Below are 57,671 nucleotides of genomic sequence, written 5' to 3' on the forward strand. Positions count from 1 at the left end.
AATCCAATACAACTGATCCTCAATAAAAGTGATATTGGCTATTTGACTTTTTCCCAGATAAACATCTAAGCCCTGCTTATCTCCAACCATTTTCATCCTCACCATTATCCACCCATGGTTTTATATATAGATTTATTCCCAAACCAGAACAAATTTGTAACACACTTGCTAATTGACAGTTCGATTGTCCATGCTCGATTTTCATAAAGGTCTCTTTGGCTACACCACATAAAGCAGCCGCATCCTCTAATCGTATATTACTTTGAGTTCGGCGTGCTTTAATCACTTTCCCTAACAATTCTGGAGTTAATGGCCGTTCAAGATTAGGGGTTTTTAATTTTTTAATTTGCTTTGCCATATAATCCTATTGGAGTAGACTTAATCTAAAAAGCTAGGCTTATTTATTTATTAATCCTATTATAGTAGGACTAATTTTAAAAACACAAGGAATGCATATTATAATCCTAACATTTTAGGATTATTAATAATGATATTTTCAATTTCCTTCCTCAAGAATTTCGCAATGCTTCTTACTAAGTAGTTGTTGCGGCTCTAAATACTTATCGCGTTTAGCTAACCATAAGGGCGTTAGGTTCTGCGGTTGGTTTTCAAGGCCATTAGCGTCCCTCTTTGATATTTCATTGCAGGGGTCTATAACCAGGTAAATTTAGGATAATATCTTTTCTCGGCACTTTAATCCTCTTTTGATTGCGGAATCAAAAAGTTAGATTATTATGATCCGATTAAAGTGCCCCTATATTTGGCGGAGAGCCACAATGGACTCCATCCATCGACATGGAAAATAGTGCAAACCTCTAGCCGTAAACTCCTTTGAGCTCGTTGAATAGTCCTCTTGGAGCATTGAATTGATCATAAAATCTTAAGTTTCCTCAACTATAATTCGATCTAAATTGATCAATTTGGTCTGATTATGAAATTTCCGAATTCTATTGTCCCTCGTTCGAATAAGGATGTCGCTCATCTTGCTAATCAATATGCAAGAGAGTTCATAATAGAAGGTAGTACCCAACTTATTAATAATACTTATCCCATTGATAAGAAAAAAAATCTTAGTCATGCAGTAAACGATATAAGGAAAAAATCTCAGGAAGCTGCAAGCTCATGGCTGGAGTTTGACTATTATATTTACGAATTTTACCAATCTATTGAATGCAGTAAAACGTATTCCATTGGGAATTGTAATGAGCTTGCTGAATTGGCTTTAGATTATATTGCTCATTATGCGCCTCATGTCGATGCTGAAGTGTTTCAATTACTAGGTGGAAATCACGTGATCCTTGTAGTTGGCAGACTAAAAGGCAGCGATCCGCGAAAACCAGAAACATGGGGTAAGGATGCTTATATTTGTGATCCTTGGTCTAATGATGTTTACCCTGCTTCAGGATACCTGTTTCGAACTAAAAATTACTATCAGGAGTATGACAAAGATTCAGATACATATACTAATCATGTAGAAGCTTTTAATCCATCCAAACACACTTTTAGCCCCATTAGAAATTATAATACTGACTACGTCAGAAAATATAACACTGAAGAACACCTTATTGGGGTTTATGATCTTTTTCAAAAAAAACAGGGAATGATTGTTGCAGCAGCAGTGAATTTAGAAAAAGCTCTTATAAAGATAAGCAATAAGTTAGAAAAAAAGTATGGTATAAGTAATGAAAAATACCTGCTTATCCAGAGTAAAATAAACCAGTTACGGAGTGCCACCGAACAACTCACTCACGATTTTGCCAAACCTATTGACCAAACCAATAATTATTTTGAAATAGTATCTCAATTAGATAAAACTCTGCGACAATCAATTGAAACCTATATTAAAGCAGCAGAAATAACCAAGGAAGAAGCAATTACTTTAGCCCAACCTGTTAAAAAAACAGGGCGACATTCCCATGGATTTTTTCATTCAAATTACGATGTAGTATCAAAAATTAATGATGCTTTGGAAGAGTCTAGTGATATGTTAAAAAGTGTTACCGTTAAGAAATAACTCTTCTTAGCCAATAATTTACGAGTCTATCTTACCGGGATAACCACTTTGGTTAACGCTAATAGACCATTACAATTTCCATATCGGTTTAATACATTAAGATGCCCCATATTTAGCAATTTCGCCTTCGCTAAAAAACACATTTAGTGATATAGATCTTTCTTTATATTTTAGAACAATACTATAGCTCTTAATGTTCCTGCTGCAGTACGATTTAAGTCTGTGCTTTGGCCTGGTTTAGGAATATAAGAAAGAGCAGGTTCCAGATAAATATTCGAGATTAACTTCATCTGATAGTATACTTGCCACATTAGTTCGGTATGGCGATTCGTCATTTTTTGATTCAACCAGGAAAGGGAGAAGCCTGCACCAATGGAATCGGAATCGCGATTGGCAATGAGCCCAAATGTAGTTAAGCCTGCGCCAACAGATTGCTTCATGGGCAAAACACTGGAGTTATTCACACCATATTGATAAAAAGCCGAAACCCCACTGATGTCATATCCAGGATGACGATACCACAAACGCTGAGAACCGAATAAATACGCTCCCGTTGCACTCGATTCCGCCAGCTTATTTTGTTGAATAAGTCCTGTTTGCTGCCATAGTCCGACTCCTATAGTACCTGGCATTCGGTTTTCTCCCAAAAGCCAAACACCCCCGGTTTCTCCCACTTGAAAATAATTTCCGTTAAAAGTTGGCCCTGTTAAGCCTGTTTGTGTACCATTCGCTAAATTTCCATCATAAATCCCATAAGATAAATACCAATGTTTGACGGGAGCATAGGTAGCTGTGATGCCATAGGCAGAATTGGTATAACCAGGCATAACGCCAATAGCCGCTGGATTAATAAAAACCGGAACATAAATTAAACTCGTCACAGCAGGAATGTTGGGGTCGCCTCGACTGAGCTGAACAGGTTTAATCACATTATTAAAGTCCAGCGTGGTAATTGTTTTTCCAATACGAATGAAAAGATTATCATTGAAAAAAGCTTGTCTATACCAGAGGGCATAAAGTTCCGAACGATTGTAGGGAGGCACATCGGGCAAAGAGTTATATCCTTGTATAACACCAGCTTGACCATTAGTATTTTGCGCATTCTGTTGAAGAAATTGGGCACTAAAAAGCCCTCCTTTCCAACCATTGAGACGTTGCATGTCAATGGTTAAATCAACAAGCCCCACGCTATTTGAAGTCCATTTTTTTGCCGCAGGAACCCCGCCTGAAAGCAAGCTATTGGTATCACCTATCCATGCACCTTGTATTTCAATGCCATGATTGTCCTGTATGCCTAATTTTTTTTCTATGAAACCTTGCAGAACTCCTGAGCCAGTGGTTACGTTAACTGCAGCAGGGTTTGAGCTGATACTTTTCGTTACCACCGCATCTATAGTCTCCATCGATGTTGGTAGCTTTGCTGTCAAACTCGGCGAGGTTGCATGCAAATTAAAAATACACAATAGAGACAGCAATACCGGGGTAATGTGATGTACTAGAAATACGCATTCTCGATATAAAACTCAACGACTTTGGCTATAATTTCTTAAGCCCAACCCAAGGTATTTTATCGGAATTTACCAAACCGAGAATCAAATACTTTAAATACGATAAGAAAAATAACACGACCGAATTCACAAAAGGCATTTGCTTACATCTGAAACCCTTCCCAGGCGTAATAGCGGTAGCTCCCCCACTTGACTGGCCAGACGGTTGGCCAGTCAACCTGCAGACGCAAATGGGGCAGCCTGTATCCGGACAATTTAATTCGGTTCCCCCCGGGCCGTTTGGCGGTAATTTGGATGAACCTAGTCTGCAAGCAGGTTCTGTCCTTTACCTTCCCGTCTTTCAAAAAGGAGCCTTAGTCTGGACTGGAGATTCGCATGCGATGCAAAGCAACGGTGAAATTGATGTCACTGCCTTAGAGACTTCCTATCAAGGAATTACCCTGCAATTTATCGTAAGAAAAGACTTGAAAGCGGAGGGCGTTTTTGACAAAACGAAACGTAAGGGTGGGCATTTGTTTACTTGGCCAATTATCGAAAACGCTACCGAGTGGATTGTAGTCGGATTACATGAAGACCTCTTTGAAGCAATGCAAATGGCTGCCAAAAATGCCATTGATTTTTTAGTACGTACCCAAGGACTATCAGCTGAAGAAAGCTATCAATTCTTAAGTATGGTAGGTGATTTCGAAATTGCCGAGGCTGTTAATGTCATTAAAAGCGTCACGGTGCATATCCCAAAAAAATCGTTCAAAGGACCAGGTAAAACTGCATCACTTTGCTCTGGAGGTATCTTTTCATTAAAAGCCCCAACGATAAACTCAGATGCGCCCTGCACTCCTCAAGAAGGAATAACTGTTGAATAACAATTGGATGATAGGGTGAAAAATTTCATAGCATGCTTACTTATACTATTACTATTCTCAGCAACAGGATTTGCTGAGAATATCGTCCTTGATAACGAGACAACGTACCCCCTTAAACATCAAAAATCAAAGATTGCAATTCAATGGGCAGTTACCACTAAAGACATGCAAGAAGCCAATAAGGCCTTAATTTATGGAGTACAGTTGGACCAGAATTCAATACAAATGATTTCAAAAACAGGGGAGCTCACGTTAAGCGTACCTAAAAATGCTGGACACTTCAGAGTACTAGTCTGGTCAAAAGACACACAAAATCCAGATTTGCTTACTAACTGGGTCGACGTTACCCCTGGTAAAATCTATAAGTTAAAAAAAGATCAACTTGTTCCGACCGTTCTCATGTCAGGCGCTGGATGCTAGACGGGTAGCTCGGTCGTAGGCATCTAGGCTATGCGTCCAAAACAGTCATTTTATTTAAGTTTTAACTCATAATCCTCAGGTTTTAATTTCAACAAAATAGCATCATAGAGATAAGGGAATTTCAGTAAAATTAAAGTCGCTAATATAACCAGAGTCGTTACTGACCAGGAAAAATAGCCAAACAACAATGCCACCAATACAAACCCTATTAGCACAATAATTATTAGTTTGCTAATAACAAGACAAGTAAAACGTAAATGTAACATGATAAGAAAAAAGAACCGCTTCATTGCTTTCATCGCTCCAATATTGAATAGAACTGGCAACTCTTTAGCTGAAACAATAAATCATGGCAATTTTCCATATCGGTTCAGTGCATAATGCCCCATATTTTTAGCAATTTCGCCTTCAGCAAAAAAGACTTTTCCGGTAATTTCCTTTTGTAACAATTCCGCTTCCTCCTCATTATGAGTGCGTACAATCATCTCTATTGCTGGATTAACTTTTTGCGCACATTGAATCATTTTTCTTACATGGACAGCATCTGGTACGGCAATCATAAGCATACCGGCACGAGCGATATGACCTTGAATAAGCACAGCAGGCTCAGATGCATCGCCATAAACAGCAGGAATGCCAGAAGCTCGTAAACGTTCAATGACTTCTCTATTTTCATCAACGACTACATAAGGAATCGCTTTTTCAGAAAGTAACTGAGCGATACGTTTCCCTACCCGACCATAGCCTACTAGAACAACTTGCTCACTAAGATACTCTTCCTTAGTTGTCATAGGTAACTCTGATAAAGGATCGTCCGAACGCTCAAAAATCTCGAATTTAGGACGAGATTTCACCCAGGCATGAATAGGTTTGATAAGCCTAAATATCAGAGGATTAATGGCTATCGATATCAGTGCACCGGCTAGAATAAAGCTTCGCCCCTCCATTGGCAGCATACCCAAGCGTATCCCTAGCTCAGCAAGAATGAAAGAAAACTCACCAATTTGAGCCAAGCTCGCTGAGACTATCAATGCTGATTGCAGTGGATAGCGAAAAGCAAGGACTAGCACAAAGGCTGCAATTGATTTTCCAATAACGATAATGCCTACAACAGTTAAAACTTGTAACGGTTGTTCAACAAGGACAAAGGGATTAAACAACATACCAACTGAAACAAAAAACAATACAGCAAAGGCATCTCTAAGCGGTAAAGACTCTTCCGCTGCACGATGGCTTAATGAGGACTCTCGCATAATCATACCAGCAAAAAAAGCTCCCAGGGCAAAAGAAACGCCGAATAATTTGGCAGCAATATAAGCAATGCTAATTGCTGCGGTAATCACACATAAAGTAAATAATTCTCGCGAACCAGTTCGAGCAACATGCCAGAGCAGTTTGGGAAAATAACGACGTCCTACCAGAAACATCAGCGCAATAAAAGCTGATACTTTTACAAGAGTAAGGCCTAGAACAAGCCATAGTGGCTTTTGTATGTGGACTGATGAATTATCACCAAGCCAGTGGGATAATGGTGGAAGCAATACAAGTACAATTACCATAGCCAGGTCTTCAACCAATAGCCAGCCCACAGCAATATGACCATTAATTGACTCTAATGCTCCTCTCTCTTCAAGCGCTCTCAATAATACAACTGTACTGGCTACAGACAGAGAAAGGCCAAAAATTAATGCATTACCATAATTCCAACCCCACATAATTGCCACACAACCTCCAAGGATTGTTGCGACAACCATTTGAACAATCGCGCCAGGGATTGCAATCTTACGAACTCTCATTAAATCTGACAAAGAAAAATGCAACCCCACTCCAAACATCAGTAACATAACCCCAATTTCTGCAAGCTCCTGAGCAATCTCAACATCTCCCGTCACCCCCGGAGTAAAAGGCCCCATAGCAACACCAGCTAGTAAATAACCTACTAGTGCTGGAAGCTTAAGGCGTACCGCAATAAATCCCATGATTAGCGCTAAAGCAAATCCCATAGCAATAGTGGTAATCAGGGGAAGGGTATGGTGCATTTATCTATTTCCTTATTAATTCATCATCCTCAAGGGCTATTGATTGGAAGAAAAAATAGTCAAAATCAAGCTACAATTATCTAATAAGCAAATTTACTTTAAATATCAACCAAATGAAACATTACAATCAATTTGGCTCAGGGAGGAGAACAAATGAAGCAATTTCAAAATATCCTATTTGTGAGCAATGGAGTCCGAGAGGAAAATGATGCCCTGCAGGATGCTATAAGTTTGGCTCATGACAATAAATCTGTGCTAGATATTTTGATAATATGTCCTCCGTTTGAACATCATCTTAATGAGTATAAAAATTCGTATGAGACTTTTCTTTTAGAAAAAATGCAGCACGCAATTGAAATGGCAAAAAAATCTTTGTCCCTTCATCAGAAAAAACCAGCTATTAAATTAGAGATAGAATGGGGTAACACGCCAGAAACTCGTATTATTCAGCGAGTACTTCGTCATTCTTATGATCTTGTTATTAAAGCGGCGGAAAACAGCGATAGTACGAAAGGTTTTAAAGCTTTAGATATGGCCTTGTTACGCAAGTGCCCATGTCCTTTATTTCTCCATCGTCCAATAAGTTCTGGCAAAACCATTAATATAGCCGTTGCTATCGACCCCAAAGATGAAGAAGCTGCTGGCCATGATCTTGCCCTTAAGCTTCTCAAATTATCTCATGCCCTTTCAACACACTACAAAGGGCGTTTAAATGTTATTTCCTGTTGGGATTTTATTTTGGAGCGCTACCTGCGTCATAGTGCATTTGTCGATATTACTTCAAAAGAATTAGATGAAATGGTCTTACGTGAAAGCGGGTTACATTACCATGCGCTACAAACATTAATTCATGAAGCGAACATAACGGATAAACCGTCAATATACCATTTAAAAGGCAATCCCACTGAACTCATTCCCGCTACCCTCAGTGAGCAAAAAATCGATGTTTTAGTGATGGGAACAGTCGCACGAACAGGAATATCGGGCTTTATCATTGGTAATACCGCGGAAAATATTTTACAAAAAATCAATTGCTCACTATGGGCACTTAAACCTGCCGGTTTTGTATCACCTGTAAAGGCCTATTAAAATCGAGTGGGATTGACCACCTCACTTGCTAATCACCACACTACAAAATACAATCACGCGAGGGTTTTATTTAATAGAGAGACGCTGATTATGCCTCATTTAATATTAGAGTGTAGCGACAATGTTGCATCAGCAGTCGATTTTAACCCCTTATTTAAAACACTGCATCAGTTATTGGCTGATAAATTGCCAACACAAATAACGAGTTGTAAAAGTAGAATAGCAGTCTATGACAAGTATTTTATTGGCAATGATTTTGATAATGGCTCATTTGTTCATTTAACAATTAAAATCCTTCCTGGCCGAACTAATGAACTGAAAAGCAAGCTGGCTCAACAAATACTGGACATCTTAAGCGCTATTATTTGCAGATGTAATTTTAGCAAAACTGCAATGTCTGTAGAAATCCTGGATTTAAGTTCCCAGTATTTCAAAAAATAATCAAATCCCCTACTATCACTCTAACAATAAAAATACCCAAATTCCTCTTCATCTTTCCTTAATACAGGAGTGCCATACTTAATAGATAACTAAGCCATGTTTGTAAAATCATGCCTACTATATTTCCGATTATTGAAAATAAAGAAAAAAATAAAGATATAGCACTAATTAATGAAGCAATTAAAGGCTGCAATGAGGAGTTCACTTCAAAAGGAAGAGTTGAGTCAGATACTCTTGAAACTCTTATTAGTGCCATTAACTGGTACATCAAAACCATCCCTTTGAACGTTAGACAAAAAAGCCCCGAGGAGACCTGGGAGGAGCAATTAAAACTATATCCTCAAGCTATACAAATTTTAGAAATTCAAAAAAAAGCTGTTGTAACGATGTTTCTCCCTGAAGCCGACACAAAAACCAAGGCAAGATGGTCATTAATCAAGGGATTAATATCGCCAAAAACTAATCTTGCATACCCTGGGAAAATGATGGATCCAGCCTACTGGCCAGAAGCTATTTTTGCTGGTAATACCTATGTACACGATTGGCTAACTAATGCGACCTACGATACTCAGAATTACTTCAGATCATTTCTTGAAACGATAGTACATAATCAAAAAATAACCGGTATCGACAGGCGATATGTCACTTACGTAGAAAATCCAAAAAAGTATAAATTAGATTTTGGAGATGGTCTTTTTTATTTTGCAGGACATCCCATTGATACGAAAAACTCGGATGGTGTAGCAACTGAAAGAGGGACTGTTATCTTTGCAGCGAGTAAAGATGGCTCTATTTACACCAATAATCCATCAAGTAGTTTGGATATCATCTTTCATCACTCAGCTTTTTTACAGGGAAAATCTGCTCTTTGTGCGGGGACACTCAAATTCAAAGAAGGTAAATTGGTAGAGATAACTGTCTCAAGTGGTCATTACAAGCCCACCAGAGCAAATTTAGTTAATTTTTTGGATTTATTAAAAAATCACTACCATCTTGATTTAAGCCAAATTAGGGTAAAAACACATGGTGGTAGCTTTCGGAATGCAGAAAAATTTTATAAAACAAATGGCGCATGCTTACCTGACAACAAAGCTGACTTAATGTGGGAGCACGCATTAGACGCATTTTACAAGAAAGATGAGGAAAATTTGCATTTTTTCCTGGATAAAGCGATTGCACTTGGGCATGAAGAGGCTCTTTTTAGTAAAGCAAACTTCATGGTTAATGAACAATTCGGATATAAAAATCAACAGAAAGAAGGAATTAAAATATTACAAAGTTTACAATCAAATCCACGGTTTAGATTCCATATAAAAAATTTACTCAGTAAAGTACTACCGAAAGACGTAGAAGAATCTACTTCAGCTAAAAGCTTGCAGGGTGCCCCATCACAAAAACTACAAACAATTATTGAGAATGCTTCTTTAGAATATCGTAAATGGAAAGAGACAAAGACTGTTAGCTTTTTAAAACCAAAAACGACAGAGAAAATTCAAGAAATAATGCATTTAGTCACGAAAAGCAAAAACCTTTCTTTCCCTAAAATGATTAATCTCATCCAAGATTTTTTTGCTGCTCACTCTCAAGATCAACACAATACCGGAAAAGTTGTAAGCAACCATTCTTTTATATCATTTTTTTTAAATGAACTTAAAAATCATGGTGATGTTGTTGAGGAAATGGCTCGATATTTAGTCAATGGGAAAGTTTTGCAAAAACAAATTAACAAAGAAACTGACTATACAAACACTTCTGCTATGCAAGCAAGAGAACAGCTTTTCCAAATTTTTTCCGATGCAGGGAAAGCTGAAATAGAATCGCAAAATAAATACCAACAATAGATGCTATTAAATGCCATTACCATAAAGCTCGATCAGAAATAGAGTAACCGCCATCAATGGGAATCATCGTTCCAGTGATGAAATCAGAGCCATTGGAGGACAAGAAAACAGCCAATGGACCAACATCTTTGGCTTGTCCCCATCGCCCCAAAGGTGTTCTTTTTCTGATTTCTTCGCCTCTGCTTGTTTCTGGTAACGAACCATTGATTGCCGTTTCAAACCATCCGGGTAGTATGGCATTTACCTGTATATTCCATGGACCATGCTCTGCAGCCAGAGCCCGAGTTAAACCCTGTATTGCTGTTTTGGTTGTTGTATATCCTATGGAATGAGGATGACTAAAAAGAGAATACATTGACCCTACATTAATAATTTTTCCTTGTCGATATGACTTCATGAGGCAAGCAGCCCTCTGTGAGCAAAGAAAAACAGAACTTAGATTATTACTGATGAAACGATCCCAGTTTTCACATGAAAGTTCTGTAAGTTGCTGATCTTCATAGATTCCAGCATTATTAATGAGTATGTCGAGCTTGGAAAATTGAGTGGCTATTTCTTTAAAACCATCATTATGGCACTAGGAGTTGCTGTGAACGAATAAGTTGGACAACCTACTCATGAATTTTCAGGTAAGCCGAGAGCCATTAATGGGAGTGAGAGAGCGGCAGTTCCTGAGCTTACAGCAAGGGCATAATCAATATGGAAAAAATCCTTAAGTTGATTTTCGAATTGTCCTACTTTGGTTTCCTCTAATTTTCGATTGTCATAACGAAATAATTTCTTGCTGCGTAGAACCTCCTCTAACGAGCTGGCATCTTCATCATCAAGAATAACATTCCCTTTATCATAAGTAGGCCAAGGTTTCTGGCGAGTAGGCTGTCCTCCATAAAGCACTAATTTGTCCGAAGAGACAAGATTACTTTTCATACTACCTCCAGCATTTAATTCTGAAGCATTAAGTCGTTTAATTTGATTTATCTTTATAATGCCGTAAACGAAACTTGGCTAAAGCTCTATACCCCAGAATTAACCTTATAGTTGCGAGAACAATAAACCCCTTAATTATTTGAAATTTAGACCCTTTCCTAATCCAAAAATCACATACCTCTCCTTTTGTGGCTACAAATAACTTTTCATAGAAAATAATTTTTGGCAGGGAAAAAGCAAAATAGTTATTCACATTTTTACCGTGAGTTCCAAAAATTAAGGCTCCCCGATTTAGACGTAACATGTCAACCATCATGACTAAAAATAGAAACACTACCCAACCAGCATGCTGAGAGTTTTGTTCAATCCAAAGGCAGCTAATTTCATGTGGAGGTCTCTTGTTAAATCGATAACTCTGATTTATTTGCTGTAATTGAGTTGACGTCAAAGGAAGAAAAGTACGGTAGTTAGGACCCGAGTTGAGGCAAAAACCTGCTATCATTTTTTCCTCAGAGTCTCGAAAAAATACACGTACCTTAGATTGTTTAAAGTACTCTAAATCTACGTTATTGTGTGCTAATGAGATGTATTTTTTTTGATAAATTTTAAGCAACCTATCGCCTTTGATAATTTTTGTTTTAATCATTAACGATGCCTAGAAAAAGTCCTTCCTCTATTATAGGACAAAATTTAAACAGAGTTTCCAGAGAATATTTTTCTTCCTTTTAAAGAAAGATGATTACATTGAGATTTCACTATCATGTAACTTATTGAATATATAATAAAAATTTTGAATTTGAAGAGCATCCCGCATTAGAAAAAAAGCGGGATATAGATACTTACCATTGATAGGAAATTTAGAGTGCGTTAGCGGGCATTTGTAGTAATTGCTCCCATTGCTCTAATAAATTTTTAAGAGGAATGCATTTTGTCTCTTTATGAGTTGCTAACAAGAGAGGTTCATCGCCTTTCATTACTGCCAAATGTTGAGACATCGCTTGAAGCATATAATGAGCAGGCTTTGCTGTTGCAGGATCTATGGCTTCCCGAGTAAATGGATCCATAAACTGCCCTTCCCTTATCATGTCTAAAAGTGTGTCACGATTGTACACGCGCCGGTTTATTTCTATTGGATCAGTCAGCGGCTCCAGAGTAATAGGATCCGTGCATTCCATCGGCAAATCATCATTGAGTTTTTCTGCAGCATTAGCCGCTGCTACCTTTAAACGAGCATCTGGCTGAGGTACATGCCCAAGAGGCCCCACCGGTGGGATAGGCAATGCTGCCACAGGAATTGCTCTGAATTCATTGTGATTTAGCTCATCTTCTCTACCCTGATTCGGTTGCTGTAAAACTGCAACGGGTACGGGGTTTGGCCGAACCACAGGTGGCCTTACATTAACCTTAGGAGGCAATTGGCGGGGAGCTTGATTAGCCACTATGGGTTTAGAACTTGCTTTAGGCTTCTCTACTTTTAGATTAGCTTCCTGTTTAGGAGTTTCTTTAGGTAGGGTTTGTTTTGCTCCCAGAGAAAGCCTTTGATGATTTGATTCAAGAATTTTCTGAACATGCGGGGGAAGGTGCTGAATCCCAAGAGAGCCGCCCTGAATTTTCCTAACCACATTTTCTGGAATTTTAGATCCTGGGATCCCATGCTTCTGTAAATTTTGAGTAGCTAATTTCAATACTTCTGACTTTGATGCAATTGGTGGCATAGGCTGAGCCACCGAAATTTCTTTATGAAAAGCACCTAGGTAAAACTCTGCCTTTTTAAGGGACTGAATAAATTGAATTCGCTGCTGCGGTATCTCGTAACGGTGCTTTACTTGCATCTCCATTACAAGTACACGTGAGGCATTGTTTGATAACTTGCTAGCTTGTTCTTTAGCTTTATTAAGGTCAGTTTCATAAGAGATTAATGGGGAGAGCTCTTGTTTAGCTTGTTTTTTTAGCTGGTGAAAAGTATCAAAAAGAGTGTGGGACATGAACGGATTAAACCTCATACGAGGCGGTAGGTTTACGATGACATATAGCATATTAAAGCCCTCTTGGTTGTCAGTAACTCGTAAATTGCGAATAGGCTAACAAACAATTATTAAGGATTACTTAAGATGACTGATGTTTTTTAACACAAAAAGATCCATTTAAATTCTTAATGATCAATATAAATTGAATTGGAAGTATTTTTTAATACTAGTTGATTGCAATTACAGCCCCTTAAGCCACCTGATTACAACATACCTAATCAGGTGGTGGTACCCACTCTCTAAACTATTTTTGTTCCATATTATGTGTAGGTAAAGTTGGAACATTGGATGTGTTATTATCCAGGGAGGTAATAAAACTATATCTTGTCTGACTGACTTTAGGCATTTTAGTCAAACGCATCTGTTGAAGCCAGCTAGTTACTGTCTTTTCATTTTCCATAAAAGAGAATTGCTTTTTAAGATTAGGGGCATGTGTATTTAAACATTCTATGCAATAAGCAAGTTTTCCATTCTCCTCATATTGCGTAAGAATTTTACAAAGATTATGTTCAAAATAACTTCTATTTTGGCTTTTAGCCAATACAGATTTCAGATCCATTGCACTAATCCACGCTGGGAGTTCCCCTTTTGGATTAAAACCCTTCCAAATGTATTTAAGGGTACGAATAATGAGTTTGGGATCATTAATAAAGTTCTCTTTTGTTTGCCCTGGTGCAGGTACTAAACGTAATTTCTTTAAATCAGAGACTGCACTGTCATACTTAACAGAAATTTGTCCTGTTCTATCCATAGAAATCGCTGAAATAGTAAAATCATCAAGAGTTACTTTATTAGGTTCTATCCTAAATACATCAAGTTCAATACCAGATAAACCATTACTTTCTAGCCAGCGATGTAATCCCTGATGTAAGGCAGGTACATAGGGAGTATTATAAAAATTACTCTGCATAAATTGTTTGCAAATAAGAGAGTCATCAGACCAACTGGCTATAAAATCGAAATCAGATACCGGGGGTAAAACCTCTTTCGACTCCCAATGGTTTGCTTCGTTGATGAGACGGTACAGAGAACTTCCTCTTAGAGAAGGGTTGCCAAGAGGTTCCAGTAAATTAAAAATTTTTACATAAAAGTCAGGCACTTTAAGTTTCATCGAGTTTAATTCTGTTTGCCTCTGAATGTTTCTCTCTATTTTTTTTCTTCTCTTATAACCACCTCTCGATAGTTCTTTCGTCTCTTCCTTTTTTTCGTTGCTTTCTTGAGGTGGGATATTCAATTCTTTGAGAGAATTTTCAGAGCAGTCCACTTCAGGAGATCTTTTCTCATGAGATTCATCATTGACGGATGTCTCGATAAGGGGTTCAGAAAAAGTATCGCTAACACTCTCTTTCATATTCTCTTCTAAAATCGATTCCTCTTCGACCGATTCGCTGACATTTTTTTTGTTTTTATTTTTGCTTCTGCAATGACTTTGCTTTTTCTTCCTTGGCTCTTTTTTTTGCAGCTGCTGAACAGGGGCAACCTCTTCCTTGGGCGTTACTAAAGCCTTGTGAATAACAATAAGCTCATCACATGACATTTTCTGTAGCTCTTTTTCATTATATTCGGCCTGGTTCGCAAGCTCACCTATTTGAACAATTAAAAACTGTTTGTGTTCTAATCTATCTTTTAATTGACCGAGTGTCTCTGTGGCAGCTTTTTGTAGAGAGCTTAATGCAGCTACACAGTGGGTATAATTATCCACTTTATCTGCCTGTGGTTTTATCTGACCTAATTCCTTCTCATAGGCAGCTTTACTTTCACCCCCTTCATCCAGCGCATCAATTACCTGACTTAAATTGCCTAATATTATATCTATATTTTGACTTAACTGCTGAATTCGTTTGCTATCCTTTTTATTCTTAGCTATCTCATTGGTTACAATGTTAATCTTTGTTTTTAATGTTCTAGCGGTCTCTTCAGAATAATTTAGCGTCTCAATTGCACTGATAGTTGTCTGCGTTAAATCGACTCTATGTTCATTTAATAAAGATTTTAAATGATTGGCCAACTCTTCACGTTCATTTTCATTCTCTTTTTGCTCTACTTTCTTAGGTCTTTCTTTGGGCTTCAACTTTCTAATAATGTCATCAATACCATCCTGTTTTGATTTTGAATAATTCTGTTTAATCTCTTCCAGGACGATAATAATACTCCCTTCACTTAATTGTATTTTTTTGCGGCTTATGCTTGTAGCAAGCATGGATAAAAAATTGGGATGAAGATAAATTTTTTCCAGTATTTTGTTGTCTCTAATTCCTGAAATAAGACTTTTAATGTCTTGCAGCCCACTTGAAAAAATAACTTTGAGTAACAGTTGCATTTTACTGTCATCGTCCCTTAAGCCACTACATAAATGAGCTAAAAGATCAAACTGACCAGCCTTTACGTATTCTTGAAATAAAGAAAATTGAGACTCAGAATTATCAAAAGGTATAAATCTTTCCACTACCCATTCATTCTCTGAAGAGCTAACTATTTTTTTCATGGTTATGAAATCATTTTCTCTTACGAAAGAATGCTGAAGTAAATATTTCGTATTTTCATCGGTGGCTAATATTTTTAAGAGGCGGATTATCTTGTCTTTATTATTTTGATTACACTGTGATAATAAGGCTGATATTAAATATGAAAGTTGAAAGTTATCTTTATAATCTTTGAGATATTGTCTTAAAATTTTTTCTTTATTTTCGTCATTACAGGTGTAATAGCCATTATTGCTTTTGCTTAACTGTAAATCTGTATCGTTTTCTGAATCCAGATCAAACGTTTTATCCGTCATAAACCAAGAAAGAGAAAATTTAGCAAAAGTTAGATGACTTCTCTCAGGCGTGTGGGATTTAAATGAACTTGCACAAACTTCAGCGGCAGCACTTAAATTATACACTGTATGCTGAGTACGACGCCCGGTTACTATGTGCAGCCCTTCTGGCGTTAGTAGAAAATCACCGATAACTGCAAAATCCACTTCCTCAGTTTCCAAGCGATTCTTTACTTGAAAATCCTGTAGTTTCCCTAACATGTCCTGAATATTCTTTTTTCTTTCAGGATGCATAAAAGGCATATTAAAACTCACCAATATTGCCTTAATTGCAGCAACTTCCTCTACTATTTTTTCCTTAGGTGAATGCCCAAGAAGCTCACTGAGCCACGCAGAAAAGTTATCTTTTGCTGAATTTCTCTCAATTGCTTGCTGTAAAGATTGAATAAACGTGTTGTTAAGGGTGTACTTAATCATAGCTGCCTTCTGGATAAACTAAAAACCAATTGAATATTTTTTGCCATAATGGGGCGCTTATAATACGACCTTGCAATAAAATGAGCAAATGATTTTTGTGTTAGTTTGGCGTAACTCAAGCCAGGACTGAGTCGATAAGGTGACGTGAAAATTGAAAATTAACAAATTTACTGACGTTTCTCTGATTATTGCATATACCCACCAAGCTACATTGTCTGTTAAAGTAGCCTGGTGGTATTCCCAATATCATATCAAAGGTAAAACATGCGTTATAACCACTTTAAGCAGCCAGATTTCTGCTGTCTAAGTTCGTCAACATATTCTTGAAGATTAAAAATATCTCCTAATGCCATTCCCTGCTGTATTTTATCAAGTGCCTTTACTTCCTTTGCTTTAATTTCAGAAGCAACAGGCAAAAGCATTATTAGTTCAGCATAACTCATGGCAATAAGGCCACTATCATCACCAAAAATAATGTCTTGTGGATGAATAGCAATATTTCCACAAACAATGGGCACGTTTAATGGGCTTAATTTATGCTTTGTCGCGGCTGCAGGATAAATTCCTTTGGCATAAAAAGGGAAATCAAGTGCACGAATAGCATCAACATCACGGCAATAACCGTCCATTACCATACCAGCTATTCCTTTTTTTAAAGCAGCAGTAGCAAGTATTTCTCCTGCTAAAGCCTTTTGCGCACCATTTGAAGCAATGACTAACACATCGCCTGGGTTAGCAAGTTCAATAGCCTGCATTATAGATAACAAATCACCATTCGCTTCAATGGGGAATGCTTTTCCTACCAAGCGGGCTTGATTGGAGAGATTACCAATGGCGGAATCAAAAATTCGAATACTTGCAGAAGCATCACAGAAATGGGTTGTGCTCAATAATGCTAACTTATCAGCTATTTCATTTAAATTCATGAATAAATATCCTTATCTGAAAACGAGAAGGAATGATATCAGTTTTTAAATAATGCAACTAATTTGTTAATGATTAATTCACTTGCCTTGAACAATCAGTGTATTTTTGAAATAGAGAACAACATAATTCTACATTAAGAATTAATGTTGTACAATTATTCATATTATTATTTCCAAAGAATTATATGCCCAGAATATTGTTAGAAGAAAAAGATGTGGATATTAATTTTCAACAGGCTGAACTCAAGAAGCGACGAGACGTTTTGAGGGATACGTTGACAAAATTAGATAATGAGGAAAAACGTTCTCATTATCGTTCAGCAGCACAGGCTAATCTTCAACGTTGGAAAAAGGCTGCTTCAATCCCATCTGCTAGTCGTGTTCGAGTTTTACAAGGCGACTGGGGCGATATCACTCTTCAATTAACTAAGGAAGAAGGGCAAATTTATGCTGTTTTAAATATGGCCAATGCTTATACACCTGGTGGCGGTTATCTTGAGGGTTTAATTGCTCAAGAAGAAAACATGTATCGACGTACTGATTGTCATTTTTTTATTTCTGATGACGAAATGAATGCAGAAAAAACTCGATATACAAAAGAAATGACCACTCTAATCAATGGAGAAGAAGGCAAAGTCTACTTGGACACAACTACCCCAAGAGTTTGTATCAAAGGAAAAGAAACAACCCAGGCGATGGGGTATGAAGACTTAGGAAATGATAATTATTTTTTATTCTATGAATTAAGATCAGCTGCAGATGACCTAAGAGGTGGACATTTATTTAATAAAGAGTCGATGCGAAAAAAAATAGCAGCACAATTAGATACGCTAAAGTCCCATGGTATTAGACACGTTGTTTTAAGTGCTTTTGGTTGCGGTGCATTCAACAATCCTCCTGAAGAAGTAGCTGCTCTTTACCGAGAAGAATTAGAGAAGCGTCCGGATCAATTTGATAGTGTCGTTTTTGCTATTTATTATCCCGGATATGGCAAAGATAATTACACTCCTTTTTCCCAAATATTGCATGACTTACCATTAACTAGCACCCAACAAAAAGAAAATTTAAATTTAGCGACTCTATTGGAGACTATTGCTGAGAATTTAAACTCAAAGAGCTGGGATACTAAAGGATATGCAGTTCCTTTTTTTGATTTTAGAAAAACACCCAAGGGAATTGAAGAAATGAGGGCAGTGTGTAATAAGCCTCTTGATCCACTATCTAAGTACAAGGAATTAAAGACCATTGCCGAATTCCGCCTTGCTCATCCCCCTTTATTTACAAAACGAGACAATAGCGTTAGGGACCTTTACCTACACATTGTAGAGATTGATCTTAATGAATTAAATGAGTCTGTTATTGCCTCATTCCAATTCTAAAGTCTGCTGTGAAACCGGATTGGTTTCACAGCGTCATTTAAGCCATTACCTATTATTGGCTAATTTGTGGATTTTTCGTTGGATATTTATTTACCCCTGCTGGAAAGCCAGTCGTTAAGCCAGGGATTTCTATTTTTTCAATATTCCAGCTTTTATTCTGCATTTCTCCTGCTACCCAAAATCCTACAGTGTTAGACAACATTTCTTCTGGAGAGAGCAACGAATATTTTAAGCGAACCATAAAATCGTTTATATCTGAAGCGTTGCTATAGCCATAATCCCCAGGAATTGCAGGACGCCCAGGGAGATAGATTGTCTCTAAATCTGTAAACACGGCTTGTGATATCTTACTCCGATTGTAGATACTCCCCCAAACCGCATAGGCATAATATTGGTAGTCTGATTCTGGTAAGGGATCTTTACCTACATTAGGCTGAACCTTCGCATAAGGAGCAATTAACATTCTGTCATTTGGTATTTGATTATTCGATAAGGCATTTACAAAAGGTACCATCCAATTAGTACCTCGGGTTAATCCAGCTGAAACATTTCCCCCTGCGACATTACGAAGTATCACCATCGCCTGCGGCCAATTTAAATTAAGATTAGCAATACCATCATGAACTTCACTCATACTTTGTATGGCTGTTAGCATAAATGTGGCCACCATGACCGAATTATACGGAATAGGATAGTCTTTGTTACCATTTAAAAAATTTTGCTGCACTGAACTCAAATCAAATGGAGCTCCCTCTTGCACAGATACAATATAATTTCCTGCCATCGACATCGCATAATCCACCATTGCTTTTATTTGCTGCTGATGTGGTTGCCAGGCTTTGATATTTGCTCTGTCTAGCCAATTATCTTCAGTTTGCGCATTAAGAATTTTTACTTGCCTAATATCTTCTAATAAATTAGCCATAGCTGGTTTCCAAGAAGGATCACCATTTTGTTTAATCTTGGCAAGATAGGATAAGGCTGGACCTACGTGTGAAACCGCAGTCATCTCAAAAAAGCCGGAAGAACGATTTGTTCGTAATAATTTGGAATACAATAACTTCCTATTTTGGTCGTAAATGTAAATAGACGAATCTAGAAGCAAGATCAGAGGGCCACTATAGAGATTATCCTGATTTTTTGTTTGTTCTGACTTAATCAAATAGTCCGCAATTGTTGTTTTGCCCTTAGGAAAATCCGTTTCTCCCTTGCCAGTAAAATCAAAATACAGGCTCATAAATTGCGGCGGTGTAGTATATGGGGGAGCGGCGGTAAAACCAGTACTTACCCAGCCTAGAAAACCACTCAAGGTAGTGATAATAAAGTACTTGCTTTTCATTGAATCCTTTCATAATAGAGTAATATTCAACTATTATGCTCAATCAGATTAATCGAGTCTATTGCCATGTTCCAACTACGAAATAAATGTTACGTTTTTCCATTGGATTTGATTTGCTCCTACTAGAAAAACACTCTCGTTAAGTCAGGAGTTTCTATAGCCATGTAATAACTGCGCCTTAAAAATCTCCTAGTTTCTTATTCAATTCATACATTTCACTTACTATTTCTTCTTTTTCTGTTAATTTTTTACAATATGCAGTATGAATGAATAAATTGTTAAGCAGAAATGTTTCCTTACGATTCTTCATCACTTTTTCCAAAAGAGTAGTGTTGTCCAGTAGTTTTTCTGCTGCGGAAATAATTTGATTTTTCAAATTATTATAGTCTTTTGAATCCCCGGAAATGAAAGTCCATAGATTGCAAAGAAACTCAAACTTCTCAAATTCACTCATGAATTGTTGTTTGAAAAACCCCATGGATCCAGTAGTTCCTTCCTTCTTATCTTCAAATAATTGAGGAAAATCAATGTCATTCTTAATGGGCCATGTTACTAGTCCTTCTTTCACTTTTTTGAGAATTTCTGACATTGCCTTAAAATAATATATTTTTTCTAATCGATACATTTTTTCTTGTGATGCATTCGGTGCTTTTTCCAAATAATTTGGGTCACTCTCTATTTTTACTGCGATAGGATCGTAAAGTATTTTATAGCTAGAAAGTATGTTATCTACATAAAAAAAGTTATATTTTTCAAAAATATAACTTATTAAGGCAAAAGAATTTTTATTGAAGTCCAATTTATTGAAAAAATCATTGCAATATTGCCTTAACCATTCATATACATAGTCATGTACAATGGCTTCCTGTACTTCTGATATATCCACTGCATCTAAATTTTTTCCTTCACAATAATTTTTTCCTTTTTGAAGGATTGCTTCATTGACAATTTCATCCTCTTCTTCACATATTTGCAAAGCAGCTTTCCGAGACTCTTCTTCTATTGCCATGATAGTCTCTTGAAATTCTTCAATTGATTTTGGAATAGTGAATATTTCTTTAGGTTTTGGAGGTAGGACATTGACCTGGATTTTATCTTGATAGCCAAGCGTCATTAATTTTTGAACAAGATCATTTTTATGGGCCTCATCAACAAATAGCATCTTTATTTCATCAAGATTAATATCCCCCACATACATTTTTTCGCCTGAAATCTGACCAAAAGACGCCCCTTTTACGGTACAACAAAAGATAACAGGATACTTGTTTTCGATGGAGTGAATTAAATTTTGATTTGGCTCAACCAGGGTCACTGTTATATTAGATAATTTGTCAGATATTATTTTTGAATATTTATCAAAATAATGCGTAATCTTTTGGATTTCATTCGGATTATCTTTAGCTTGAAGTAACAAAATTTCTTTTTCATTCGTTAAATAAGATAAAAAGGTTGCAACTTGCGATTTGCTTAATCCCCCCCCCATTACCATATAATTTTGTGCCAACATTTCTAATCTTTTTAATGCCTCAACGTAATTGTTTTTTCTTATGGTGAGAATCGTGTATTCCATATTCTCATACAGTACATCAGCAGTTATTTTTCTCTGACCTAAGTTTGAGTAATTTGCCGCAACTTCCAAACCTGCACCATGGAGTTTATTAGGATCAATGCCAGAAATAGCACCATAATTAACTCCTTGCCTTCTTTTTCCTGTGTGGCCAAAAGTCCCAATAGATAATTCACCAACTATAGGATATAACCCATATTTTTTCCTCAGTTGCCCAGTAGGAATCAAAGCTTGAGGCACTTGAACTGTCTCTTGAGTGAACTGATTTTTTTTATCAAATTTGCGAATGGTTGCTGACTTGCCCATAATGGTAAAAGGCGCAGATGATCCACCATGGACGAATTCTATCTTCCCATGTGTTTGATCTGTAAGGCTTCCGATTTCATCTAATCTGTCTAATGGTATATATTGAAACTCTTTCTTTGGCTTTGCTACTTTATCAAATACTGATAGGTGATCGGTATCTATTTTGACACATTCTTTAGTCGCTTTATTGATATAGAATAACGCATTATAATTACCCTCTCCGCCCTGCACACGGATGTATGTTTGGTTTGACGGAATGTTTGAATCTTCTAGTGTTTCTTGATTGGGGAGAGATGTCATTAATAACACGCCTACTGGCTCTATAAACTCCCTATTATATTTGTCTATAACCTCTTTCATGAACTTGGCTCTTTCGCTTGGCATGATAATGCTCCGCTTAATTGCATTGTCTTAATCGTAGTATTAATTTTAGACAAAAAAGTGGGCATCAGCGCGCCATAGCTAATTTCCGAATAAATCGTATAAAATCATTAATCTATGACTAATTCCCTAGAATTTAGATGACATATATTAAGATAAAAGCAAAAGAAAAGTTAAGCTATGATGAGGGCTCGTTACACTTTAAAAGCAAATCAAATTTAGTTCACTGAATATGGCTGTTAAGATTCAAGGAGCCGTTTTAACGACTTTACATAATCCAAAAAATTAGCAACCCCATCTGTACTAGTTTGATATAAATGCTCTAGATTTATTGCAGCGAAATACTCTTCTGTTTGCTGCTTAATGACTTCCCTTCTCGCTGGATTCTTTTCTTTATAAAACGCAATCAATCCAGCTTCTATCGAATGAATATCAATTTCAAATTCCTTAGCTAAGCGATGAATCTCTTCTATATTGATAGTCTGATAAATATGGCTCAATGTTGCCTGGATAAGAGTCAATTGGATAAAGTCTTTTTTTGCCTCGTTCAGTATTAATTGTTTTTTAGGATTTAGTTGCTGCTCGTCAAATGACTCCATTAAACCACGAGTAAGCCAAAGTAGATGAATCAAATCATATAAATTTCCTGTGCCAGATAAGATAACTTCTACATTGTGCACAAGATAATTGAATAGCTTGTTAATATTTTTTCTGAGAAGAACGAGCGGATGTGAGCGCCATAACATATTTCCTACTATGAAGCTTGCGACAATGCCAATAATAATTCCACCAAATCTTTCTAGTGGTGGGCCTAATTCAGTGGGTGGTCCACCAGCCTGCGCTAAACAAATCACCAAGGCAATATTCGCTTGCAAACCTATATAGGCATATTTTGTATACTTAAACGACGCATAACTAAAGGCCCATATGGCAAAAAATAATAGCAGAATAAATGCGTATAAATTGAGGATAAAAAAAGCTAAAGGGAATAATGCTAGCCCTCCTCCCAGCAGACAACCTATTATCCGATGTATGCTAACGTTTTTCATTTCAAACAGGTCTTTCCTAATTGAAATGACTACACTACTTATAATGCCATTCAGACCTCCAGGCCAGTTGCTGACTAGCCAAAATGAGAGTGCGAGAATCGCTGCCAATCCTGCTTTAATGCTGTGTTTAATAACCTCTGGATCACTGCTCAATTGTTCCTGTTTACTAATTAATTTATTTTCAGACTTGGGCAATTCTTGCTGGGTGATGAACAAACCATTGAGATTAACGATAATAGTATTGATTTGTTGTAATAACGATTGAATATCCCAATAGACTTTTCTTTTTTCAAACGACATATCAACTTGTCTATTTAGACTTGCATTCAAATGCTCTATTGCTGGTGACGTTTGTAATGCTTCCTGTGTTTGATTACCTGTAAAAAAGACACCTCTTAAAATAGATAAATCATGTTGAATAGCACTAAAAACAATATTGATTTCTTCCTCAAGGATAGATATTTGCTCTTGTTTCAATTCATAGGAAGTCGAAAAATAAGTAATTGCTCGTGACAAATCAAAAAATAAATCCAACAACACCCTAAACTGGTCAATTTTTTCTCTTGTTATACCTAACTCACGTCGCATAAAACCAATCATTTCTGTGGATTTTTTTAACTTCCTTTTGAGTTGCAAATTCATATCAGCAATTTCTGAGGATGAGGGAGCACCGGTCAACAGGTATTGCTTTAATTGGTCAAGAAGGCTACTTAGCGAATCAAAAATAACAGATACATTTTGAGTAACATTGTCATGGATATTATTGGGGAAAAGGCAAAATGCGGCTGCCGCTGAAACAATGACACCAAGACCTATCTCAATAGGCCGCCATATTGCCACATAAAATACGTCATCAGGGCTAATGGCCAATTGGGCGATCACAATAAAAGCTCCCAATGCCCCAAGCAAAAAAGCATAGGCGTAAGTACTAAAATTGTAATAATAAACAGCGACTGTAATTAGCAATAAGTTAATCAGTAAATAAAGGAAAAGGCTATTTGCAATCATCTTAGCCAAGATAGCCCCCACCCACACACCAATTACTGTACCAACAATTCGTAGAATCGCTTTATCAATAATGCTACCGACATAAAGATTAGCAACGATGACTACTGTCATACCTGCCCAATAAGGCCTATCCAGATGAAGAGCAAAAGCAAGAAGAATAGCACATACCGCAGCAGCAGCAGTTCTTAGAGCTGCTCTGTTTTCGATTGTATTTTCAGTAATTGCTGTAAAAATTCTCAGTCTCTCGTTGGGTATGTGATTGTCGTGGCACTAGCACCAATTCTTAAAGGATAATCTGGGCTAACATCATCAAAATAAATCCGCACTGGAAAACGTTGGGCTATCTTAATCCAATCCTCTGTTGCTTCAAGGTAGGCTAATGTTGAAGGCGCAACGGCTCCAGATTGCACACGATTAATCCCCCAACCAATACTCCCCACATGCCCATAAAAAACCTTACCTGGATACATATCAAGCTTAATTTTGACTTTATCACCAGGCTTAATTAAGCGAATAGCAGTTTCCCGATAACGCGTGACAACCCACCACTGATTTGTTTCCACGAGAGCAAATAAACCCTCTCCAATTTTTATATATTGTCCGCGCCGTAAATTGAAGTTAGTAATAAAACCATCTGCTGGAGAAACTACAGTTGTATGTTCATACAAATAGCGAGCCTTATCGTATTTAGCCTGTGCCGCTAAAACAGCATTATCATCAAAATTGATTTCTGCAATTTTCTGCTCATGAGTGGCGGCCAATACCATAGCCTCTTGTTCTTTGATTTTGGCTTCAATGTTGATCACTTGAATCTCAGGTAAAGCCCCCTCTGATAATAGTTTTGAATAACGTCGAAAGTGATCTTGACTTAGAGCAATGGCTGACTGATTTTGTTCCAGTTTTTCTTTGGCAATCATGATTGCCAGCTTTTTATTCGCATAATCAAGCTTAGCAATCTTAAGCTCTGCCAAGGCCAAATCCATAGCATATTTATAAGGTCTTGGATCTATTTCAATCAGTTTTTGCCCCTTCTTGACATTTTGGTTTTCAACGACATAAAGCTGACTCACAGGGCCTTCCACTAGCGAAGCCATATTGACTATGTTTGCGGAAACATAAGCATCATCAGACCAGGTAAAATAATAAGCAAAATAACGATATCCACCATAGGCTATAAGGATAATCGCCATCGTAATTGCATGTGGCCAATATTGAAACGCTGCTAGACGTTCTCGAATCATTTACAACAGTCCTTCGCGAAAGGCTTTTTACTATCACTATACCCAAGATACTTCAAAATGCTAGATTTTAAATAACTTGATTTTTTACTGAGACGATAACAAGAAAAAATACTGCGATTTTCAAAGGCATACTATACTGGTAAGTAATATCAAGGAGAGAGTTATGGACTATACGCGCAAAGTGAATGAGAAAGGAGATTCTTATCTTGAGGTTCATGTTAAAGATTATTCCCTTATTTCTAATCCCATCCTCAATAAAGGAACTGGTTTTACCAATGAAGAACGCGCTGAGTTTGGTTTGTTTGGCCTTCTTCCTCCTGAGGAAAGCAATATTGTAGAGCAACGTAATCGTTCATACGCTGCTTTTAAAAGTAAGGCCACTGATTTAGAAAAATACATTTATTTACGTGATCTTCAGGATTCTAATGAAACTTTATATTACAGTTTACTATGCGAGCATATCACCGAAATAATGCCGATTGTATATACTCCTGTTGTGGGCGATGCTTGTTTGAATTTTAGTCATATCTATCGCCGTCCTCGTGGGATTTTTATTGCTTATCCCTATCGAGATCTTATGGATAAAATATTAGAAAACCCACGCTTTGATGGTGTTAAAGCCATTGTTGTTTCCGATGGTGAGCGTATTTTAGGCCTTGGGGATCAAGGTGCAGGAGGAATGGGAATTCCTATTGGCAAACTTGCTTTATATTGTGCTTGTTCTGGCATTCATCCCTCAGCAACGCTACCTATTTTGCTGGATACCGGTACGAACAATGATGAACTGAGAAAAGATCCTTTATATATCGGTTGGCGTCATGAGCGGATTCGAGGACAAGAATATGATGACTTTATTGAAACCTTTATTAAAGCCTTAAAAAAACGCTTTCCTCACGTACTATTACAATGGGAAGATTTTGCACTTCAAAATGCAACACGCTTGCTAGATCGTTATCGTGATGAGCTTTGTACATTTAATGATGATGTTCAGGGAACAGCAGCAATTGCCACAGGCACTCTCTTTTCCGCTGTCCAAGTAACGGGTATTCATCTTAAAGACCAACGTATCGTTATTGTTGGAGCTGGCTCTGCAGGTTGCGGTATTGCTGAACTCATTGTTCATGCAATGATTGAGGACGGACTTTCCGAGAAAGAAGCCCGCGAGCGCATTTATATGATTGATCGCAATGGCCTCTTAGTTGAAGGTATGGAAGATTTATTACCATTCCAACAAAAACTCTTAAAATCAAAACAAACTATTGCTAACTGGCACTGCGAACAGAAAGATATTATTAGCCTGAAAGATGTTATTAAAAACTTGCATCCTAACGCCTTGGTTGGTGTTTCTGGACAAGCCGGTTTATTTAATGAAGAGCTAATCCGTGAAATGGCCGCTCATGTTAAGCAACCCATCATTATGCCACTTTCTAACCCTATCACCCATAGTGAAGCAGTTCCTACTGACTTGATGTTATGGACTGATAATCGGGCAGTTATTGGTACAGGCAGTCCTTTTGGAACTATTGTGAAAGATGGAAAAATGTTTCGTGTGGATCAAACCAATAATGTTTATATTTTCCCTGGTATGGGACTTGGTCTTATTTCAGTTAAAGCAAAACGGGTTACTGATAAAATGTTTATGGCAGCTGCCAAAGCACTTGCTGCTTGTTCCCCAGCCAAAAAAGACCCTAAAGGAAATTTACTGCCTCCCCTAACCGAAGTTCGTGAGGTCTCTTACCAAGTCGCGTTCGCTGTAGCCAAAGAAGCTGTCAAATCTAATTTGGCTGAATATTTAACAGATGAAGATATTGAAAAACAAATTCGCAAACACATATGGGTTCCTAATTATGCACCTTATAAATACAAGGCTAAATAAGTAAGGGACACGGGCATTGTAATTGCTGACTCGGCAAATTGGTGGTCTAATAGGAAATTTTCTGTATATGTTGAAGATTGCTTATAGATACCGTTTGACACGTTCTTTTCGAGGCAAATAGCATGATGAAACCACACAAAAGGAAATTAGGCTATTGGGAAGAGTTATGCCAAACAGGCAATGACCATTATCATGGCAACGGAGTAATTGCTGCGGTTGCCAAATTTTCTTATCCCACGCTCTCTCTCAAGCGGTTTGAAGAAGCTGTGCGCTTACTCCAGGCTCAACAACCCCTATTGCGAGCCCACGTCAAAAAAAGCACTTTAAACTCTCATTTTATTATTGACGACAGTGAAAATGCCTATCTTCCTTTTCAAGTTCTTGTAAGAGATTCTGATTCCATGTGGGAATCGCTTATTGAACTAGAATTGAATCGCCCCCCGCGTAACCAAGATTATCAATGGCGATTAATTTTGTTACATTGCGAGAGCGATATTCAGCATGAATTAATTCTAATATCCGGTCATAATATTGGTGATGGGATCTCCATAGCCTATTTTTTTGATAGTCTTTTTAGAATTTATGAAGACCTGCAAACAAAAAATAGTTTTCCAATCTACCCACCAGTCGAAAAATTACTACGGCATATGGATAATAAGAAAACTCAACCGCCAGAAGATTTCATTATGACTCCCATTCCCTACGAAAACACTACCCCTTTAGGGGGGCGTGTCACAAAAAATATCTACCATAGCTTTTCTTCTGAGCATACAAAATCACTGTTAGACCATTGTAAATATAAAGATTTCTCTGTTAATGCATTCATTAATGCCGTGACCCTGGTAAGCCTTGCCAAAATATTGAAAAAAGAATTATCTTCCACCCTGCACACACCGGTAAATTTAAGAAAATGGTGTCAACCCGAAATACCTAATGATTTTTTTGGTTGCTACGTTTCGGTGGTAACCACTTATCATCATAATATTAATGAACACAGTAATCTCGACGTCCTAGCTTCTAATTATGAGCGCCAATTAAAAAATATTCGTCTGCCTGGTGATGCAATTTTCCCTCATCAATTTAATAAGCAAGAGCTCCTTCAACAAGTTGCACTCTGGGCTGGCAGCAGCGATCACTTTTCCATGGGACCCACTGTAACCAATATTGGTTTGCTACCCTTTAATGGCCAATATGATGCTTTAAAATGGCACACTTGTTACTTTTGTACCTCTCGTCAAAATGCTGATATCCCTATTCTACTTAATGTATTAACCTTTAACCAAAAACTGATGATTTGCTTCACATACACACAACCGATGATGAGTAAAGAGTTTATACAAAATTATGTCGCTCAGTTCATTTCCTATATTGATAATGTAGGCTAATGCCGGTTATTAAAATATTGAAGGTTAGTAATTTAATAAATTTACGATTTTCTGGTTCGCACGCATTATGACCTAAAATGGATTAAACTGTAAAAATATAACTTAGGAATCGACCCGTGAAACTACAACTTAATGAAATTTTTCATCTTTTGGCAGCGATGAAAGATGTGGCGACTGCTAGAGGAAAACAGGCTTTAACCCCTTTGCAGACTACCTCTTTAAAAGCGACCTATCATCATGTTTTTACTCATAGGGATGAACTTAAATTATCAGCCTTACCTGAAATCACTCCTCATAAATTTGCACAAGTTTTTACCAATAGCGCTAAAGCTGAATATGCACTGCGGTTTTTAGTAGTGACTGCATTGATGGATGGGCAAATTAATCCGCAACAAATTCAGGCCGTGTTTGATTATGCTCAGACAGCTCATCTCAATCCACATTATTTACAGCAACTTGAAAAAACGTTAGTAGGAGACGTACCTTGGCTTATCAAAGATATCATGCTTAAGAATCTTGAAAGTTTCGATATTTTTCCAAATCTTCAAAATGATAAAGACATTGATAATTGGCTCTTTCCCTATCGAGGAAATAACAAAGACCCCCAGCTAGCTCAGCGCTATGAAAATCTTAGCCAATTACCTAAAGAAAGCTTTGGCTATCATATTTGGTTACAGTTTAAAAATAATAACTATAAGTTTCCTGGAGAGGAAGAAGGCGTAAATTACACCTTTGTAATGCCACATGATTCAATTCATGTGCTTAGCGAATATGACACCTCACCTTATGGTGAACTTTTGGTTTCAGTATTTACTTCAACTATGCTAGAAAAAAATCCTATTGATGGGCATGTTATTCCAGTGATGTACTCTTTTTATTTGGGAATTAAGATTAATGATCTGGCTGGATCCTCAAAAGTTGTTATTGATCCCTATGAATTTTGGGAAGCATGGTATCGAGGCTCACAAATGCAAATTAATTTATTTTCTGAAGGCTGGAGTATTTGGGATGTTGCTGAATTACCCCTTTGCGAACTACGAAAGCTCTACTGCGTTTTACCACGGTTAGAAAACCGCAGTGCCAATAAGCCTCTTTAACAATTATTTGACGCAAAAAATGACGTTTTTCTTGCGTCAAACTGTCCTTCATTTAACTTAAGTCTCAAAATGTACTATGGTTTTTATTAGAGCCAATAATTTTAGGCGTTCATTACTATACATTTTATACAAAATAACAGACTTTTTTCGAAAAAAAACGCTGATATGATTTATGGATAAGCTGAGTCGTTTGATTATCGGAAGTAATTTCGAAGAAGTTTCTTAATAAGAGTGGTACGGAGACTTAGTGATGGATAGCATATTTTTAGGAATGAATAATAGTAATCAAATTAAATTATTACTTAACAAATTAGAAAGTGGTAATCTTGGAAAATATCTGAGTCAGTCTGAACTAGATGTTTTAATTAAGCATAGCAAAATTATTGATTTTTTACCGGGTGAAATTATCCTTAAACAAGGGAAAACGTTTGAAGGAATCTACATTATTATTGATGGCCAGGTAACCATTACTGCACGCATAATGGGTCAAGGAATTACTAATATCGAAACCTTAGGTCCCGGTAATTTTTTGGGGGAAATTTGCTTTATAGAAAGGCTTCCTTGTCCTACCTCAATAATCGCGAATGTACAGGTTAAATGCCTACTCATGACTGATACTTATTTTGAACTTTTATCCGCCTATTATCCCGAAATAAAATATAAAATTTTAGAAGCGCTAGCACGACAAGTCTGTGGTCGCTTAAAACGAATGCATGATAAAGTCACTGATTCTATTACTAATTCAGCTATGGTTAGTTTATCCTTCTTTGGTAAAGTAGTTCACACATTTAACCAACCAAAACTTATCACATTTGAAGAAGCTAGTCTAAACAAAGAGCAATTATTAAAATTACCATTATTTCAAATATTTAATAACGATGAATTGGACAATTTGTTCAAAAACATGGAATTACTTGAAGCTTCTAAAAATTGTAAGTTAATTCATCAGGGCGAAAAGAAATCTTCTTGCTATATCGTCATCCACGGTGCCGTTCAATCTAGTATTGTCCATGACAATAAATTGGCAAAATTATCGGTTATTGGCCCAGGAACACTTTTCGCTGGTGTTGCTTGTGTAGATAGCGACTCTTCTTACACCATTACTTTTTCAACTTGTGAACAAGCAATTTTATTGAAAATTTCTGATACCGCCCTGACTAATTTTCAAGAAAATAAGCCTCAACTTTGGTATAAATTATTTAATCTAATTTGTGCTTCATTAGTTGCACTAGAAAAATCCATTGATAAGTTAGATATCCGGCTTCACATTGAAGCTTATAATAGGTAAAAAATTATGTGCAGAATATTATCTTATCTAGGAAAGCCCATTTTAGTCGAAGAGCTACTTTATAAGCCTGATAACTCATTCATCAAGCAAAGTTATCACCCTAAATATATGTCACACTTATTGAACTTAGCGGGATTTGGTATTGCAGCTTGGGACAATACGTCCCATAACCCTAAATTTCCACATCTCTATAAAACACCGCAATTACCTTTTTACGATGAAAATTTAAAAAATCTTGCCTCCAAAATTTCACCTCATTGTATTCTTGCACATTTGCGTGGAGTGTCATATCACGATAAGCAAATTATTTCTAATCAAAATGTGCATCCCTTTGTCTTTCCTCAATCAAACATTGCCTTAGCCCATAATGGCTCACTAAGTAACTTTGCACTAATGCGCTATGATTTGCTGGAATTTGTTCATACAGATTATAGAAAAGATATTACTGGGACCACCGATAGTGAATGGATCTACGCTATTTTTTTATCGCAACTTTCAAATTCTGTAGGGAACTACGAAACAGAAGAAATAGCCAGGGCAATTACTGAAACATTAAAAATTCTTCAACGTACACGTACCAAGAGAAATATAAAAATTAATTCTCCGGTAAATTTATTTATCACCAATGGCGAATTTATTGCAGCCACGCGCTTTGTTTTGGATTATGGATGGCAACCCCCTGATGCTCCTCCATCCGCACACTCTGGTTACCATTCTTTATGGTATACCTATGGTGATAGCTATGGTTTTTATGATAACGAATATAAGATGAAAGGAGGTCATGTAAAATCAAGCATTATCATAGCTTCCGAACCCTTAACTGAGGACACAACCACCTGGCTTGAGGTTCCAGAATATACCTTGATTATTGCACGCCATGAAAACAGCGAAATAAAAATAGTTTCACAAGATATTAATATTTGATGGCACGATAATTAATTTCTATTAATTAAATTATTTTAGGCTCCTTCAAATGCTTTCTGCTTTCTTTGCCTTTCAAATTCTCACTGACCAAATGAGAAATAACACTATCTTTCTATCTTTTATGCTGCATGTTAATTGCCGAAATTTGCTTAATTTAATTCTTGAAAATCAAATATCATAAATACCGAATCAATATAATATTTTTTACTATTGACAACTCTGTATATGCCACTTAGTTATTTGATTTGGGTTTGAAATTATCTTCTTCATTTTCATCTGAATGCGATTCTTCCAAATCAGATACCCTATTTTTTAATTCCTCAGAAACATTATAACTAATTGTTTTTTTGGAAATAAATTCCTCACTTTCTGCTACTAGTTTATCATCATCTTGACGAATTTTTTTCAGATTTTCCTCTAATAGTTGTTCTTGCATTGTATCCAGTTCTTCATTGGTTTTTTCTTCATCTAAATTAGGTTTCTTTAAGTCATTAGGCTTATATTTTGCAAAAAATAAGTTTATAAAATTGCTAGCTAAATTTGTTTGCATAAAAGATGCTTCGTTAAGTCCCTTATATAAAGAAGGGGAAATTGTTTTTTGAGATTCGCTTTTCTTTTCCTCATAAAGAGTCCATTCTGATAAATTAATAGGTTTCTTGGTTTCTTTCAATTCTGGATTTTTGATACTATTCAGTATTTCTTTTTCTAAATCGCATAAGGCTTGTACTTGGGCATAATTTTCAATAGATTTATAAGTATTAGAACCTGGTAAAGCCCTAATTGTTTTAATAGCTTTGTAAACTAGAGAGCTACACTTACATCCAAGTATCGATTGATTATTTTCTTTTTCATTTTCTGCATACTCTTGCAGCGACTCAGGGTTTGTAATATTTTCTTGGATCAGCTGACGCAGTACTAATGAAGCAAGCATCACGCCAGATCTACCTAAACCCTCGCCACAATACAATATAATATTTTGTGGCGATTTTTTAAAAATTTCATAGAGGGCATCAAATTCTTCAAGAGATGGTACAACATGTGCCTTATCTACAATAGGTATACTATAATGTTGGTTTTCCTTATTTTTAAATAGAAGCTGCTCTTTAATTCTTATTTCCTGGTCAGTATAGATTTCTGCTTCTTGAAGGTCACTAAACGATATGACAGTTCCAACATTCTTTTCAGCCCAAAAATCAGTAATTTCTTGTAAAGAATATCCAAAACCATACCGGATTGGATGTGCCATAGCTCCAACTAAAAGAGTTTTGCCATCAATTGTTATGCTTATATCTCTATAATTATGTGGAACAACATGTTTTTCTTTCACGATTTATATCAAAATAACAGGTAACTATAATAATTATAGCAAAATAATTTCTTGATTTTTCATGTGCCATTAATTAGATATTTTCTTATGAAAACAAAAAGAAAAACCAACTAAATACCGTATTGAATTGGGTATAATTAGCCATGGTTATTGGTTTTTTTTTGGAGTATAGCTAGGTTGGTTATTTCTTTTACTTGTTCCTCATTCTTATTAATAATTGGGCTGCCTACAGCATTAATTAAGCTGCTAAATTGATTACTATCTTGCATACTAAACATGCGTCTACGGTAACAAGCTAATAATTCAGCATCTTGACTGATAAGCTCTTGACATTTTTGTAATGCAGATTGGTTGGGGATATCTGGATCCATTCCTCCCATTAAAATCATTTGCTTTTTTATTGATATACTAATGTTTGGTGTAGATAAAGCTACCTGTAAAGGTAGTTTTGGATCACTTTTCTTTAAATAAATATTTTCCGAATCAAGTAATTTTTTTATTATTTTTTCATTAGGTGGTAAGGATTGAAGCGCAAATAATAATATTGATTTATTTTCAAATTTATCTACCGCATTAATGTCAAATTCCGATTGTTCCATTAAATATGAAAGCATATTAAGACTATCAAATATTACAGCAAAATGTCCTGGGGTATAACCTTCTTTTTCAAATAATGACACCTTGCTACCAAGTAGAAAATGAGCCAAATTCTCATCACTATTTTTGCAAGCAAACTCCCATAGTTTATCAATTGATCTATTAACTATTTTATTGATTAAGTTTGGAGATGTATGCTCCAAAAGTAGATCAAGAACTTCCCATGATTTATTAGTAGTGAATAACAATTCTAATAGATTGTTAGAAATAAAACTTTCAATATCTTGCTCTGAAGGCTTGCTCCCTTGCGATGACTTATTTTTTAGTTCCGCAATTTCTTCAAGAGCTTTTTGTAAGGATGGCTCAATATCCTCTGTCCATCCACCACCCCTAATTTCCATAAAAACATTAGATTCTTCATCAAATATTAAATCTGTTGTGTTTTCTAATCGCTTTAATTTACCAAAAGGTGAGAATTGATCGTCTACTAATTCTAAGTTAAATTTACTTTTTTTATTACATTCTTGGATTATTGCAAGCAAAGTAGCATAGTTAGTACGGCTTCCTATATCTTCTATTTTGCCTCCGCCAATAAAAATTTCTATTTTTCCATTGGGATCTAATTTTTTCTGCATTTGTTCCAACAATGAAGTTAATTTAGAAGGATCAGACATAACATGAATCATACCTAATATAACTTCACCATTTTCGTTATAACCTCTGGCACAAACACCCACACATACATCCAAGCCAAAGGTAAACAATCTACCTTGAGTCCTATCTACAACATAAACTTTATCGGGATCAACACAGATTGTCCTGGGGTCTGCATCTATATTTAACTGAAATGCTAATTTGGTAGTTGCAGAATAAGTAATTTTTTTTTATACATAGACTTAACTCTTAAGCTCAACGTATATCTAAATATAGCACTAATTAATTGAGACTACTGAAAGGAAAAATCGTCTAAATAGCGCCAACTGAGAAGACCTTGATGAATATAATTAGCTTTATTTTTTTGACAAGGTGCAAGCGAAGTAAGACGAGCAATACGCAACTGTAAAAATGCTTTAGGTTTCTTGCTCAACAGGTTAATTCGCCAATGCTCCGTACTATAATGTTCTTTACCAATAACCGACTGCAAACAAGGAAATACACCTAGCTCCTCAACGAGATAGAAATAAGTTCTATTTTTATCACTAAGTTTGCATCCGCGATTTGCTAATAATGAAATGATTTGATTATGCTCTTGCTCGACCACAACACATTGTGCATTATGCTTCCAATGTTTTAAGGTGAGTTGTTGCATGTAAAATTCTATTTGGTAAAAGTCCTGATTTTTTTCAACCATCTTATTTAAACCTTTGTAATATAAAAGAATATTTTGCATGGCTGATATTATGAGCAAAGAGAGCAAGGACAGAACCATTATTGCAGTTAGTAAAATTAACCCTTTCTGTTTTCTCATGATGCTCGCACCATTGTTTCAATCCGCGCTGTCTCATGGTCAGTCAACTGCAACAAAATCTGTAGCACGGTTAAACCCTGACTCGATTGCTCTTGTACAGAAAAACCATTCACCGTTGAGGTGAGCTCCTCGGCGTGATTGCGTCGGTAATACAATGCCCTTTCACCCCTTTTGTTTTCCTTGATAAAAAACTCCTCCTGAGTCCACTTCCCTACGTAGGCTGGTTTTAAGTAATCAAAAAATAAAGGTTTCTTCAGCTTAATTATTATACTGTTACCACTTTGTCGAGCAGAAGAAATTTCCTGCACTTCGGCGTGGTAGCAATCAGCGATAAGGATCGCTTCATTCGCCTGATAGCTATTTTCTTTGCTGATAATGAACTCATCAGCGGTAAATTTTATTATCGAATTAAAGTATTCATTCATGCGATTGATACGTAATGCCTGAGGTTTGCCAGCGTTGATTTCAATCGCCCAAAGCCTTCTCTTGTGGTGCCCATCGATACTTTCTAGTCTGTTGAGATTTATACAGGGGGTAAATCCCGCACTACGAACGCTATTGCGAATTAAATCGAGAGCCCACTCTAACTCAAAAGTTTTCTCTAGTAAGGCATGAGTATTGTCATATTGTCTTTTTGCAGATAAATAATGCTCTATCAATGCTGTTAGCAATAATGTACCTAGGAAAAGAGTTACCATCATTTCAACTAAACTAAGACCATTGTTCTTACCCATAATTTCTCATCGTTTCTCTTTGCAATTTGCAGCATGAGGATGAGGAATCAGACATTTCAAAGCCCCAGAAAATTTCCAACGTTATTCCCTTTGATGTTGGCGTTTGTTTGAATGTGAATGGTTCTTGAGTATCTATGAGTGGTTGATGGGCTAACAACCGTTCGGAGTTGTTATCTAGTAAAATCATTGCAAAAGAGCGTTGTACGGCACGATAAAATAATTGGTTAATTTGCCATTGCTGCTGCAAGAGCGCAAAAGAAATTACTGTAACCAGCAATAGAGTTATCAATAATTCAATTAAAGAAAAACCATAAGCGATCTTCATAATCCATTTCCTGAGGTTGTTTTGCCGGATTAGATTAATCCTCCCCAAGAAGAAAGCAATAGAAAACAAAAAATTTAAATTATTGTGACCAGTTACAGTTCAGTCATTCACTTTTTGATAGCACTTAGGTAATATCGAAAATCTTTCGGTTCTAAGGAGAGTCCGTTGTCTTGTGACTATCACCAATTACCTCATGCGGGTATTCAATCATTAAGTCCTTATATTCCAGGTAAAGCAATTGAAGAGTTGGCACGTGAACAAGGCCTGACTGACATTATTAAACTTGCCAGCAACGAAAATCCTCTTGGCTGCAGTTTCAAAGCCAAGGAAGCCTTAGCCAAACTATCGCGAATACAATTGGCAACTTATCCTTCGCCGATGAATCATCCCTTACGACATAAGCTGAGCCAAAAGTTAGGAATTAACGAACATATGTTAACGCTTAGTAATGGTTCAGATTTACTATTTTCATTAATTTTAACCACCTTTGCGCTTCATACTGGTAAGCAAATGTTAACTCATGAGCATTCTTTCATTTCTTATGGGATTCAGGCACAAACTTTAGGCATTCCTATTCAAAAGATACCGCTACAATCGGATTGGCAGGTTGATATTGAAGCCATGATTAGTGCAAGCCAAAATAATACTGCCGTCTTATTTTTGGCCAACCCCAACAATCCTACAGGGATATTTATTAATCCTGACAAAATTAAAAAGCTTCTTGTTAATGTACCCAAATCAACAATTGTTGTTTTAGATGAAGCTTATTATGAATATGCCTATAAAAATGGCGATCACACCAGTATCAATTTACTGCAACAACACCCTAACCTAATTATTACCCGCACTTTCTCTAAAGCTTATGGGCTTGCTGGATTGCGATTAGGTTATGCTATTGCTCACCCAGCAATAACAGAGCTATTATTACGCGTGCAACCCCCTTTTGCGGTGAATCAACCAGCCCTTGAGGCAGCCAATGCCGCTTTGGATGATGATGATTTCGTTCAGCAGACTCTGGAGGTTAATCACCACGGCATGAAGCAACTACAACAGGGTTTTGATATCTTAAAACTAAACTATTTACCGTCGCGATGTAATTTTATTACCTTCGACTGTGGGATGAGTTCTTTACCGGTTTATGAAGGATTATTAAAACAGGGAATAATCGTTCGCCCATTACATCCTTATAAACTAGCCCATCATTTGCGAGTTACTATTGGAAATACTATTCAGAATACCCGATTTCTTGAGAAACTAGCATTTTGCTTATCTAAAAAAATTTAGGAGTTTAGACGATGAAAACCGATTTAAGCCAAAAACATTGTGAATCCTGTGAAGGAATTGGGGCAGCATTAACGGCCGAGCAAGTTCATAATTTGATGCCACAATTAGATAGTCATTGGCAAGTACAAAATGACAGTAAGGAAATCAAACGTTCGTTCAGCTTTGCTAACTTTTATGAAACCATGGCTTTTGTGAATGCAATTGCCTGGATTGCCAATACAGAAAATCATCATCCTGATCTTGAAGTAGGCTACAACTATTGTCATGTGCGCTTTATGACTCATGCCCTAAAAGGCTTATCTCACAATGATTTTATTTGCGCTGCTAAAATAGATGCTTTATTAGTTTAAGCTTTTTGCTATCGAATCCCTATATCTGGACCCGCATGGGTCCCTTTATTCCAAAGATAACGACTCTCAAGTGGTGTACACAGATATAGTGTCATGTCTTTCGAATAACAAATGTTGAAGCTCTCTATGGGAAGAAACCTGATATTGCGGCATGATTCCCTCGGGAACAGATTTTTTATGCACATTAAACCAGCATGTATCCAAGCCTGCATTGATTCCTCCCAGAATATCTGAGTCAGGATTATCACCAACCATTAACACTTGTTCAGGCGCAGGATTACCCATCTCGGAAAGAGCATGCTCAAAAATACCGCGATGAGGTTTCGCAAAACCAACTTGTTCAGAAACTACGAGCAAATCAAAATGCCCACTGAGCCCCGTTCGCTCAAGGCGGACTTGTTGTAACTCCGTAAATCCATTGGTAATAATACCCAGTTTTACGTGCCCTTTCAGAGTATTGAGTAACTCTACTACTCCCTCTAAAGGTGTACATATTTCAGCCATTGCACCAAGAAAGGCACGACTTAAATCCTGAGAAGGAATTTGCAGTTTATTAGCCCAATTGCTAAAACGCTGATGTTGTAATTCCTGAGCAGTAATATTTCCATTTTGGTAATCTACCCACAGAAATTTGTTGACTGCCTCATACTCCTGATAATCCAGCTTGGTAAAGTTGACACCAAAATTGGAAAACAAATGCTGTAATCCCCTAAAAGCATCAAAATGAAATAAAGTTTCATCGGCATCAAATAAAATCCACTCGTAAATTTTCAATTGGCTATCTCTTCTCAATACATTATAACTAGCGAAGATCTTACTGCAAAAATGGTTAAAAAACGACCTATTCGTTATTAAACAAAATTAATTTGGCGTAATTGTATCAGCTTCTTTAGAAATATTTTTTACTTCTGGTAAAGTATCAAGAATGTCGTACTGAATACAAAGAAGATGATCCTCGGCAGCTTGATTCATTAAATTTTGAAAAAAAATTTCACAGCAAATTTGGTACGGCGTGACACTTTTAAAAAATTTCCATCCGGCCCAATTGGTTTGTGTTGTCATCAAATACTGTGTCAGACAAGCTTGTAAATCAGGCAAATAATACTCTCCTACATAAAACTTACAAAGTAGCTGGAGGAGATAAACATTATCCTCTATGTCGATTAGTTTATGTAATTTTTTAAGCCATTCTGAAGTATCTGTTTTCATATAGGAAGTGAAACCCGGTTGCTTGGCATCCCAAAAATTCTCAAGTGAATTTCTGAAATTAGCAACGAGAAGGCTATTTGCGCTCAGATTTTTTGGATAAGCTCTAAGTTTTTCCCTCGCTTCTTGCAGTTGCTCAGTTAAAGCTGACCATCCTTTATCAGAGATTAAATCATGCGGGACCGAGGCAAATAGATTTTTTATCGATGTCAAATAGGCCACCCATATTCTATTGACCTTTTCAGGAAAATGATAATCATCCATATCACTTTCAGTAAATAAGTGATCCAGAAAGAGACCATCCTCAAGATCAGGATTTCTCTTACCTAAGATTGTAGAATCGAAGACTTGCTCAAACGGCTCCGTAAGCATTTTCCCGGCTAAAGCAGGATTATGAATTAAATAGCTAAAGCTTTGCACTAAACCTAATAATTCAGATGCTTTATTAATAATAAAATTTTTCCTCTCGATATTAGGTTCATTAGCTTGCTCAACCTTATTTATCGCATCGCTTAAACTGTATAGACGCTCCAAAAGTAGTAAGCGATACTCCTGATTCGTTAGATGGGGGGAATAATTGAGATGAAAGATACTGTAAATCTGACTATAGAATGCCTCTTCCACTTCATCAAATTCATTTTCAAAGGCTAAAGTTGGTATATTATAACTGTACAATATTTCATAGGCCTTGATTTTGAGGATATAAAAAGCCTCCATTTTTCTATATTCCGTGACAAGATAATCACTATTAATTACTTCAAGAATTTTCCCTAATAGTTCAGGACTAAACCGGTGCTCATCTGTCTCTTCGCGAATCAAGTTTGAATCCAGATGGCTAGAAATATAATGACTTAATACATAATAAATTTGTCCAAGCGAGTATTTCATCTTACCAAATTGAGATATTTCAGAGCTATAAAAAGCGGTTATAAGCTGGCAAATTAAGACTAAATCCTGTAAATCCGGTTTAACTATTTTCAAACAATCAGCAACGAATTCAATAATATTATCTTGAGTAACTGCTTTGATTTTTTTTCTGACAGGATCAAATGCTAAATACCCTTTTACATGAAAATAAAAATCTTCTAATAAACATAGAAATTGATTGTAATGTCTTGCTCTTAGGGAATAAAAAACATAATTCAATTTTTTTGCTAACTCAGAAACCACCTCATTCTCAGAAAAATACCCATGTCTATCAGTCAAATCATCAGCAATATTATGTGTAAACTCACTATAGATAGCAGCATCTGCTGAGCAACCCAATACTTTGGAGCGGTACATTTCATCACGGTTTTTAGGCTCAAAAGTCGTGTAATTAATCGCAATTTTTGCTACAACCGGGATAAATGTAAGAGAACCTTGTCCATTAAGCTTGAGACGTATGTACATGGCAGCGAAGGGTGCAACATCAAAATGAAGCTTTTGTGCCGCAACTTTCTCCAAGGTAGCCTTCTCATGCTGGTGATGCAAACCCGAGGTAAATACAGACTGATAAGCGTTGATATCCACGCTTTTTAAATCGGTGGTTTGCCTATCTAAGAGAATATTTTCTTTACCGTTCCTTAAACCGTAAAAACACAGATAAAGATTGGCAAAATATTCATCTCTTCCATTTTTTGTATAGATTAATTGACGATAAGATCCTGTCTTATAATATTGATTTAGATAATGATTTTCAGCGATAGTTAAATCATTCAATATAAAATAAGGGATACTTAAAAGTGATTGCCCTCCACCAGCTGATAAAATAGCCTCAGTTAATGATTTATCCCCTGTGTAATCAACCAACTTTTTGTATATTTCCTTTTCAGAATAACTCTCTGTATGTATTTCAGCAATAAAATTTTCACGATGGAAATCCATAAATGAGGAGTCAATTGCTGAGTAAGGATGCATCTCACAATAATCATTAATATCCTTTTGCAGCGTTTTAAGTAATTTGGGTGACCATTGATAGATATATGTTCTCATTGAAAGATCTTTAATTAATTTTTTTAATACAAATACCAATTTATATTATTTTGCACAACTGTGAGTCTGCATTTAGATTAGTTATTATATGTACTGAACCGAAAAAATCCCTGAATAACAACAGGTGATTAGCAGAGCAATTCTTAAAGAGATAATAAGCAGGGAGAAATCTTATAAGATAAAAATTTTTACACATTGAGTTTAGCGAAGAATCTTTAACTGCTTTGCAATCAGATTTCTTCGCTATTGAAGGATACTCTAGAGAAGAACTTTAAACTATTGGAAATTAAGGCCTGTCATCGATTTCTTTTCGCTGTGAAGGCAGAAAATCTTTTCTATCCAATCCCATTGCCACAGCCAAAGCCCCAGCAACATAAATAGAAGAATAGGTTCCTACAACAATCCCAATAATTAATGCGAGCGAAAATCCACGAATCGTTTCTCCCCCATATACAAACAATGCAACAACCACAAATAAGGTTAATAAAGAGGTCATGATGGTTCGTGATAGCGTTTGGTTAATGGAAATATTCATAATTTCCAAAGACGACGTTCGGCGAATCTTAATAAAATTCTCACGCACACGGTCAAAAACTACGATTGTATCGTTTAAGGAATAACCAATGACAGCGAGCAATCCTGCCAAGGCCTTCAGATCGAATTCGATACCAAACATAGCAAATACACCGAGAATTAATACTGGATCATGAATTAATGCTACGGCTGAACTCACTGCCAAGCGATACTCGAAACGCATGCCGATATAAATCATGGTTGCGAGTAATGAAACAAGAACAGCTAAAGCCCCTTTCGTTGCCAACTCTTGCCCCACTTGCGGGCCAACAAAATCCACACGTTGTTTTGTTCCCTCTGGCAACTGGTTCATTACCTTATCCACAAGCACACTTTGATCCATATCTGCTCGGGGAGCAATACTGATTAAGACATCTTTTGAAGTACCATAACTAATAACCTGAGCTTCCTTAAAATCAGCTTTGTATAAATTTTCCCGGATTAATTCTAAATCCACTGATTTTGGAAAAGACACTTCTATTTGCGTTCCCCCAGTAAAATCTAAGCCCCATTTCAAGCCATGAATTAACAAGGCACTAATGGATACCACAAAAATAAGTGCAGACATCAAGGCGGTCCACTTACGCGCCCCCATGAAGTCTATCTTTGAATTTGGATTAAAAAATTCCATCTACGCCTCTGCTCAAATACCAATTGAAAGTTTTTTTACATTACGACCACCATAATACCAATTGACGATGGCACGCGTGTAAGTGATGCTCGTGATCATCGAGGTCAGCAAGCCTAGGGATAGGATCACTGCAAAACCTCGTATAGGCCCACTTCCTATTGCAAAAAGAACTATCCCTACAATAAGCGTGGTAACATTCGCATCGACAATAGTTGAAAATGCGCGATCATATCCTGCATGGATGGCAGCCTGTGGCGATAAACCATTGCGTAGCTCTTCACGAATTCTTTCATAAATAAGCACGTTAGCATCCACAGCCATACCCACAGTTAACACGAATGCCGCGATCCCCGGTAATGTTAAAGTATTACCAATTAAAGACATCAAGGCAGCTAGCAAAATCAAATTTAAGAACAATGCAATGTTAGCCACCAAGCCAAAAAAGCGGTAATAGATGAGCATAAGCACAAGAATTAAGCCCATGCCGACTTCAAGAGAAATTAATCCGCGACGAATATTCTCTTTACCGAGAGAAGGTCCTACAGTTCGCTCCTCAACAGGATAAATTACAGCAGGTAAAGCACCAGCACGCAATAACAAGGCTAAATTACTGGCTTCCTTACTATCTGCCAGACCGGTGATTTGGAAATTATTCCCCAACGCATTTTGGATAACCGGAGCACTAATAACTCGCTCTTCACGTTGCGTGACCCGTTTTTCAACCCCATCAATCGTATAAGTATTCGTTTTAGTTTCAACAAATACGATAGCCATGCGCCTACCAATATTTTCACGGGTAATTTTCGTAAATAAGCTTTCTCCGCCACCACCTAACTGCACCTGTACAGCAGGAGTTCCTGTCTGTTGATCGAAACTTGAAACAGCACTGGTAATGGAGTCTCCACTGAGCACCACTTGGCGCTTCAATAAAATTGGACGTCCGTCCATCATATACAGTTTGCTATTGACAGGAATAACTCCTGTTTGCTTAGCCAGTTGAGCATCATTTTCCTGATCAACTAAATAAAACTGCAAAGTTGCGGTACCGCCAAGAATTTGCTTTGCACGAGCAGCATCTTGTATACCAGGTAGATCAACTCCAACACGAGTTGCGCCTTGCTGTTGTACAACAGCCTCTCCAACTCCCAATTCATTAACACGGTTACGCAGAATACTCATCGTTTGTTCGATGGTATTTTGGCGAATGCTATTTAATTCCGTAGGAGATAAAGCAGCCAAGAGGGAGTAAGTTGCACTGGACTGGGTAATCATTAGATCAGGGAGTTTAGCGTTGATTTCACCCAGTGCAGCACTCATTGTCTGTTCATCACGAAAACGAATATCAATACCTTTATCAGCAAGATAGCGAATACCTACATAGCGAATACCAGCTTCACGCAAATCTTGACCAATATTTTTCATCAAGCCTTCATAACGTCGACTAATAACACTATCAACATCAACCTCGAGCAAAAAATGAACTCCCCCACGTAGATCCAATCCCTGCTTCATGGGCTCAGCACCAATCAAACTTAACCACCGAGGTGTGGTGGGTGCAAGATTTAAAGCCACAGTATACTGGGACCCCAGAGCATTTTTAATCGCGTCTCGTGCCAACAATTGCGTATCAGTTGAAGCAAAACGTATCTCCAAACGATCACTAGTTGTTGTTATTGAATTATATTTTATTTTTGCATCATTCAATAAGGTACTGATTTGTTCACTTAGCTGATCCATATCCACAGGAGATTGCGAAGAAATTTGCACAGCAGGATCTTCGCTATATATATTAGGTATTGCATAAATTAAGCCGACCACAGTAATTATGATCAGCACAAGATTTTTCCACAGGGGGTATTTATTCTGCATATCGTGTCCCTAGCCCAACTTAAAGGGATTTAAGAGTGCCCTTAGGCAAAACTGCGCTTACTGCACCTTTCTGGATGCTCACTTCAACTGTCTCTGAGAGAGCAACTTTTATATATTGATCATCAATGTTAACGACCTTTGCTAATATACCGCCAGAAGTAATAATTTCATCACCCTTCTTTAACTGACTAATCATTTCACGATGTTCTTTCGCACGTTTGTTTTGTGGTCTTATCAGCATAAAATAAAACAACACAAAGATAGCAACAATCATGATTAGCGAAAAAGTTCCATCAGTCTGTGCTGCTTGAGTTGGAGCTGCAGCCATAGCATCGCTTATAAAAAAACTCATACCATTTCTCCTCAAATTCGCTATTTGGTCATCAAACTTCTTGCGTAAGCTGCAGATTTTGCTTGAGCGCAAAGTGTCTATATTCCGAGAGCGAAGCTTACAGAGAGTAAGTCAGCACCGCAGAGACATAGATAACATAGCAGCCAAGTAAGCAATGCTGGTTATGCAAGAAGTCTATTGCATGGGATGCATCAACAGCACCTCAGTGCAAGGTGCGTGACATCATATCTAGATTTCCATCTCTCGTAAATGAAATGTCCTAAGTAATTTCCCCAGAGGTGTCTTTTTTTGAAAAGGATCGATAATTTTGATAATAATATGCATTATGTTGAATAAGAAAACGTCGACACAGCAGAGGTGTTTGGGCGATTAAATGATGCAAATAAGCACGTGTAAATTGCTGTTGACAAGTTGGGCATTGACAACTCTCATCAATAACTGTGTGCTGATGTGTCATTTCATCATTCAATAAATCAATCATCTCGGTGCCGCTATATACTTTACCAAGTATTGCATTTTGCGCTGGCAAATTTGATTCGATAAAAAAACTATCATCTGCTAAAGCAGCTAACTGTCCACAATCATAATTGCCCACAAGATAAATAGGTTTATTGCAATAATTAGCCATATTTTCCTGCAGACTAGTCAATGACATTGACTCTTCATAGGGTAAGTACCAACCAAAATTTTGTTCTGATTTGTTATTGGGGGTAATCCATGTTTTTATTGTCTGTGGGAATGAGGGTAGCTGCGATAAGTCAAAATCTGGTGGTAAAATAACCATATCAGGCTCTAATTGCTTAATTAAAGAACAAACCTCTTCTTTTGCAATCCGCAGCACACTACCATCATAGGGCGAGCGGATGGAGTAGATACCCTGCTTATTAGCGGGAGGTAATGAAGCATTCAAGACGATAAATCCTTCCCAATCAATATATGACCTAAGATTGGGGAGAATTTTTAGTAGAGACACACCAGGTTTTAAGAGTAACGTCTCCAACTGATAAGAAAGCCCTCTTACACCGATTTCTTGCCAATTTGCCAAAGTTAAGCAACTCCCTGCTTCGGTAGTTAACACTGGGATAAATGTTGACACAGGCATTTGTTTTTGATTCATTTGTAATCCTTGGCTTTTTATAGCAACAAACTGGCATCACCATAACTAAAAAAGCGATATTTTTCTGCAATGGCTTCCTGATAGAGGGCCATTGCTTGCTTGTGCCCTATAAAAGCAGAAACTAACATTAAGAGGGTAGATTCTGGCAGATGAAAATTAGTTAGCAAACCATCACAAATTTGAAATCGATAACCGGGATAAATAAAAATATCTGTATCCCTGTGGCACGCTTGCAAAACCCCTTCTTGCGCAGCACTTTCTAAACTCCGTAAAGCCGTTGTTCCTACAGCAATTACTCGTTTGCCAGCTGCACGAGTTGCATTGACTGCCTGCGCCAACTCTTCGCTAATCAGAAACTGCTCGCTGTGCATTTTATGTTCTGTGATATCATCACAGCGAACCGGGCGAAAAGTCCCCGCTCCAACATGCAAAGTTGAGTAAGCAAGGTTAACACCTTTCGTTCTAATTTCTTGTAAGAGCGTTTCATCAAAATGTAATCCAGCTGTTGGAGCCGCCACGGAGCCTTTATGTAAGGCATAGACTGTCTGATATCTTTCTGAATCCAATGATTCATCAGAACGCGTAATGTAAAGTGGTAGAGGAATATGCCCTATTTCTTGCAGCATCACTTCTACATTACCTGAAATCTGACAATGATATAGGTCATCTAGCTTGGCAATGACTTCAAGAGACCACTCCTTATCAAGGTAAATCACAGTACCCGCTTTTGGCGACTTACTTGCTTTGACATGAGCTAAAAATGTGTGTTCATCCAACAAACGCTCTACTAAAAGCTCGACTTTGCCACCACTAGCTTTATGGCCAAATAAGCGAGCCGGAATAACTTTACTGTTATTCATAACCAATAAATCACCCGCTTCCAGGAACTGCGAAATCCCTGCAAATTGATGGTGAGCACGGGTACCAGTTTGACGATTATAGACCAATAATCTCGAATCGCGGCGATTGGGTAGAGGATATTGCGCAATCAACTCTTGCGGCAAATCAAAGTAAAAATCTTGCTTTTTCATTTTTCAACCTGACAAATAACTGCCATATTATATACTGATTTCAATTGAAGTATGATATTAATTTAAGAATTGCACTTAGGTTTTAAATAAGGAAATAAAATGCTAGTTACTTTCTACAGTGATGCCTATGAAAATATTGTCATGTTTGGTCATATTGCCCAACATTTATTAAAGCTTATGGGTCATAGCGGTACGGTTCCGGGTGCCATTGTTGCAGAAGAGGTTCCAGAGGCTTTGTCACGCTTGCAAAGTAGTATTGAAGAAAATCCCCAGCAAGGTTCAGCATCAAAACCTCGAGATAATGATGAAGACGAACCAGAAGTTAGCCTGGCTCATCGTGCACTACCTCTAGTTAACATGCTTAAAGCAGCCAGTAAAGCACAATGCAATATCATGTGGAGATAGATGCCGCGGAGTTATGAGTTCGCTATCAACTTAACGAATTCCCGCATCGACCGACATCAGTTTTTTGGTTCTTTTAAAGATCATTGAAGTGTTTAAACCACTACATTCTACGGGGAGATGTAGTGGTAAAAAGATTATTAAAGTACTTAATTAGAGCGCCATTATACTCTGTGCTTCGAGACCTTTCGCCCCTTGAGCCACAACGAATTGGACTCTTTGCCCCTCTGACAGGGTTTTAAAGCCAGAGCCTATAATTTCTTTAAAGTGAGCAAATACATCTGGACCAGACTCTTGCTCGATAAAACCAAAGCCTTTTGATTCGTTAAACCATTTGACAATCCCATTTACTGTTTTAGACATTCGAATATACCTTTAATTTATTAATACCTATAATAGGCGAAATTAGCCGGAAATAGGTCAGGAATTAAAAACTACAATACGAGGGATTAAATTAATAAAACGACGACTTGGCGAGTATAAAAAAAGACAGTTTCTAGCTAAGGTAATATTACCATATTTGATTTATATAAGCCACCTTTTTTACAAGATTTTAAAAAAACCCACTTTTTAGCTTAGAAAATGACTCCTTAACAATTTATTGAAAATTATAGGGGGAGTTTATCTCAACTTAGGTTCAACTGACCCGTATGATGCTAACACCTTAGCAGGACTAAGGTGTTAGCAAATTTTTTTGTTGTGGCGGAAAATGGATTACCCAATATTCATGATACTATACTAATATTTTGATTATTCGTTGTAAGTGTCATGTTAACTTTGCGTCAAATTACTCTTTCACGTGGCAACAAAATTCTTCTGGAAAATGCTAGCGTCAGTTTGCATGAGAAGCAAAAAATTGGTTTAGTTGGGCATAATGGCTGTGGTAAATCGAGCTTATTTTCTCTGATTCTTGGAGATTTGCATACCGATGCCGGAGATTGTCTTATCAATCCTCAATTACGAATCAGTCACCTTTCACAACAATTGCCTGAGAGCGATGAACCTGCTCTCGATTTTGTTCTTGCAGGGGATGATGAATATTTAGCACTCCAAAAACGCTTAGCCTTAGGGGAACAAAAAGAAGATCATGCCGAGGTGCTTTTTTGTCATGAACTACTTACGCAAACTGCAGGTTACAGTAAACCCGCAAAAGCCGCTTCTATTATGGCCGGCCTTGGATTTAAAGCGGAGAAACAAAAAAATCCGGTTAACAGCTTTTCGGGTGGCTGGCGCATGCGATTAAGTCTTGCGCGTTGTTTGATGAAGCCTGCTGATTTATTACTCTTGGACGAACCAACCAACCACCTTGATATGGAAGCCATTTTTTGGCTGGAAAAGTGGTTAAAGCAATCTCCCAGCAGCATTTTGCTGATTTCTCACGATCGAGAATTTCTAGATGCATTTGTAACTCATATCTTGCACATTGAGCAACAAACAATGAGTTTATACAGCGGGAACTACAGTCGTTTTGAGCAAACGCGCGCCCAACAGCTTGCTTTACGACAAATGATGTATGAGAAACAGCAACAAAAAATTAGTCACATGATGGCTTATGTCAATCGCTTTCGTGCCAAAGCTTCAAAAGCGAAGCAAGCTCAGAGCCGACTAAATGCCATTACCAAGATTGATATTGTTGCCCAAGCTCAGGTCGACTCCCCTTTCTCTTTTAATTTTTATCCCTGTCCGCGAGCAGGAAATCCTTTAATCCATTGCGATCAGGTTATAGCAGGTTATGGTGATACAGCGATATTAAAAAAACTCAACTTGGTGCTTAATCCGGGCGATCGCATTGCTTTACTTGGCCCCAATGGTGAGGGAAAATCAACACTTATTAAAACACTTACCGGCTCACTTTCGCCCTTATCAGGTACTATTCACCGCTCTCCACATCTAGAAGTTGGCTATTATGCTCAACATCAACTGGATGAACTGGATTATAATTTAAGTCCCGTTGCGACAATCCAAGCACTTTCTCCAGAAGCGAGAGAACAAACTATCCGTGACTATTTAGGCGGTTTTAATTTTATTGGCGACATGGCAATGAAGCCAATTCATCATTTCTCAGGTGGTGAGAAAGCAAGGCTTGCTTTAGCAAAACTTGTCTGGTTAAAACCCAATCTTTTGTTGCTTGATGAACCAACCAACCATCTCGATTTAGGCATGCGAGCAGCCATTGAGATAGCGCTGCAAAGCTATGAAGGCGCATTAATCTTAATTTCTCACGATCGTCATTTATTGCGTACTACTGTCAATGATTTCTATCTGGTGTACCAAAAGCAAGTACAAGCCTTTAAAGGGGATCTAGAAGATTATCATCAATGGTTACTAATTAGAGAATCCGCTAAAGAAGCGCCAGCAACCACTGGAAATCAATATCGTGAAAAAAAGACGTTGCAAAATCGTCTAAAGAAGCTCGAACAATTGCTTGAGCAATCCCATGAGCGCTTGGCACAAATTGAAGTAAAATTAGCTGATTTGTCACTTTATGAAGAAGGTCAGCAACAGCAATTGCAAACCCTACTCCACCAACAAAGAAATCTGCAAAAAGAGCTTATGAATACAGAAGAAGAATGGTTAGATATCGTAAGTGAGCTCGAACAATTCTAAAAAACTTGTGCCCATGGTTATGCCATGGCATCCTGACAGACTATAGAAACATTGTACTATAAAGTAATAATGAGGAGATGCATTATGCGACTACGTAAAATTTTTACTACCCTACTCAGTTTCTGGACACCTTTCATAGTCTCGGCAACGAATGTTAATGCTGCTGCCTTGCATTTAGATTGGCTCGATAAGAGCGTGAAACCTGGGGAAAATTTCTTTGCTTACGCTAATGGGGCTTGGCAAAAACAAAATCCTATTCCCCCTGAATATGAAAGTTGGGGCACCTTCTATATTTTGCAAGATAAGTTACAAGACGTAATTCATCAAATGCTGATTGCAGCAGCTAATAATAACAATGCCAAACCCGGCAGTATCGAGCAAAAAGTTGGTAATTTTTATTTCAGCGGCATGGATGAAGCATCCATTAACAAACTAGGCGCCACACCTCTTAAACCTGAATTTGATCGAATTGAAGCCATCAAAAATTTAAATGATCTTCAAACAGAAATAGCCCATCTACAAATGATAGGCGTCGATGCACTTTTCGGTTTTGGTAGCATGCAGGATTTTAAAAACAGCAAAGAGATGATTGGTGCCGCCATACAAGGTGGCTTAGGATTACCAGACAGAGATTATTACTTAAAAGAAGATAAAAAGTTTGCTCAAATTCGGGCAACTTATGTTGAACATGTTGCGAAAATGTTTGAGTTATTGGGTGACACTCCGGATAAAGCAGCTAAAGAAGCCCAAACAGTCATGGCAATAGAAACCAGTTTGGCAAAAGCTTCTTTATCACAAACAGAATTACGTGATCCTTATACTATCTATCACATCATGGATCACGAGCAACTCCAAGCAACAACTCCAAATTTCTCCTGGCCAAATTATCTCACTAATATCGGACAAGGGAAACTCAAATCGATTAATTTAGCCACACCCGATTTCTTCAAGAAGGTTAATGAGCAATTACAGTCCACCTCACTTGAGGATTGGAAAATTTATCTACGCTGGCATCTAGTTGATGCTTTCGCCTCTTATTTATCACAACCTTTTGTTGATCAAAATTTCCGTATGACTTCTGCCATCGGTGGTGCTGAAAAATTATTACCACGATGGAAACGGGTTGTTAACACTGAAAACGGGGCTTTAGGATTTGCTATTGGTAAACTTTACGTGGAGAAGTATTTTTCACCTGCCTCAAAACAGCAAGTATTAGAAATACTACAGAATATTCGTACCGTTTTACGCCAAGACTTACAGACCCTAAGTTGGATGACTCCAGAAACACGTCAAGCTGCTTTAAAAAAATTAGATTTAATGGAGGAACGCGTTGGCTATCCAGAAAAATGGTGGGATTACACAAGCTTAATGGTTAATAAAGGCCCTTATGTATTAAACGTCATTCGTGCCAATGAATTCTTAATCAAGCGCGACCTTAATAAAATTGGCAAACCCGTAGACAGGACAGAATGGCAAATGACACCACAAACGATTAATGCTTATTATGACCCCTCTATGAATAACATCAATCTTCCTGCCGGTATTCTACAACCACCCTTTTTTGATCCTACAGCACCAGCAGCTATCAATTATGGTGCTATTGGCTTTATTATTGGCCACGAAATCACCCATGGGTTTGATGATAAAGGAGCACTATTCGACGGTTATGGTAATTTAAACAATTGGTGGACTGCAGAAGATTTAAAAAAATTCCAAACAGCGACCAATTGCATTGCTGAACAATTCTCCCGTTATAAAGTTAATGGGGATTTACCAGTCCAAGGTAACCTTGTCGTTGGCGAAGCAACTGCTGACCTTGGTGGCCTAACCTTAGCTTATAAGGCGTTTCAGGCATCAAAAGAGTACAAAAATGCAAAAACTATTGCCGGTTTTACTCCTGAACAGCAATTCTTTTTAGGATCTGCGCATGTCTGGGCTAGTAATATTCGCCCCGAACAAGCACGCAACTTAGTAACCACCGATCCCCATCCCCCAATGATTTATCGGGTTAATGGAACATTAGCTAATATGCCTCAATTCCAAAACGCTTTTGCCCTTCTTGAAAATAGCCCTATGGTTAATAAGGAACGATGCGTCATTTGGTAATTATTATTTCATACCCCTCTACTCTCCTATGGGTAATTTTACCCGTAGGATTTTTAGAAAGATCACAAGATGATCGCTCCACTCTAATACAAAGCTAACCCCAAACCACTCCGCACATTTAACTCTGAATATGGGTAATTCTACCCATATAAACTTTTTTCAAACAAAACTACAATTTGGTTCAAATTTTAATCACAGAGACCAGAAAGAAATCTTTCTGTTTCTAGCATGACCTCAGAAGATTAGTATAAAAATATTTCAATTTACGAAAAAAATTTGGAAATCTCAACATGACTTATCTTAAATTACTTAATATCCACAAATTATCCGATCAAGAATTAGTTTCACTCTTTCAAAACATTTCCCCCAATGTATCTGAGCTTGATTTATCTTATAGCCATCTTAATCTCATCAATATTGAGCATCTTACCCAAGCTCTGAAAGCGCTCCCCCAAACTGTTGTCAACTTTAATTTGAGCCATAATCACTTTGACGAAAAAACAAGCGATGAGCTCATTACTATATTGAAGGCAATTCCTGAAACTGTGAATGAACTTAATATAAGTTTTAATGACTTGGGAGCATTTCCCCCTGAAGAATTAGCGTTAATTATTGCAGCCATTCCTGCTGGGGTCACTTCACTTAATATAAGCTTTAATGGGCTTGGTTTCCTGCAAGATCAACAAACCATAGTTCTTGCAGCTATCCCTAAAAACGTGAGCAAAATCAATCTAAGTGGCAATTCTCTTGATAATACGGATAAGAGACTGATTAAAACAATTAAAGCTCTTCCCAAAACAGTCACCTCACTTATTACGACAAACCAGGAAGAATTGTCATTAAATAATTATCACACCCCCCTGAATATTGATTTGGATGCTGTTCTTAAAATCATTGAAGAGACTAGCAAGTTATCTCAAGGGTATCAAAACAGTGAAATGCAGCAAGTTTATAATGCTGCAAAAACATTGCGAGAAGATTTAGAAGAAGCCCAATATCAGTTCCTTATTTCTTCAATTTCTATTACCAGCAACGAAGCTGCCTCTGCTTTTAAAAAAGCCTGCCGTGAAGCCATCAACAAATCACACATGGGACTGCAAAATCATAATTTACAGAGAATGCTTGTTAATTTAGAGCGTGCTATCGACTCGCTTAGGATACGTCACCGATTAAACCTCAACTCGCCATTTGCCCCTTCATTAGTAGAGATCTTCCAAACAATCCCTACTGAAACGACTGATCTAGATTTAAGCCTTAATGGTCTTGGATTTAGAGACACTGAGGATTTAATTAAGGCCATACAGATCATTCCCAAAGCAGTGACTAATCTTAATTTAAGTCAATGTGGTATCGCTCAAAAAGCAAGTGCTGAGTTCGTTAAAATTCTTAAGGCTATTCCTGAAACCGTCACCAAACTTAATTTAAGTGGTAATTTACTCAAGAAATTCTTAACTCCTGAGGAATTAGCACAGATCTTTGCGGCCATTCCTGCCGGAGTTACCTCACTTGATTTAAGCCAAAACGCGCTTGGTGAGCTGTCCGAGGAGGAGCTCGCTAAAGCACTTGCAGCTTTACCTAAAAATGTGACCACCATTAATCTTAGTGGCAATTTTTTAGACAATAAAGCGGCTCAATTGATCATTAACGCCCTACCCAAGACAGTCACTTCGTTTGCAATCGAAAACGATGTGTGGTTGTCAGCAAAAAATTATCATTCTCCCCTTGATATTGATTTTACTCATCTTTTTGAAGGAAACCTTAAATTTTGTGAAAAATATCAAAATGATGAGAGCTATCGACACATTTGTACGGCTGCAAGAACACTGCAAGAAGATTTGGAAATTGCACGATTGCAGTTCTTTCTTAATACAACGCCCCCTGAAGCAATTAAAGAAACAGAACCAGCTTTTAAAATGGCGTGTCGTGAAGCAATTAACAAATCTAAAAATGAGTTACAACAACATTATGTGTGGCAGAAAACTCTAGCTGACTTAGAGGATGCTATCGGCTATTATCGCTTAAAAATTAATCTCCTTTCCAATCAATTAAGTCAATCCTTTAAAACTATTCCTGCAGGGACTACTTATCTTAATTTAAGTGGGAATGGACTAGGAGTCAAAGACACTGATGGCTTGGTTGAAGCCTTGCAACTCATTCCCGAATCAGTCGCTAAACTTAATTTAAGATGGAATCTCTTTGATCACAAACCAAGTACTGACTTGGTGAAAATTCTTAAAGCTATTCCTAAAACCGTAACTGAACTTGATTTAGGGGGGAATTTTTTATGGCATTTCATCATCGAAGAATTAGTTCAAATCTTTGCGGCGATTCCGGCTGGTGTCACCACGCTTGATTTAAGCACAAATAGGCCTTTTAGTTTGACAGACAAGCAACTGTCTCAAGTACTTGCAGCTCTTCCTAAAAACATTACCAGGCTCAATTTAAGCGATATCATTAACGATAAAACTTATTTATCAAAAGTTATTAACGCCCTTCCCAAAACAGTCACCTCATTTGCTTTTGAGAGCGATGAATGGTTGTCAGTAAACAACTACCACTTCCCTCTAAACATTGACTTTGATGCTCACCTTAAGCTCATTGAAGAGAAAATAAAATTTTATGAAAAATATCAAAGTGATAAGAACTATCATAGTGCTTATCAAGCCGCAAAAACGCTGTATGATGAGTTAGAGGCAGCACGCTGTAAGTTCCTTCTTTCCACAACAAATCCTGAAGTAATGAAAAAATCTGGACCTGCTTTTCAAAAAGCCTGTCTTGATGCAATTGACAGATCCAGAAGTGTGCTGGAAAAACATCGTGGTTGGAAAGAAGTTCTTGCTAATTTAGCAAGCGCTATCATCTCTGTGGTGAGCTTCGGTATCGCCAATTATGCAACTGGAAGAAATATGTTTGGACTCTTCCCAACAAAAACAGATGCCGCCAAAAAACTGGATGATTTAACTAATGCTCTTGGAGAAGCCCCCAATAAAGCAACTCCATAATGCCTTTAGCTCACTTCAATCAAGACTAAACATTGAACATAATGATAATTAGTAAAATCTTTCCGTCTACAGGCTCACCTCTATACATTATAAAATGAAATATTTGCAAGGGTTGTGATGTAAAATTAATTACAACCATCTGAAAATAAATAAAATTTCATTTTTTTAATAAAATCAGTTATTTTAAAATTTCGGCCATTTAAAAAGATAAATATAATCAATATGAATTTTACTAAAATTACACTTGGAACAGTTCTTCTTTTCATTTGTGTTTCTGTGTTTGCACATGGATCCATGGAAACGCCTATTTCTCGGATTTATCACTGCTTTCAAGAAAACCCTGAGAATCCTAAATCGCCTGCATGTAAAGCAGCTGTGGAAATAGGAGGGAAACAACCTTTATATAATTGGAATGAAGTGAATCAACCGGCAGCAAATGATCGTCATAAAGACATTATTCCTGATGGTCAATTGTGTGGCGGTGGTAGAGACTTCTACAAAGGCTTAAACCTTGCTCGAACCGATTGGAGCACCAGTATTATTGAACCGGATGCAAATGGAGTATTTAATTTTATCTATTATCCAACAGCACCACATAAAACAAAATATTTTAAATTTTATATTACTAAAAGCGATTATGACTTCAATCAACCTCTAAAATGGTCTGATTTAGAAGAACAACCGTTTTGTACAATTAACTCGGTAAGTCTTATTAATGGCCGCTACAATATGCCTTGTAACATGCCTGCTAACAAAATAGGGAAGCATCTTATTTTTGTGATTTGGCAAAGAGAGGACAGTACTGAAGCATTTTACTCATGCAGCGATGTGTTTATTAATACCCCAGGCAAACCAGTCGAGTGGTATGAGTTACAATCTCTGTACAATACGGCGGAAATCGAATCAGGAACAACAGTAAAACTTCGTCTCTTTAATCATGAAAATGGTGAAATAGAAACACATAGTATTGTTGTCACCGATCAAAATAATGGCGGCAATCAATGGCCATTCGCTTTAGGAGAAAAGGTCAATGCAAATTCCTCCTTATTGCGTATAGGACAAATAAATTCTGAAACTGGAGAGGTCGTACTAACTTCAGGTGAGGCCAATAAAATATTTATTAGTGATAAAGATACCTCTCATTATCATGTAGCGATTGATTTTATTGAACAACAAAGTCAAGTCGATTTTATCTATCCTGATGGAATAGCTCAATATAAAGCAAATACGATCGTTATGGGAAGAAATGATCATAAGCGCTACCAATGTAAACCGTGGCCTTATTCAGGTTGGTGTGCTCAATCACCAACTTATTATGAACCAGGCGTGGGTTTAGCATGGCAAGAAGCATGGGTTTTGCTTGATTAAGGCAAGGAAAATGGGGGCTCTCGTAGCCCCTATCTATACTAAATCTCATCGATGTTAATAATAATCTCTCATTCAGATAGTGTTCGTACTTTTTTCATCACGCTTAGAATTACCAGTAATTTAAGCCAATATTTTGTTCCATCACTCACGATAGATTGTAATAGGTGCGTTGGCTAGCTCAATGGTTTTCCCCATTGAGCCGTTAAAATAATAAAGGCTGGGTTAAGATTTCCATATCATGAGCCAGCAAGCGCCTGTTAGCCCGAAAATAAGTCATTGGAGAATGCTCAAGCAAATCTGAAAATTTTTCCATATAGATACAAGCATAGCGCTCGACTTGATATGCAAAATACGTTTCTTCAGCACCAGCACGAAAAACACGTCCCCAATGCGCATTGTAGAAGGTCTGTTCTTCTCGTAGTAATTTGGCAATTTCAATGTCTAAAGTAGAAATTTGCTTTTGTATTTCGGCAATTTGCTCATCATATTCTGTCGACTCTTCTTCAATACCGCGGGTATAAAGTTCAATATTTTTTTGTTCCAAGACTTTTTTAACATTCATTGCTTCAATAATTTTCTTTTCAACAGGTAATGCTTTTTTCTGCGATGCAATTTCTTCACCTAACTCCTCAACAACAAGAGCTGTACGCCAGTTACAATCTTTTTTCAAACGAAGGATATCACCATAGATATGATCTCCAAGATATAAAATTTCATCCCCATTAATTGCTAAATCTTCGGTAAATTTTCTTGCATTACCACCTTGATAAACGCCAGGTGTGATAGTCCCATAGACATTTGACATTGTGCCATCTTCAGGATTAATGGAAAGAAATCTTAAATTATCATAAAAGAAACGTGGTTTATGGGCCAAAGTAATAACAAACTCAAAAAGATCTCTCCAACTCTCACCTTTTTTCATAAAAGGAGTCAGTGCATATTCCAATAGAACATTCGTATAAGAGTATTCAGAATTGGTGAGCAGGAAAAATTTTTTTCCATAACGAATGTAGCGCTTGAGTCCCTCGACAACTTCTTTTTCCCTTAAAACATATTCATCGAGATGCTGAGCAATATAATCTTTTAAACTCCCATCAGCATGTGCCTTGTCAACGGCACTTAACACATCCAACGCAATGCCTGAATAGGTCGGCAAATCATTGGGCTGCTCATCTTTA

47 protein-coding genes and 1 pseudogene (2 of these 48 only partly in view) are annotated in these 57,671 nt (G+C 37.2%); 19 read left to right on the forward strand and 29 right to left on the reverse strand.

The features are described 5' to 3' along the window. Positions 1-90, reverse strand: partial view of a HipA domain-containing protein gene (locus Lbru_RS10185; RefSeq protein ID WP_193786920.1) — the 5' end (the start) only. The gene continues 1,209 nt to the left of window position 1, outside the view; only the first 90 of its 1,299 coding nucleotides appear in the window; it begins with the start codon at positions 88-90; its stop codon lies off the left edge, out of view. Next, entirely contained in the window at positions 77-358 is a 282-nt protein-coding gene (locus tag Lbru_RS10190) for a helix-turn-helix domain-containing protein (protein ID WP_058442027.1), read from the reverse strand. Before Lbru_RS10190 ends, Lbru_RS10185 begins: the two co-directional genes overlap by 14 nt. A gap of 573 nt (positions 359-931) precedes the next feature. On the opposite strand from Lbru_RS10190, the gene Lbru_RS10195 reads away from it, so the two are divergent. Beyond that, positions 932-2,014, forward strand: coding sequence for a hypothetical protein (locus Lbru_RS10195; protein WP_058442028.1), 1,083 nt, complete (start codon positions 932-934; stop codon positions 2,012-2,014). A 170-nt stretch (positions 2,015-2,184) separates the two neighbouring features. Here Lbru_RS10195 and Lbru_RS10200 read toward each other — a convergent pair whose 3' ends face one another. After that, the gene (locus Lbru_RS10200; RefSeq protein ID WP_238583865.1) at positions 2,185-3,399 is read right to left on the reverse strand and encodes a carbohydrate porin; all 1,215 of its coding nucleotides are present in this window, start codon (positions 3,397-3,399) and stop codon (positions 2,185-2,187) included. A gap of 104 nt (positions 3,400-3,503) precedes the next feature. Between Lbru_RS10200 and Lbru_RS10205 the strand changes: the two are divergent. Then, positions 3,504-4,385 (forward strand): annotated as a pseudogene (locus Lbru_RS10205) (acetamidase/formamidase family protein); the annotation flags it as partial. Positions 4,386-4,400: 15 nt separating this feature from the next. Next, positions 4,401-4,805 (forward strand): hypothetical protein, encoded by a 405-nt coding sequence (locus tag Lbru_RS10210; RefSeq protein ID WP_065235455.1) that lies wholly within the window; start codon positions 4,401-4,403, stop codon positions 4,803-4,805. Positions 4,806-4,855: 50 nt separating this feature from the next. On the opposite strand, the gene Lbru_RS10215 is transcribed toward Lbru_RS10210, so the two are convergent. Both Lbru_RS10215 and Lbru_RS10220 read right to left on the reverse strand, forming a co-directional pair. Continuing rightward, positions 4,856-5,095: a hypothetical protein gene (locus tag Lbru_RS10215; RefSeq protein WP_131793485.1), complete on the reverse strand. Its 240-nt coding sequence runs from the start codon at positions 5,093-5,095 to the stop codon at positions 4,856-4,858. Positions 5,096-5,152: 57 nt separating this feature from the next. Further along, on the reverse strand, positions 5,153-6,844 hold the full coding sequence (locus Lbru_RS10220) for a cation:proton antiporter domain-containing protein (RefSeq protein WP_058442030.1): 1,692 nt from the start codon (positions 6,842-6,844) through the stop codon (positions 5,153-5,155). A 153-nt stretch (positions 6,845-6,997) separates the two neighbouring features. Here Lbru_RS10220 and Lbru_RS10225 point away from each other — a divergent pair, with 153 nt between their 5' ends. The 3 genes from Lbru_RS10225 (at position 6,998) to Lbru_RS10235 (ending at position 10,215) form a co-directional block, all read left to right on the forward strand. Beyond that, positions 6,998-7,933, forward strand: coding sequence for a universal stress protein (locus tag Lbru_RS10225; protein WP_058442031.1), 936 nt, complete (start codon positions 6,998-7,000; stop codon positions 7,931-7,933). Positions 7,934-8,023: 90 nt separating this feature from the next. Beyond that, positions 8,024-8,374 (forward strand): 5-carboxymethyl-2-hydroxymuconate Delta-isomerase, encoded by a 351-nt coding sequence (locus Lbru_RS10230; RefSeq protein ID WP_058442032.1) that lies wholly within the window; start codon positions 8,024-8,026, stop codon positions 8,372-8,374. Between the two features lie 110 nt (positions 8,375-8,484). Next, the gene (locus Lbru_RS10235; protein ID WP_058442033.1) at positions 8,485-10,215 is read left to right on the forward strand and encodes a hypothetical protein; all 1,731 of its coding nucleotides are present in this window, start codon (positions 8,485-8,487) and stop codon (positions 10,213-10,215) included. A 16-nt stretch (positions 10,216-10,231) separates the two neighbouring features. Here the strand turns inward: Lbru_RS10235 and Lbru_RS16905 are convergent, their stop codons facing one another. From Lbru_RS16905 to Lbru_RS10265, 6 genes are all read right to left on the reverse strand, one after another. Further along, entirely contained in the window at positions 10,232-10,768 is a 537-nt protein-coding gene (locus Lbru_RS16905; RefSeq protein ID WP_083500895.1) for an SDR family NAD(P)-dependent oxidoreductase, read from the reverse strand. Between the two features lie 62 nt (positions 10,769-10,830). After that, positions 10,831-11,142, reverse strand: a complete 312-nt coding sequence (locus Lbru_RS10245) for a DegT/DnrJ/EryC1/StrS family aminotransferase (RefSeq protein WP_058442035.1) — start codon at positions 11,140-11,142, stop codon at positions 10,831-10,833. Between the two features lie 37 nt (positions 11,143-11,179). Further along, the gene (locus tag Lbru_RS10250; RefSeq protein WP_058442036.1) at positions 11,180-11,788 is read right to left on the reverse strand and encodes a hypothetical protein; all 609 of its coding nucleotides are present in this window, start codon (positions 11,786-11,788) and stop codon (positions 11,180-11,182) included. A gap of 211 nt (positions 11,789-11,999) precedes the next feature. After that, a complete protein-coding gene (locus Lbru_RS10255; protein WP_058442037.1) occupies positions 12,000-13,127 on the reverse strand; it encodes a U-box domain-containing protein in 1,128 nt (375 codons plus the stop codon). Positions 13,128-13,413: 286 nt separating this feature from the next. Beyond that, positions 13,414-16,404, reverse strand: a complete 2,991-nt coding sequence (locus Lbru_RS10260) for a hypothetical protein (protein WP_058442038.1) — start codon at positions 16,402-16,404, stop codon at positions 13,414-13,416. Between the two features lie 269 nt (positions 16,405-16,673). Further along, positions 16,674-17,330, reverse strand: coding sequence for an RraA family protein (locus Lbru_RS10265; protein WP_058442039.1), 657 nt, complete (start codon positions 17,328-17,330; stop codon positions 16,674-16,676). Between the two features lie 185 nt (positions 17,331-17,515). On the opposite strand from Lbru_RS10265, the gene Lbru_RS10270 reads away from it, so the two are divergent. After that, a complete protein-coding gene (locus tag Lbru_RS10270; RefSeq protein ID WP_058442040.1) occupies positions 17,516-18,709 on the forward strand; it encodes a poly(ADP-ribose) glycohydrolase domain-containing protein in 1,194 nt (397 codons plus the stop codon). A gap of 52 nt (positions 18,710-18,761) precedes the next feature. Here the strand turns inward: Lbru_RS10270 and Lbru_RS10275 are convergent, their stop codons facing one another. From Lbru_RS10275 to Lbru_RS10290, 4 genes are all read right to left on the reverse strand, one after another. Beyond that, the gene (locus Lbru_RS10275) at positions 18,762-20,048 is read right to left on the reverse strand and encodes a DUF5624 domain-containing protein (RefSeq protein ID WP_058442041.1); all 1,287 of its coding nucleotides are present in this window, start codon (positions 20,046-20,048) and stop codon (positions 18,762-18,764) included. 178 nt (positions 20,049-20,226) lie between these two features. Beyond that, the gene (locus Lbru_RS10280; RefSeq protein ID WP_131793483.1) at positions 20,227-22,305 is read right to left on the reverse strand and encodes a hypothetical protein; all 2,079 of its coding nucleotides are present in this window, start codon (positions 22,303-22,305) and stop codon (positions 20,227-20,229) included. A gap of 236 nt (positions 22,306-22,541) precedes the next feature. After that, the gene (locus Lbru_RS10285) at positions 22,542-24,614 is read right to left on the reverse strand and encodes an FUSC family protein (RefSeq protein ID WP_083500896.1); all 2,073 of its coding nucleotides are present in this window, start codon (positions 24,612-24,614) and stop codon (positions 22,542-22,544) included. Next, positions 24,596-25,600 (reverse strand): HlyD family secretion protein, encoded by a 1,005-nt coding sequence (locus Lbru_RS10290; protein ID WP_058442044.1) that lies wholly within the window; start codon positions 25,598-25,600, stop codon positions 24,596-24,598. The genes Lbru_RS10285 and Lbru_RS10290 overlap by 19 nt, the downstream gene beginning before the upstream one ends. A 163-nt stretch (positions 25,601-25,763) precedes the next feature. Between Lbru_RS10290 and Lbru_RS10295 the strand changes: the two genes are divergently transcribed. The 5 genes from Lbru_RS10295 (at position 25,764) to Lbru_RS10315 (ending at position 32,170) form a co-directional block, all read left to right on the forward strand. Further along, a complete protein-coding gene (locus Lbru_RS10295; RefSeq protein WP_058442045.1) occupies positions 25,764-27,476 on the forward strand; it encodes an NAD-dependent malic enzyme in 1,713 nt (570 codons plus the stop codon). A gap of 122 nt (positions 27,477-27,598) precedes the next feature. Beyond that, positions 27,599-28,861, forward strand: coding sequence for a hypothetical protein (locus Lbru_RS17560; protein WP_238583866.1), 1,263 nt, complete (start codon positions 27,599-27,601; stop codon positions 28,859-28,861). 116 nt (positions 28,862-28,977) lie between these two features. Beyond that, entirely contained in the window at positions 28,978-29,958 is a 981-nt protein-coding gene (locus Lbru_RS10305) for a hypothetical protein (protein ID WP_058442046.1), read from the forward strand. Positions 29,959-30,208: 250 nt separating this feature from the next. After that, on the forward strand, positions 30,209-31,246 hold the full coding sequence (locus Lbru_RS10310) for a Crp/Fnr family transcriptional regulator (protein ID WP_058442047.1): 1,038 nt from the start codon (positions 30,209-30,211) through the stop codon (positions 31,244-31,246). Between the two features lie 6 nt (positions 31,247-31,252). Continuing rightward, positions 31,253-32,170: a class II glutamine amidotransferase gene (locus Lbru_RS10315; RefSeq protein WP_058442048.1), complete on the forward strand. Its 918-nt coding sequence runs from the start codon at positions 31,253-31,255 to the stop codon at positions 32,168-32,170. Between the two features lie 232 nt (positions 32,171-32,402). Here Lbru_RS10315 and Lbru_RS10320 read toward each other — a convergent pair whose 3' ends face one another. The 5 genes from Lbru_RS10320 to Lbru_RS10340 form a co-directional block, all read right to left on the reverse strand. Continuing rightward, positions 32,403-33,497, reverse strand: a complete 1,095-nt coding sequence (locus tag Lbru_RS10320; protein WP_058442049.1) for a phosphatase domain-containing putative toxin — start codon at positions 33,495-33,497, stop codon at positions 32,403-32,405. Positions 33,498-33,634: 137 nt separating this feature from the next. Continuing rightward, the gene (locus Lbru_RS10325) at positions 33,635-34,831 is read right to left on the reverse strand and encodes an ankyrin repeat domain-containing protein (RefSeq protein ID WP_058442050.1); all 1,197 of its coding nucleotides are present in this window, start codon (positions 34,829-34,831) and stop codon (positions 33,635-33,637) included. Between the two features lie 209 nt (positions 34,832-35,040). Then, positions 35,041-35,562, reverse strand: coding sequence for a hypothetical protein (locus Lbru_RS10330; RefSeq protein ID WP_058442051.1), 522 nt, complete (start codon positions 35,560-35,562; stop codon positions 35,041-35,043). After that, complete coding sequence (locus Lbru_RS10335; protein WP_058442052.1) at positions 35,559-36,296, reverse strand: PilW family protein; 738 nt, start codon at positions 36,294-36,296, stop codon at positions 35,559-35,561. The genes Lbru_RS10330 and Lbru_RS10335 overlap by 4 nt, the downstream gene beginning before the upstream one ends. Beyond that, positions 36,289-36,621, reverse strand: coding sequence for a prepilin-type N-terminal cleavage/methylation domain-containing protein (locus tag Lbru_RS10340; RefSeq protein ID WP_058442053.1), 333 nt, complete (start codon positions 36,619-36,621; stop codon positions 36,289-36,291). Before Lbru_RS10340 ends, Lbru_RS10335 begins: the two co-directional genes overlap by 8 nt. A 165-nt stretch (positions 36,622-36,786) precedes the next feature. Here Lbru_RS10340 and hisC point away from each other — a divergent pair, with 165 nt between their 5' ends. Together hisC and Lbru_RS10350 are read left to right on the forward strand one after the other, a co-directional pair. Further along, positions 36,787-37,905 (forward strand): histidinol-phosphate transaminase, encoded by a 1,119-nt coding sequence (hisC, locus tag Lbru_RS10345; RefSeq protein ID WP_058442054.1) that lies wholly within the window; start codon positions 36,787-36,789, stop codon positions 37,903-37,905. Positions 37,906-37,916: 11 nt separating this feature from the next. Then, entirely contained in the window at positions 37,917-38,255 is a 339-nt protein-coding gene (locus Lbru_RS10350; RefSeq protein WP_058442055.1) for a 4a-hydroxytetrahydrobiopterin dehydratase, read from the forward strand. Between the two features lie 66 nt (positions 38,256-38,321). Here Lbru_RS10350 and yjjG read toward each other — a convergent pair whose 3' ends face one another. From yjjG to queA, 7 genes are all read right to left on the reverse strand, one after another. Beyond that, complete coding sequence (yjjG, locus tag Lbru_RS10355; RefSeq protein WP_058442056.1) at positions 38,322-39,029, reverse strand: pyrimidine 5'-nucleotidase; 708 nt, start codon at positions 39,027-39,029, stop codon at positions 38,322-38,324. 87 nt (positions 39,030-39,116) lie between these two features. Next, entirely contained in the window at positions 39,117-41,435 is a 2,319-nt protein-coding gene (locus tag Lbru_RS10360; RefSeq protein WP_058442057.1) for a hypothetical protein, read from the reverse strand. A gap of 286 nt (positions 41,436-41,721) precedes the next feature. Continuing rightward, entirely contained in the window at positions 41,722-42,639 is a 918-nt protein-coding gene (gene secF / locus Lbru_RS10365) for a protein translocase subunit SecF (RefSeq protein ID WP_058442058.1), read from the reverse strand. A 12-nt stretch (positions 42,640-42,651) separates the two neighbouring features. Next, positions 42,652-44,508: a protein translocase subunit SecD gene (gene secD, locus Lbru_RS10370; RefSeq protein WP_058442059.1), complete on the reverse strand. Its 1,857-nt coding sequence runs from the start codon at positions 44,506-44,508 to the stop codon at positions 42,652-42,654. A 19-nt stretch (positions 44,509-44,527) separates the two neighbouring features. Continuing rightward, complete coding sequence (gene yajC, locus Lbru_RS10375) at positions 44,528-44,860, reverse strand: preprotein translocase subunit YajC (protein ID WP_058442060.1); 333 nt, start codon at positions 44,858-44,860, stop codon at positions 44,528-44,530. A gap of 259 nt (positions 44,861-45,119) precedes the next feature. After that, complete coding sequence (locus Lbru_RS10380; RefSeq protein WP_058442061.1) at positions 45,120-45,977, reverse strand: tRNA guanosine transglycosylase family protein; 858 nt, start codon at positions 45,975-45,977, stop codon at positions 45,120-45,122. A gap of 17 nt (positions 45,978-45,994) precedes the next feature. Then, the gene (queA, locus tag Lbru_RS10385; protein ID WP_058442062.1) at positions 45,995-47,008 is read right to left on the reverse strand and encodes a tRNA preQ1(34) S-adenosylmethionine ribosyltransferase-isomerase QueA; all 1,014 of its coding nucleotides are present in this window, start codon (positions 47,006-47,008) and stop codon (positions 45,995-45,997) included. 99 nt (positions 47,009-47,107) lie between these two features. Between queA and Lbru_RS10390 the strand changes: the two genes are divergently transcribed. Then, positions 47,108-47,413, forward strand: coding sequence for a DUF1840 domain-containing protein (locus Lbru_RS10390; RefSeq protein WP_058442063.1), 306 nt, complete (start codon positions 47,108-47,110; stop codon positions 47,411-47,413). A gap of 150 nt (positions 47,414-47,563) precedes the next feature. Here Lbru_RS10390 and Lbru_RS10395 read toward each other — a convergent pair whose 3' ends face one another. Next, positions 47,564-47,773, reverse strand: coding sequence for a cold-shock protein (locus Lbru_RS10395; protein WP_058442064.1), 210 nt, complete (start codon positions 47,771-47,773; stop codon positions 47,564-47,566). 405 nt (positions 47,774-48,178) lie between these two features. On the opposite strand from Lbru_RS10395, the gene Lbru_RS10400 reads away from it, so the two are divergent. The 4 genes from Lbru_RS10400 (at position 48,179) to Lbru_RS10415 (ending at position 56,493) form a co-directional block, all read left to right on the forward strand. Further along, a complete protein-coding gene (locus tag Lbru_RS10400) occupies positions 48,179-50,017 on the forward strand; it encodes an ABC-F family ATP-binding cassette domain-containing protein (protein ID WP_058442065.1) in 1,839 nt (612 codons plus the stop codon). A gap of 84 nt (positions 50,018-50,101) precedes the next feature. After that, positions 50,102-52,123, forward strand: coding sequence for a M13 family metallopeptidase (locus Lbru_RS10405; RefSeq protein WP_058442066.1), 2,022 nt, complete (start codon positions 50,102-50,104; stop codon positions 52,121-52,123). Positions 52,124-52,413: 290 nt separating this feature from the next. Beyond that, the gene (locus tag Lbru_RS10410) at positions 52,414-55,125 is read left to right on the forward strand and encodes a hypothetical protein (protein WP_058442067.1); all 2,712 of its coding nucleotides are present in this window, start codon (positions 52,414-52,416) and stop codon (positions 55,123-55,125) included. 276 nt (positions 55,126-55,401) lie between these two features. Continuing rightward, the gene (locus tag Lbru_RS10415) at positions 55,402-56,493 is read left to right on the forward strand and encodes a lytic polysaccharide monooxygenase (protein ID WP_274519603.1); all 1,092 of its coding nucleotides are present in this window, start codon (positions 55,402-55,404) and stop codon (positions 56,491-56,493) included. Between the two features lie 202 nt (positions 56,494-56,695). Here Lbru_RS10415 and Lbru_RS10420 read toward each other — a convergent pair whose 3' ends face one another. Beyond that, a protein-coding gene (locus Lbru_RS10420) for an HAD-IG family 5'-nucleotidase (protein ID WP_058442069.1) crosses the window boundary here: on the reverse strand, positions 56,696-57,671 show its 3' portion. Its footprint extends 422 nt past the window's final position; the window shows 976 of its 1,398 coding nt (coding positions 423-1,398); its start codon lies off the right edge, out of view; it ends in the stop codon at positions 56,696-56,698.

It is taken from the genome of Legionella brunensis (assembly GCF_001467025.1).
Classification (GTDB): domain Bacteria; phylum Pseudomonadota; class Gammaproteobacteria; order Legionellales; family Legionellaceae; genus Tatlockia; species Tatlockia brunensis.

Excerpts from the sequence above, each read along its gene's own strand:
- Lbru_RS10215 (WP_131793485.1), bottom strand. The coding sequence starts at position 5,095 with ATGAAGCGGTTCTTTTTTCTTATCATGTTACATTTACGTTTTACTTGT.
- Lbru_RS10255 (WP_058442037.1), bottom strand. The coding sequence starts at position 13,127 with ATGTCCCACACTCTTTTTGATACTTTTCACCAGCTAAAAAAACAAGCT.
- Lbru_RS10260 (WP_058442038.1), bottom strand. The coding sequence starts at position 16,404 with ATGATTAAGTACACCCTTAACAACACGTTTATTCAATCTTTACAGCAA.
- Lbru_RS10410 (WP_058442067.1), top strand. The coding sequence starts at position 52,414 with ATGACTTATCTTAAATTACTTAATATCCACAAATTATCCGATCAAGAA.
- Lbru_RS10295 (WP_058442045.1), top strand. The coding sequence starts at position 25,764 with ATGGACTATACGCGCAAAGTGAATGAGAAAGGAGATTCTTATCTTGAG.
- Lbru_RS10280 (WP_131793483.1), bottom strand. The coding sequence starts at position 22,305 with ATGCCAAGCGAAAGAGCCAAGTTCATGAAAGAGGTTATAGACAAATAT.
- Lbru_RS10245 (WP_058442035.1), bottom strand. The coding sequence starts at position 11,142 with ATGAAAAGTAATCTTGTCTCTTCGGACAAATTAGTGCTTTATGGAGGA.
- Lbru_RS10405 (WP_058442066.1), top strand. The coding sequence starts at position 50,102 with ATGCGACTACGTAAAATTTTTACTACCCTACTCAGTTTCTGGACACCT.
- Lbru_RS10250 (WP_058442036.1), bottom strand. The coding sequence starts at position 11,788 with ATGATTAAAACAAAAATTATCAAAGGCGATAGGTTGCTTAAAATTTAT.
- Lbru_RS10395 (WP_058442064.1), bottom strand. The coding sequence starts at position 47,773 with ATGTCTAAAACAGTAAATGGGATTGTCAAATGGTTTAACGAATCAAAA.
- Lbru_RS10220 (WP_058442030.1), bottom strand. The coding sequence starts at position 6,844 with ATGCACCATACCCTTCCCCTGATTACCACTATTGCTATGGGATTTGCT.
- Lbru_RS10390 (WP_058442063.1), top strand. The coding sequence starts at position 47,108 with ATGCTAGTTACTTTCTACAGTGATGCCTATGAAAATATTGTCATGTTT.
- Lbru_RS17560 (WP_238583866.1), top strand. The coding sequence starts at position 27,599 with ATGATGAAACCACACAAAAGGAAATTAGGCTATTGGGAAGAGTTATGC.
- Lbru_RS10275 (WP_058442041.1), bottom strand. The coding sequence starts at position 20,048 with ATGAAAAGCAAGTACTTTATTATCACTACCTTGAGTGGTTTTCTAGGC.
- secD (WP_058442059.1), bottom strand. The coding sequence starts at position 44,508 with ATGCAGAATAAATACCCCCTGTGGAAAAATCTTGTGCTGATCATAATT.
- queA (WP_058442062.1), bottom strand. The coding sequence starts at position 47,008 with ATGAAAAAGCAAGATTTTTACTTTGATTTGCCGCAAGAGTTGATTGCG.
- yajC (WP_058442060.1), bottom strand. The coding sequence starts at position 44,860 with ATGAGTTTTTTTATAAGCGATGCTATGGCTGCAGCTCCAACTCAAGCA.
- Lbru_RS10270 (WP_058442040.1), top strand. The coding sequence starts at position 17,516 with ATGCCCAGAATATTGTTAGAAGAAAAAGATGTGGATATTAATTTTCAA.
- Lbru_RS10380 (WP_058442061.1), bottom strand. The coding sequence starts at position 45,977 with ATGAATCAAAAACAAATGCCTGTGTCAACATTTATCCCAGTGTTAACT.
- Lbru_RS10400 (WP_058442065.1), top strand. The coding sequence starts at position 48,179 with ATGTTAACTTTGCGTCAAATTACTCTTTCACGTGGCAACAAAATTCTT.
- Lbru_RS10335 (WP_058442052.1), bottom strand. The coding sequence starts at position 36,296 with ATGGGTAAGAACAATGGTCTTAGTTTAGTTGAAATGATGGTAACTCTT.
- Lbru_RS10230 (WP_058442032.1), top strand. The coding sequence starts at position 8,024 with ATGCCTCATTTAATATTAGAGTGTAGCGACAATGTTGCATCAGCAGTC.
- Lbru_RS10265 (WP_058442039.1), bottom strand. The coding sequence starts at position 17,330 with ATGAATTTAAATGAAATAGCTGATAAGTTAGCATTATTGAGCACAACC.
- Lbru_RS10360 (WP_058442057.1), bottom strand. The coding sequence starts at position 41,435 with ATGAGAACATATATCTATCAATGGTCACCCAAATTACTTAAAACGCTG.
- Lbru_RS10330 (WP_058442051.1), bottom strand. The coding sequence starts at position 35,562 with ATGAGAAAACAGAAAGGGTTAATTTTACTAACTGCAATAATGGTTCTG.
- Lbru_RS10310 (WP_058442047.1), top strand. The coding sequence starts at position 30,209 with ATGGATAGCATATTTTTAGGAATGAATAATAGTAATCAAATTAAATTA.
- Lbru_RS10195 (WP_058442028.1), top strand. The coding sequence starts at position 932 with ATGAAATTTCCGAATTCTATTGTCCCTCGTTCGAATAAGGATGTCGCT.
- Lbru_RS10225 (WP_058442031.1), top strand. The coding sequence starts at position 6,998 with ATGAAGCAATTTCAAAATATCCTATTTGTGAGCAATGGAGTCCGAGAG.
- Lbru_RS10190 (WP_058442027.1), bottom strand. The coding sequence starts at position 358 with ATGGCAAAGCAAATTAAAAAATTAAAAACCCCTAATCTTGAACGGCCA.
- Lbru_RS10340 (WP_058442053.1), bottom strand. The coding sequence starts at position 36,621 with ATGAAGATCGCTTATGGTTTTTCTTTAATTGAATTATTGATAACTCTA.
- Lbru_RS10315 (WP_058442048.1), top strand. The coding sequence starts at position 31,253 with ATGTGCAGAATATTATCTTATCTAGGAAAGCCCATTTTAGTCGAAGAG.
- secF (WP_058442058.1), bottom strand. The coding sequence starts at position 42,639 with ATGGAATTTTTTAATCCAAATTCAAAGATAGACTTCATGGGGGCGCGT.
- Lbru_RS10235 (WP_058442033.1), top strand. The coding sequence starts at position 8,485 with ATGCCTACTATATTTCCGATTATTGAAAATAAAGAAAAAAATAAAGAT.
- Lbru_RS10290 (WP_058442044.1), bottom strand. The coding sequence starts at position 25,600 with ATGATTCGAGAACGTCTAGCAGCGTTTCAATATTGGCCACATGCAATT.
- Lbru_RS10350 (WP_058442055.1), top strand. The coding sequence starts at position 37,917 with ATGAAAACCGATTTAAGCCAAAAACATTGTGAATCCTGTGAAGGAATT.